The following is a 57,671-nucleotide window of genomic DNA, read 5'->3' on the forward strand; positions in this document are numbered from 1 at the left end:
TCACCCAGAATATATAACCTTAACAGACGGGATGCTGATTCAGGGATTTTCTTAGTTCCTTTTTTCCATTGCTTAATTGTTTTTTGATTTTCTCCGGTTATTCTTTCGATTTCTTGGCAGTCGATGCTTTTTATTAGATCTTCCATTTTTTCTGCCCAAAGATTACATCATTGCAAACTTCTGGAAGCTTTATTATTTAAACAAAGCAATGTTTCATATTGATTAAAAAGGTTTATATCACTTAACGGGTTTAGGGATATTCAGCAAAACGTGAATAAATAGAAAGAGGGTTTGGAAGGGATTTGAATCTAGATAAAAACTTATAAAATTTTCTCTTACAATAATTAATGATATGTACAATTTTACATAATACAAATTATTGGCAATAAACTGGTATTAGTTGCAAAACCCTGAATAGCATTTAATAAAGGATTATTAGCTTATAACGTGTTATAGTTCATGTGTGACAAATAAGCAGTAAAAATATTTTTATAAATTTTAAGGATAAAGCTACAAATGAAACATTCAGTATTTTTTGTTGTAATATTTTTCGCACTAACATTAGTGGCTTGTGGTAAACCTACAGCGCCGGAAAGTGCAAGTTCTGACAATTATGGCACGACACATGAAGGTAAGCCTGCTGAAGGTCGTAATGAGCTTCCAGGAAAATAAAAATAGCTTATAAAAAGCTATTGTACGATTTATCGTTCAATGTCGTTTAATCGACTGAGAGATACCCTGTAGGATCTATTCTGTTGTTCCTACAGGCGCTTTACAAAATGAAAAATCTTAGTAATAGAATCGCTCTTGCAGTTTAAAGAAAGCCGCTCAGTAATTGATTTTAGCCATTTCGCGTCCTCTGCGCTCATTCACAGTGGCAAGCAATGCGAGACCCAGTATAAAAAACACCAGCGTACTGAGTAACGCGATGCGGTGATCCCCCTCGAATAAATAGACTATGCCGCCATAAGTCAGTGGCCCGATAATCGCTGATAATTTTGTCGCCAATCCCCATAAGCCAAAGAATTCGCCTTGCCGCCCAAGCGGTGTGAATTGCCCTACCAATGCCCTACCCGCTGATTGCGCGCCACCAAGTGCAATGCCAATTAAATTGGCGGCAATCCAGAATAACGCCTCATCAGTAGCAAAATAAGCACAAATAATCGCTGCAGACCAGATCAGCAAGGTCATGGCAATACATCGACTGGAGCCGATTCGATCCTGCAGATGACCACACACAAAAGCACCGATTGCCGCGGTCACATTCACCACCATGATCAGAATAATCGTATCCTGAGTTTTGAATCCCATGACTTCTTGCGCATACACCGCTGCTAACACGATGACGATATGAATACCGGAATAATAGGTGGTTAATGAGATTAAAAAGCGAAATAAATCGGTGTGCTGACTTGCGTGTCGCAGCGTACTGCTTAATCGCTCAAATCCTATTCGTATTAAATGACTATTTTTAATTGATTTTGAAACCCCATTACGTTCGCGTAGCCAGAGCAATGTCGGTAAAGCGGCGATTCCAAATAAGGCGGCGACAATCAATGTGGAAACGGGTACATAGTGTGCAGCATCCAGCCCTTGATTTTCTGCATAAGTGACATACGCCAGACATAAAGCCAATGACAGCAAACCACCCAAATAACCCAGTGACCAGCCATAACCGGAAAGCCGTCCTATCGTTTCTGGAGTGCTGATTTCAGGTAAGAATGCCGCGATTAAGTTTTCGCCGCTGGCAAACATAAAGGTCGCCAGTATGACCAAAATAATCGCCAAAATGACATCGCCGGGGCCGACGCAGCTCAATAATGCGGTAAACAGCACGCAACCCAATGTCGTCACGACCAGAAAACGTTTTTTTGCGCCGGAATAATCAGCGATCGCACCCACCACGGGTGCACTGAGTAAAACCAGAATGTTGGCGGCGGCGATTGTCAGCGTCCACAGCAGCGTGGCGTGGCCATTACCACGCTCAGCGGCAACCACGCCGACAAAATACGCATTGAAAATGGCCGTCAGTATGACGGTGGTGTAGCCTGAATTGGCGAAATCGTACATGCACCACGCAAAACGTTCACGGCGCGTCGCTGAATCGGTATTTTTGCTGGTTGATAACATGGTAATGCGGTAAGGGAGGCAAATTAAATCGCCCTACTTCCCTACCATTTTTTCCGGAATAACCCAGGATTCAAACTGCTCAGCAGTGACATAACCGGTTGCAATCGCGGCGGCTTTTAACGTGATGCCTTCACGATGCGCTTTTTTGGCGATTTCGGCCGCTTTGTCATAGCCGATGTGTGGATTCAGCGCGGTGACCAGCATCAGGGAATGATGCATCAGCATGTCGATGCGCTCAATATCGGCTTCTATGCCGATTGCACAGTTGTTGTTAAAGCTGATCATGGCATCTGTAAGCAAGCGCACGCTCTGAAGAAAATTATGAATGATCATCGGTTTCATGACATTCAATTCAAAATTACCCATCGCACCACCCATATTGATCGCCACATCATTACCCATCACCTGACAACATACCATCGTCATGGCTTCGGATTGTGTCGGATTGACTTTGCCCGGCATAATGGAACTGCCCGGTTCATTTTCAGGGATTCTAAGCTCACCGATACCGCAACGCGGCCCGGATGCAAGCCAACGAATATCATTGGCGATTTTCATCAGCGATGCCGCCAATGTTTTCAATGCGCCGTGCGCATGCACCAATGCATCATTACTGGCCAGCGCTTCAAATTTGTTCGGTGCACTGACAAATGACAACGCGGTTAAACGGGAAAGCTCGGCAGCCACTCGCCCGGCAAACTCAGGATGCGCATTGAGTCCGGTGCCCACCGCCGTGCCGCCCAGAGCCAGTTCATGCAAGTGCGCCATGGATGCCTGTACGTGCTTCAATCCATGATCCAGTTGCGCAACATAACCGGAAAATTCCTGCCCCAACGTCAGTGGCGTAGCATCCTGCAAATGGGTGCGACCAATTTTAACAATACCGGAGAACGCGACTACTTTAGCGGCCAGAGTTTTTCTTAATAAGCGGATGGCCGGATTCAGGCGATGGTGCAACTCCTGTATGGCGGCCACGTGCATTGCGGTGGGAAAAACATCATTGGACGATTGGCCTTTGTTGACATCGTCATTGGGATGAATTTTCCGGTCTGCGCCGCGCCCGCCACCCAAAATTTCCGAAGCCCGATTCGCCAGCACCTCGTTCATATTCATGTTAGTTTGCGTGCCTGAGCCGGTTTGCCACACAACCAGTGGAAACTGATCGTTATGATCGCCGGCAACCACTTCATCGGCAGCACGAATAATGGCGGCCGTACTGGCAGCATCCAGCAATCCCAGATCATGATTGACCGTAGCTGCTGCACGTTTGACCTTTGCCAGTGCTTGAATCAAGGCAATGGGCATATGCTCATTAGAAATTTTGAAGTTCTGCAACGAGCGCTGCGTTTGTGCACCCCATAATGCGGCGGCGGGTACCTCGACCACGCCCATGGTGTCATGTTCTTCACGGGTTTGCATGGGTATTTACCTCACTGAATCGGATAAATTTGGGTACTGGCTTACTAAGATTCCGGTTTGACATTTCATTCATTGCATATATATAACACTCAATCAGGGTCGCACCGCTTGCGGTGCATTCCCTTGCAACGAAAGGTTGGGACATTCACGAATAACTCGACTTTCCAGCATAAGCCGCTCGCCTCGATCGGTAAGTGACCAGAACAACGCCATGCTCCCCTGGGTAGTTTTGGTGTATTGGGTCTGAATTAGTCCATAAGCATTGAGCTGAATGGCAACGGTCTTGAATTCTTGATCATTGATTCTTGGGGTGCCCCCTTTCTTTCCAGCTCGCTCAAAGAGAGATTCAGACAGTTTAACCTTCACAGATGTATCGTTAGGATGCTCAATAAGATATGGGGCAATGAGCGCAAATAAATCTCTCCAAGAGATTGAACACTTGAATGTATCTTTACCATAGGAAGCGTAGTATGTTCCGCGAAAGGTATACAAGGAGTCTATATTGGCAATGTCGTCGATAACTGGCCGGTCAGCTGAGGCCAATCTCTGAATGGATTGTTCGAGCTCTGTGTTCTGCTTTCTAAGTTCGTTGAGCTCAAGTAGCAAAGTTTCATTCGGAACACTGCTTGCCCGTACCCAACCGACCGCAGGAAAAGTCTTAATAGTTTTAGACAAGCTAAGCGCTACCAGACCAGGAAGCTCCTCTGTCGTTTTCCAGAATTTAACCAAACGCCCCGTCATGGCTTTTTGTTTGAAGCTCTCGAGTCGAGCTCGTAAGTCGGGTTCTTTCTCCGATTTTCCAAAGGGGATGTTATCCGATTCCCCATGGACTAGAGCAATCACCTTGAGCCCAATACTTACGGCGTAATCGAACTCCTTTTCCGTGTAGCTAATGCCGTCAGGTGTGGTCGATCCATACCGACCACCAATTACAAGTAAGTAGTAGTCACAGTCGTCAATGACTTTCTTAATGAATAACCACTGTTCTTCATCTGTAGCTGGGAACAGTTCCATGCCAGCGGGAATGCAATCCATCTCCATCAGCGCCTGTATTACGCGCTGTCGTTCTTCTTTTAAGTCAGCATATGTAGAACTGACAAAGACTTGATATCGCTTATTCATAACAAATCTGACTCACTAAGCCCATAATATATGCGATGGTTAGCTATTCATCGGATCAATCCCAACTCAACGCACCACCGGTTTGATATTCCGTCACCCGCGTCTCAAAGAAATTCTTTTCTTTCTTGAGATCAATCATTTCCGACATCCACGGGAATGGATTGCTGGCATTCGGATAAAGGATATCCAGACCAATTTGCTGGCAGCGGCGATTCGCGATATAGCGCAAATATTCCTTGAACATCGGTGCATTCATGCCCAACACGCCGCGTGGCATGGTGTCTTCGGCATAGCGGTATTCCAGCGCAACCGCTTTCTGCATCAGCTCATTGGCCTCATCGCGGAATGCCTTGGTCCATAAATGCGGATTTTCCATCTTGATCTGGTTGATCACATCAATACCGAAATTACAGTGCATCGATTCATCGCGCAGAATATATTGATATTGCTCGGCCGCGCCGGTCATCTTGTTTTGTCTGCCGAGTGCGAGAATCTGCGTAAAGCCGACATAAAAGAACAGCCCTTCCATAATGCAGGCAAAAACGATCAGGCTCTTGAGTAATTGCTGGTCGGTTTCTTGCGTACCGGTTTTGAAGTGCGGGTTCGTCAAGGTATCAATAAATGGAATCAGAAATTCATCCTTGTCGCGGATGGAAGACACTTCATGATACGCGTTGAATATTTCACCTTCATCCAGCCCCAGTGATTCCACAATATATTGATAAGCATGGGTATGAATGGCTTCCTCAAATGCCTGACGCAGCAAATACTGACGGCACTCGGGATTGGTAATATGGCGATACGTACCCAGTACGATATTATTGGCAGCCAATGAATCCGCCGTCACAAAGAAACCCAGATTGCGTTTGACCAGGCGACGCTCATCCTCGGTCAAGCCATTGGGATCCTTCCATAAGGAAATATCGCGGCTCATACTAATCTCCTGCGGCATCCAGTGATTGGCGCAGGCGCCCAGATATTTATCCCAGGCCCATTTGTATTTGAACGGCACCAGTTGATTGACATCCGCGTTGCAATTGATGATTTGCTTGTCTTCAACCGATATGCGACGGTTGGCGCTTCCGGCTATCGCCTGGTCGGTAACTGTTTCACTGGTATCTGCAGCAGTATCACCATGCCGATGCAATGGCGATGGTGTCAACAAGTCAGAATCCTGCGCGCCTAGTCGATGCAATGGATTGATTTGTGGCGGTATTTCAGCTTTTACGGGTTCATCTTCAAATGTCAGCATGGCTTACTCCTTTTTTCATATCCATTCGGTCGGTTATTGGCACGATTCGCAACTTTCATCATCGATCGCGCAATATTTGATTTCGATGGAAGATACTTCCATCATGGCTTTAGCGATACCGCCATCGGACGGCACGGCATTCAATGAACCTGCACGCACGGTCGATTTTTCAGCCGCTGTCGCACCCATCGAACGCAAATAATAAGTGGTTTTTAGACCACGAATCCAGGCCAGTTTGTAGGTATCATCCAATTTCTTGCCGGAAACCCCCGCCATATAAATATTCAGCGATTGCGATTGATCGATCCACTTTTGCCGCCGTGCACCGGCTTCGATCAGCCACAACGGATCCATTTCAAATGCAGTGGCGTACAGGGTGCGGACATTTTCCGGTATGCGGTCTATCTTACTGATGGCGCCGTCGAAATATTTCAGGTCCGCGATCATGACTTCATCCCACAGATTGAGCTTCTTCAGATCGTTGACCAGGGATTTATTGGCAATCGTAAATTCACCCGATAAATTGGATTTAACATACAGATTCTGATAAGTCGGCTCAATACTGGCCGATACGCCGACGATGTTGGATATCGTTGCGGTCGGCGCAATCGCCAAGCAGTTTGAGTTGCGCATGCCATGTTCGTTAATGCGTTGACGCAATGCATCCCAATCCAGTGTCGTGGATAAATCCGCTTCGACAAAGCCACCCCGTTCTTTGCGCAATATTTCCAAGGTGTCATGCGGCAGGATGCCGCGATCCCACAAACTGCCTTTATAAGAACTATAGCGACCGCGTTCTTCGGCCAATTCGGTCGACGCCCAATACGCCTGATAAGCCACTGCTTCCATCGAACGATCGGCAAACTCGACTGCCTCGTTGGAACTATATGGAATACCCAATTGATGCAGGCAATCCTGGAATCCCATAATGCCCAACCCGACCGGCCGGTGTTTGAGATTGGCGTTTCTGGCTTTTGCCACCGCATAGAAATTGATGTCGACGACATTATCCAGCATGCGCATGGCAATCCGAATCGTGCGTTTCAGTTTGTCCATATCCAGCGCGCCATTTTTCAGATGCGCCACCAGATTCACTGAGCCCAGATTACATACCGCAATTTCCTTGTCATTGGTATTCAAGGTGATTTCCGTACATAAATTGGAACTATGAACCACGCCGACATGATTCTGCGGTGAGCGCACATTGCATGGATCTTTAAAAGTGATCCAGGGATGACCTGTCTCAAACAGCATGCTCAGCATCTTGCGCCACAATTGCACCGCCGGAATTTTTTTGTACAACGCCAGTTCACCACGCTCGATTTTGGCTTCATACGCCAAATAGGCTTGTTCGAATTGCTGACCGAATTTTTCATGCAAATCCGGTACATCCGAAGGCGAGAACAATGTCCAGTCGCCGCCCTCCATGACCCGCTTCATAAACAAATCGGGAATCCACGTGGCGGTATTCATGTCGTGCGTACGGCGACGATCATCGCCGGTATTTTTGCGCAACTCCAGAAATTCCTCGATATCCAGATGCCAGCATTCCAGATATGCACATACCGCGCCTTTGCGTTTGCCGCCTTGATTCACGGCCACCGCGGTATCCGATACCACTTTGAGAAAAGGCACCACGCCTTGCGATTTGCCGTTGGTACCCTTGATACGTGCACCCAGGGCGCGCACTGCGGTCCAGTCATTGCCCAATCCGCCGGCATATTTGGCCAGTAACGCATTTTCCTTAATGGCTTCGTAAATGCCATCCAAATCATCCGGTACTGTCGTCAGGTAGCACGATGACAATTGCGAACGGCAAGTGCCGGAGTTGAATAAAGTCGGTGTTGAACTCATGAAATCAAAGCTGGATAGCACGTGATAAAACTCGATGGCACGTGCTTCCCGGTCAATTTCATTCAATGCCAAGCCCATGGCCACGCGCATAAAAAAAGCTTGCGGCAATTCAATGCGCTGTTCTTTGATATGCAGAAAGTAACGGTCATAGAGCGTTTGCAAACCCAGATAATCAAATTGCAGATCCCGTTCGGCATCCAGTGCTTCCGCCAAACGCGCCAAATCGAACTGCGCCAAGCGCTCGTCCAGAAGCTCGGCTTCGATGCCACGTTTAATGAAAACCGGAAAATAATTGGTATAGTGCGCTTGCATCGTCTGCTGGGAAACTTCCTCGCCGAGCACTTCATAGCGCATGTTATTCAGCAATAATCGTGCAGTGACATAGCTATACGCAGGGTCTTTTTCGATCAAAACGCGCGCGGACAGAATCACGGATTTCCTGACTTCATCGAGCGATACACCGTCATACAAATCCTTTAATGTGGCTTTCAGAATCAAGGAAGCATCGACCGCATTTTCCAATCCACTGCATGAAGACTCAATCAGCGCAGATAATTTGACCAAATCCAACGGGATTCTTTGCCCGTTATCCACAACATATAACGTCTCCGCCGCTATCTCCGTGGCAGTTTTTTGCTTGAGCTTGGCTCTTTCACGCGCACGGTCTTCACGATACAGCACGTAAGCACGCGCCACATCGTGTTCACCGGAGCGCATCAAGGCGAGCTCGACTTGGTCCTGAATATCTTCAATATGGAAAGTGCCGCTATCCGGCTGGCGACGCAGCAATGCATTCGCCACATCATTCGTCAAACTTGCAACCACCTCACGCACCCTGACAGATGCCGCGCCTTGGCCACCATCCACTGCGATAAAAGCCTTGGTCATGGCGACAGATATCTTGCTTGGTTCGAATGCGACGACTGCACCGTTACGACGAATGACTTTATATTGAGAAAAACGCGAATTTTGTGACCCAGTATCTAAAAAACTTTGATTTCCAGGAGTAGGTTTGAGGTTAGTATGTTCCGTAGCAAGTTGCATCGATGTTCTCCCCTAACTGATTATTCAAGATAGAGAATATAAATTTCTGTTGATTCAATGAAATATTATTTCTCTGTATAACCACAACATATAGTGCAATAACAAAATTTTTGCGGCATTGATGGTAGTGCAAGTATTGCACACTTCAATAAAAGTTGAAAACTTTTTGTTTACTTCGGTGTGATTAATTTGCTCAATCAAGTCGTACTGCCTTGATTGATCTACTGTTCAGGTATCATTGTAAAAATTGAATGAATCGCCCTATATTGGACAATTGATTCTTGATGGGAGATATACGCAAGGATCACTGACTCCGGTATTTATCAGCACACTGATTCTGAGTGGCTGTAGCTACAATCCGCTCTACTCAGCGGATGAGCAGATTAAAGCAGACTGGGCGGCAAAGAATTAACTAGATAATAAAAGTGTTTTGTCTCTCGATGCCCTGCCTTAACATTTTTCATTAAGCTACGGAGCCATGATATTCACCAGAATGATTCAATATGCCAATCTGTAAATAACGACATAATTTCTTACAACCCATCATTTAGACTCAGGAAAGTCAAGTGCACACATACATTGGTATTGAATTTGCGCGGGGTATAGCCGCATTCATGGTACTTACATCACATTATGCTCATTTCCTCACTGAAGAAAGAACAGCATTAAATTTCTTATGGACAGGGGTTGATCTTTTTTTCGTAATCAGTGGTTTTGTTTTTGCAAAACTGATTTTCTCTTCACAGGTTAATGTCAGCGCATTCTTTATAAAAAGATTCTTTAGGATTTATCCCCTCTATTTCGTTTCTTTAGTCATTTATTTTCTCTTGAGTAGCGATAATGCAGAGAAAGTAAATTATTTCATTCACCATGTATTCTTTTTGCACACAACGAACTCAAAAGAAGAAGCCTTCTTTTTTAACGCTGCATTCTGGAGTCTACCTGTTGAAATGGAATTTTATATATTTATTCCTATACTGATATTCTTCCTTAAAAAGTGCAAAAAACTTCTTTTTGGCATATTGATGTTCTCAATGTTTCTGAAATTATTTTTGTACAGTAATTCAGCCCACCCTGCCATCAATACCTATGACATACTGAGCGTTCATTTAGTAGGTCTCTTGCCCGAATTTTTAATAGGCGTATATCTCTACCAGTTTGTTATTTTTAGTAAAAGCTATCGCAAAGGCACGCTCATGCAATGGAATTTAATCAGTGCCTGTCTTGGAATTGTATTAATCTCGATTCTGGCAATATATTTTATAAAGAATGGTGATGATGGGCTAAGAGCCAATACTTTAATTGGAGGATGGTTTAACTTTGCATGCGCTCTTGGTTATGCACTCATATTATTTCCACTTACCTCTATCGATCAATGGAAATCATCAGAAAATTTTCATAATATCTTCATATATATTGGTTCAGTCAGCTATCCTGTTTATCTTGTGCACAATGCAACTCCAAAATTATTTCAGGAGATTGGCGTCGATATGAGTGGTGTTGGTCTTTTTATAGCTTGCACTACACTCACCATCATCGCTTCAATTTTCTTGCACCGCTACATTGAAGAACCATTCAGAGTATATGGCAGAAACTTGTCCAATAAATGGAGAAGCTAGTCTTATTTTGCTTAATCAAGCGTGCTACCTTGATTGATTTACTCTTCAGGTATCATTGTAAAAATTGAATGAGTCGCCATATATTGAATAATTGATTTTTTATGGGAGGCATACGTATGCACAAAGGATTACTTACTCTGATATTTATCAGCACACTGATTCTGAGTGGTTGCGGCTACAATACACTCCAATCAACGGATGAGCAGATTAAAGCAAGCTGGGCGGAAGTGTTGAATCAATATAAACGCCGTGCTGATCTGGTTCCCAATTTGGTTAATGCGGTCAAAGGATTTGCTGCGCAGGAAAAGGAGGTGCTATTAGGTGTCACCAATGCGCGTTCCAAAGTTGGCGGCATTCAAGCCACACCGGAACTCATGAATGATCCAGAAGCATTTGCCAAGTTTCAGAATGCACAAGGAGAATTATCGAGCGCGCTTTCGCGTTTGCTGGTTGTGTCGGAAAATTATCCTGAGCTGAAATCGGATGCCAATTTCCGCGACTTGCAGGCCCAACTGGAAGGTACCGAAAACCGCATTACGGTAGCCCGCAACCGGTATATCAAAGCAGTACAGGAATACAATATCGTGGTGCGTTCTTTTCCCAGCAATCTCACAGCCATGGCATTCGGTTTTCAAACCAAACCCAGCTTCACTGTTGACAATGAACAGGAAATTTCCGCGGCACCCAAGGTTGACTTTAACCTTCAAGCACCCGCCAGGTAAGCACAATGCTTTACACGCCACCTGGTAACACGATGATATCCGCCGGAATGCTACAGGTTTGGATAAGAATTCTGGTGCTAGCCACCCTACTGTTCACTGCAGTATGTTCCCAAGCGGATGTGGCGATTCCGCCGCTTAAATCTCATGTCACTGACCTGACTGCAACACTTTCCACCCATGAGGTCACGCTTCTGGAGCAAAAATTAGCGGCACTTGAACAGACAAAAGGCAGTCAGATTGCGGTGTTGATCGTACCCACGACACAGCCTGAAGCGATTGAGCAATATGCCATACGCGTTGTTGAGGCTTGGAAAATAGGGCGTAAAAAAATTGATGACGGTGCATTGCTGCTCATTGCCAAAAATGACCGGGCATTGCGCATAGAAGTCGGCTACGGCTTGGAAGGCGTATTGCCTGACGCCATGGCAAAACGCATTATCGAGGAAATCATCGTACCGCAATTTAAAGCGGGAAGCTTTGCGGACGGTATTACTGCGGGCATTGATGCCATGCTCAGTTTGATTGCGGGAGAACCACTGCCACCACCAACCCGGCACAGCGCTGCTTCCCCCAATTTCAGCAGCGCACTTGATCACTTTATTCCCATTTTAATAGGACTCATCGTATTGGGAAGGTTGTTGCAGACATTGCTCGGGCGCCTTGCCGGAGCCACTGTAACAAGTATTGGCACAGGGTTGATCGGCTGGCTCATGCTTTCTTCTATCGCTGCTGCGCTACTGGCAGCTGTTTTTGTATTCCTTTTCAGTCTTTTTCAACAGACGGGCAACGGTTTTTATAGGAATGGGCGTGGCAATTGGCCCAACGATCATTATCGCGGTGGCAATAGTGGATACGACGGTTTCGGCGGAGGATTCGGTGGTGGAGGCGGCGGATTTGGCGGCGGTGGCGCGTCGGGGAGGTGGTAAATGAATTTGACCCGCATCCTACGCCATCTGTTAACCGGACAACTGGCAGTACGCCGCAAATTCCCCGCCGCTTCTCTGACGGCTATCGAACACGCGATTCAGCAATCGGAAATGCAGCATGACGGTGAAATTTGTTTTGCCGTCGAGGCCGCACTCAATACCACCGCATTGCTCAGAAATCAAACCGCTCGTGAGCGTGCGCTGGAAGTATTTTCCCAGCTGTGCATCTGGGATACCGAGCACAACAATGGCGTATTGATTTATTTGTTACTTGCCGATCGTGATGTGGAAATCATCGTGGATCGCGGCATTCATGCCAAAGTGGCTAGCCATGAATGGGAGACGATTTGCCGTGCGATGGAAACAGCATTCCGGCAACAGCAATTTGAAACAGGCGTCATTGAAGGCATTCATACCATCAGCCATCATTTACAAAAACACTTTCCGCCTCGTCAGGGCAATGAGAAAAATGAGCTTGCTGATAAGCCGGTGATTATTCGGTGATCCGGGGATAATCATCGTTGCAAGACCGTGACTATTTCCCAGGCTTCTCTAGCGCCATCCACTTGATTAAATATGGGATGCAGTTTGATCTCAGTGATTGTACATAGCCGTGTGTATCTTTCCGGGTCACGCCTCCTGAGTTTTTCCAATAAGTGATTGAGTTCATAAGCTACCTGACCCGTGGTCACAGTAATTAATCCACGCAATTCCTCATTGATGATTTTATTTCTGTCGAAATGATAACCTCGCTGATCCGCCTCATCCGCAACACTGCGCAAGTAATCGGCAATCGCCCCTGCAGGATTTTCAGCAGCCTTAAATCGTATTAGTTGCGGATGGTTTTTATATCCCTTGGTTTTGCCAAGTAGCACATGCTGCGCTAACAGCCCTTCCCGCCACAGTGCAACCAACCCTTTTGCATCCAGATAGCCTGGGTGTATTGACCAAAGTCTCATAGTTATTCCGTATACAGTGTCGTCAATAATATTTATAAAATATCAGCTTATGAGCGGCAATTCTCTCTGCGGAGAGATTGCGGCATCATGCATCGAATGGATCGGAGACAGTGCGCTGGCTTTTACCCCAAGCAGCCGAAGCTTTTTTCTTAGCGATACCCGCCGCAGGCATTCTCCCGCTGCACGGCGTATTACTGCAGGATCGGCAGTATGTGTGGTTAATGTAAAATCGCGCGTGATTGTGCGGAAATCCTCGAATCGTAATTTGATGCTGATGGTACGGCCAACATACCCTTTATGCGTTAAATCCTCCGCCACTTGTGTACATAGCGTTGTGAATGCCTCTGATAGCATCAGGCGATCCTGGCGAGGATGCAGGTCGCGTTCAAATGTAGTTTCCCGGCTGATGGATTTGGGCTTGGCATCAGTGATTACCGGGCGTTGATCAATGCCGCGGGAAACTTCATATAGCCAAGCCGAATAACTGCGGCCAAAATGGATTTGCAGGAAACTCAAATCAGCTTGTGCCAATTCGGCGATGGTTGTGATACCGAGCAGCGCGAGTTTTTGGGCGGCTTTGGGGCCGATACCGTTGATTTTACGCACCGATAATGGCCAGATTCGAGCGGGAATATCAGACATCTCCAGCACAGTGAGTCCATCGGGTTTTTCTAAATCCGAACAGATTTTAGAGAGCAATTTATTCGGTGCGATACCGATTGAACACGATAACCCGGTAGCATCCCTTACTGCTTGCTTGATACGTTGTGCAAGCACTAAAGTATCATCGGGAAGATGACTCAAATCAATGTAGATTTCATCAATGCCGGAATCCTCGATGTGTGAGGCAATGCCGGCAACCGCCGCTTTAAACAGACGCGAATAATGGCGATAACTATCAAAATCGACCGGCAAAAGAATTGCATCCGGTGCGAGCTGCGCTGCTTTCATGACACTCATCGCAGAGAAAACACCTGCTGCGCGCGCTTCATAAGTGGCGGTTGTAATCACACCGCGACCACTATATTCACGCAGCCTGAAAAAATGTTTGCTGCCATCTGCCTGCAGCGTGGGCATGTGCTCGGGGCGTCCGCCGATTACCACGGGTAAGCCGCGTAACTCCGGATAACGTAGCAGCTCAACCGATGCATAAAAGGCATCCATATCCAGATGAGCAATGCGGCGCTGTGAAGTATTCATTGATATATCAACTAAGGGGACAAGCCCATATCCGTACGGATAAATGCCAATTACACCATAAATTTACATAACTGCCCTACTTCTTCAAACAGCGCATTGTGCAGCTGCGCAATGTTGTTCTGCAACACCACTTCATAGTGCTGATGACTATTTGTTGATGGGATTCTCAATAATATTAGTTAATGAAAGATAAACAAGCTATGATTATCTGTCTTGATTAAACTAACCCGCAGCTGATAATTTCATGAAAAACAAATGCCTGTCCTATGTCGGATTAATGAGCTTTGCCGCCCTGATGTCCGTTGCATCGTTAGCACGTGCGTTACCTGATGAGTGTTTGGATTTGACCGCACCGGTCACTTTTCTTGAAGCAAGCGGTTTGGTCTGCTTGCAAAAAATAGTCATCGCCGATGAAACCGATACTCAGCGCTATAAGGCATCATTGCAATGGCTAGGGGTAGACAATCCCAGCCGTTTTCAGTTGTTAAACGTAGAATTCGATGATGCCTCGGAGCGTGATAGTCCAATTTATTCAACGACTAGCGGATTACTCACTTTGCCCAAAGTGGATGTTCCTAAACTGTTTGGTACCGAGCGCTACGCCGTCAACCTGATCACGGTACCGAATATCGATGACCCGGCGACCATGTTATTTGAATTAGCCAAAGTCGACATATACAACAATCCGGATTATGTTCCCAACGAGACCTGGAAACCTTACGGCATGCTGTTTCCGGAAGAAAGACGTGCTGTCGACTTGTTGGGGCGGTCTATTCCCTATGCGCAGCTTGCCGATGCGATATATGATTTTGACAATGTCGCGGTTGGTTCGTGGGATTTAATCGTATCCAATGGAAAAAACTCCGGAATGGATGCAGGTGTTTATAAAAACCGCGATACTGATGAATTAGTTCTGGCATTTCGTGGTACTGAAACTTGTGATTTTCCTTGCTCGCTCAAAGAAACCGAAGATGTTGCCCGTGATGTCCTGGCTGATACGGCCATAGGCATCGGCACCGTCAGCGATCAATTTAAAGATGCATTTAATTTTGCGCAGGATATTGTCAATCGCTATCCTGGCAGCAAAATTACTGTCACAGGTCACTCATTAGGCGGCGGTCTTGCTCAAGCAGTGGGTGCAACGCTGGGGCTTGAAACTTTTGCATTTAATTCTTCACCGGTTCCCGATCATTTCTTCGATACTTATACCATTACACTCCCAAGCGAAGAGATCCAAGAATTAATTTATGTCATTGCCGACATACACGATCCGGTTTCCAACACCGATAAAACCGGAAAGCTGTATCTGGATTCCCATCATGTCACGCCGCTGATTCAATTTAATTTTGACTTGAAAGAAATCACACCCAATGAATCGGTAAAACTCAAAAACCTGAGGTTCGATCGGCATGGTATTATTGAACTCCATGATAATGCGCTGAATCTGATTAATATTTACCAAGCAGGCTGGTAGCGTGATATTCAAATCAACCGATAGGGTTTATGCGCTTCGTCATTCACAAGAGATCCGCCCATCTCGCCATGCACATTAACCCATACATGGGGTAAACCCAGCGCATCCAACCAATCAGCCCCTTGCTCTTCCTTGAGCATACCGATCGTCGATGCGCTGCCGGCAACCACACAAAAATCGCCGATGACACTCACTGCCGCCATATAATTGACGGGCCAGCCGGTTTTTGGGTTCAGCACATGCCCGTAACGCACACCATTCAATGTGATACAACGCTCATAATCGCCACTACTGGCAACAGCACCGGAATGCAGCAACAGCGTTGTCAGCAAACCCTCCGGTTGGCGTGGATGCCGTATCGCTATGCGCCATGGACTGCCGTCATCATGCGGTCCGATGATCTTGACATCCCCGCCCAGATTGACGATGCCATGACGGATTCCGGCGTTCCAGCATAGCGCTGCAGCGCGATCAACCGCATATTCTTTGACGACCCCGCCCAGATCGATCTGCATATCCGGCACGGTAAAAGTCAGCACAGGCCGTTGCCAGATCAGTTTATGCCAGCCGATTTTTTTGAGCAGCGCATGTATGGTTTCTTGTTCCGGTATGACACCCGATTTAAAATCCCATGCCTGGCGCAGAATCCCGGAAGTAATATCAAATAAGCCATCGCTTTGTTGGTAACACGTCGCTGCATAATCCAGCAATCCGGCAGTTTCATCATCAACAATGATCCGCCCTCCTCCTGCTGCAGTACGGTTTATTTCAGACAAGAAACTGTCGTCGCGATAGCGCGAATAACGTGTTTCCAGGCGATACACATCATCCATGGCAAGCTGGGCCGCACGTTTTCCCAGCGCTGAGTTTCCGGCATACAACTGGATCGAGCAAGGCGAACCCATCGCTTTAAAATCATAGTGATAATAATTGAGCTGTGGCACGATATTTTGCTAGCGCGGTACTTAAAACCGATAGCTCCAGGTTGCTGCGAGGGATCCCTTGCGATCCAATTGGAATCCGTTGAAATCGTTCCTGACGGGTTGTATCCATTCAAAACCGAAGCGATTACCGGCAAATCGGCCGCTTGGGATGATGGCATTCACGCCGAATCCAACGTCCCAGAATTGCCCGCCGTAATTTTGAGGAAAATCCATCGGACCGATACGTGCATTGAATGCATCAAAGTCGCGGTGTACCGCGCCTTGCAAGGTATACACACCACGCACCGAAGCGGTCAGCCACTGCGTCAAATCATAACCACCCCAGGTTGTCGCCTGAAACATATCGCCCAAGCGATAACCGGATTTGTTTTTTTCTTCCAGGCGTTTGGTACCACTGAGTTGCGCACCCCAGGACCAACGACTTTTTTCACCGGCATACGTCAGACTGGGCATGAAATCCCAGGTACCGCTACCCAATTGCATACCAAAATGGATCAATCCGCCGTCGGCCTGAGCCATACGACGCAATTCGATATCCACCTTGCCGGTCGGTGCGCTGAGTCCCAGATTCATGTGCACGCGATGCCCCGGAATGTTAATCAGTTTAATCAAGGATGAAAAATAGGTATCTCCAATAGCCCCGGTTTCATGACCAGCCACGCCGGTATGTTCATGCACACCCGGTGCAGCGGGCGGTGCTCCGGCCAATCTGCGCAGATTCATGTCCATGTCCATAAAAGTCGGCATCAGCATGACATTGAGCCACTTGGTCGGTGCATACATAATATCGAGCATATGCATGCGCATGTTCATGTAAGCAGGCGTAAACCGGCACGGCGTATCACTGCAACCTTGATCGACAACAACCTGGTCGCTGACTTGATGTGCGCCATGCATCATGGATCCAGTGGATTTGCCCAGCATAAACCGGTAGCCCATCATGAAATCGCCGGGTTTATCGAGCATATGGCCGAACATGATGCCCGCAGGGGGGATTTTATGATGGTGGTGCTCAGCAGCATGCGCATGTGATCCGGAAGATCCGCTGGAACCAACGATCGGCAGCGCAGTGGTCGGCTCAATATCAAACTTTATCGCCGCATTCGCCACATAGTAATCAAAATCAGCAAAACTGTTATTGCCGCTGCCGATCTGCATCGAGCTGGCACGGGTGTAGTATTCAAAACCGGCTTCCAACGCGACGCCTTTTCCGAGCATTTTACCCAATACCACGCCACCACTTAATGCACCAAAACCTGCCAGACGATGATCACTGGAAAAACTATCCGGTAATTTCCCTGCATCAAAGGATATCATTTTAGCGGTAACATTGACTGAGAACCCATCAACCGGGCTGCCATTTTGATCAACCAGATTAAATCGATCATCGCCAAAATACTGCTTATTAAGATTATTCTGATCAACCCAGACCTTCCGTCCGGAACCATCAACTTCTTGTTTACTGAAGGCTTGTTGAGAAAACAAATAAGGCCGGTAAAAGCTGGCGGCATCTTGCGAATAATAGCGAACGCGCGGCGTTAACGTCCATCCGCTGCCAATCTGTTGCACCCAGCTGGCATCAAAGGTGTGGGTATTGACGCCCCAATCATCCACCGACAATCGATAACCAAGGTGCATGGCCGCATTAAACGGGCTGATATATTGAATATATTTTGTGTTTAATGCAACCTGATTACGTATATCCGGCCGCTGCTCGATCAGTGCACGTACCTTCCCGGTAATTAAACTGGATTGCCCATTGTTCAATTCAGCCGGATCAATAAAGATGGCTGACATTGCTTTATAGGGATTTTCCATAAACCCATTACTATGCGTGTAACCAATATTGACATCTACCAATGCGTTCTTGGTCAACACCTGCGATACACCGACATTCGCTACCCAATCCTGCCGATTGCCTTGCAGGATTTCAGAACCACCGCGGCTGACAATTTGTGGCAAGTAAGCAGTCTTTGTAATATAAGGGGACGAATCATGATCCAAAATGGCGCCAACATCACTGTGCGTATAGCCGCCATTGAATTTAACACTGGTCAATTTCTGGTTAAAATCAAGACGCCCGCCAATGTTGCCAAAGCTGGATTTATAATCACGTTCCCGTGAAAAACCACCCGCCACATGAATGGCGGCTTCATTCCATTCATGACTCAAACCAAAAGTGGCTTGGCGGCGCGTTTCCGGCGAGGCTGATGACATCACCATCACTGATCGGGTATCAACGACTCCCAATGATTGTTTCGTGATGGGATCTCGTCCAATGGGATTTAAATCACGGTCTAACAGGACATTGCTTTGCAGCAGTGGAGAGGCGCCGACCACTACTCCATTATTGAAGTACGGACGATTACCGCCATCGGTGGCCAACGGCGTTATGGTAACGGGTGTCGCACCCGACCAGGTGTCCTGCGTATAACCAAAAGTGAACTTGGTGCGATCAGTCAGAGAAAAAATACCGCTGCCATGCAAAACGTCGGCGCTGATTGGTTTTAGGCTCGGAACGCCGTACAGATTACGTTCGCCTTCCTGGTAACGGCTATATTGGAAATTGATCCGATCTGTTCCCGCCGCGTGTCCTGGTGTTATCAATAGTCCAGGCAATACCAATGCAGCAGATGTCAATGCATGGAGTGTATTTCTTGATTTTACAGACGAGACTTCCAGATCATTCAATCGATGGCTGCCACCCTGGCGCTGCGGCATTCTATTCCGTTGCAAATTTCATTCACCTAGAAACAACGTTTAGCGGGGATTCGCTTAATAACAGCCACAACCACCGCCACCTGAAGAGGATTTATGGCTTGGTGCCGCTTCGCGGCTGCTGTAGTTATGCGATTGTAATTCACTTTGCAGCGGATGTGGATCCAATTCCATCTGAGGTTTTGCGAGATTACCCCGTTCCCATGGCGCGATGTTGACACACCCGGTTCCGCCAATACCCATTGCGAGTATTGATCCGAAGATTGTCAGATAGTATCGAATCTCTCGCATGCAGGGGGCAAGTACTCAAGAATCCCTATTGCTAGGGTTCCATCACCAATTGCGTAATCAATGCACGCAATTTTTCCGACTCATCCGGACGGAATCCTTGATGAATATGACGAATGTTGCCTTTCCGATCAATTAAATAAGAAGTCGGCATTGCCATCACTTCCAAGCCTTTGGCGCATTGTTTGCTCAGATCTGCAACAATCGAAAAATCAACTGGATTTTTAGCAAGAAATTCCTGAGCATCCGCAACTTTCTCATCCAGATTGATACCGATCACGTGCAAACCTTTATCCTTCAACTCATGATCCAGTTGATTTAAAAAAGAAAAAGACTTTACGCAAGGAGGGCACCAGGATGCCCAAAAATCCATATAGACAACTTTTCCTTTCAATTCTTGTAAATCATACGCAGGCTTACCATCTAATGTAGTCAATGCACACGAAGACGATGCCTGCTGCAGATGTTCTGCAAATAAATTTGTCGTAAACAAGAGCGACAAACTAATAATCAACAAGGATAGTTTTATTTTTTTCATCGCATATTACCTCAATGATCTTAAAACGTTATTGCACGAATAGATCATCATTCAAATTGATAAACAAGGATATCTGTATCAGTATGTGTAACCCCATCCGCCGCTTTGCAATGATAGGATACGGTAAACGATCTCGCGCCCGCAGCGGTTTTGTTCACCAGCAAAAGATAGTTACCATTTCCGCCTGCCACCCTGACAGAAGGACTAGGCTCCGCATCTCCTGAGATAGGATCAGTTGTGCTGATTGCATGATTAAAATTATTACCGATGTGTATGATTTGCAAATTAACCAATAAATTGTCCTGCGGTAGTGAAGTATCTGTGATGCTCGCTTCCAGGAAACTCGTCGGAATGCTGCCACTATTAGTACAAGTAACCAATGCAAAACCGGTAAAACCGGCAACAGTACCGTTGGGATCCATGGTAGCGCCCGCATCGTGCGCACTACTCGCACATGTATAACCAATTGCGGCTACAAAAAGAACGACGTTCGATAGTTTACCAAATGATATAGATAGCATGATCGTATTCCTTATATCGAGATCAGTTTAATAAGTGGCATTATATTATATGAATGTAGCACTTTCATAATTGAAGCCGTATTCATCGATCTGCCATGTACATGTATTCATATCTATCACCCCCCTTAGGTTCTTAAAAAAAACCTCGCTCCGAGAAGGAGGGAGAGCGAGGTTTCATAACAGCAACCTATATTAAATATTCAATCATTACTGTGGCCAGACTTGATTGCCATCCAGTTTAATCGGCATATCCCGATTGATTTGCGCGGCTGAAGGTTTAACTTCAACTGCCACTCCAGTAGCACCGCAAGATGCCGGCAGAGCGCTGGTACGAGTAATGGTCAGTGATGCTGCACCATCTTCGCCGACACGATCATAAGGCGTGCCCAGTCCTGCGAGAGTCCACCGATTGATTGTTTCATCGCTAAATCCGGAAACGGGCGTGATTTCACAAATATCGACAATCGATACATGGAATTTCACACTGGCGGCACAGGATTCCGGTTCAATAATTGCTGCACTGGTTCTGAATGGAATAAAGCCACTCATGTCATGCGGCAGGGAATCACCACCACCGGCCCAGAACCCCACAACATTGTCACTAGCATCCAGTTTCTCGCCTTGAAAGGTAAAAACAGCCTTGCTATAGACTTTCTGATTCAGATTTCCCCAATTTTGTACAAAGTCCGTCAATGCACCCGCATGCGGTTGACCATCCACTGTAATAGTTGAATCCACACCATCCGGAAACACCACACTGGTACCTATGGCGTTACGTTCCCCGCAACCGTGACCAATCACAACGTTATTAGACACTCGGATACCTTCAGAGATTGAGGGTGTTTCTAGCACTGTATGGGCAAAAACATTATGTCCAATCATTGTTATTGTCGCAGCAATCATTGAAACCGTGATTAATTTTACTTTATGATTTGTATGCATCTTTATACTCTTTATCTTCCAATAATTTATTAATATTTCCTGCATGGAATATCTTGTAATTTTTAATTGCACTCAAGCATTTAAGTACTTTTCCATCAATTCACATACATGATGCATGTTCGTAAATCGTAAACTGAGATTTTCCATGAGAGTCCTTCACTACAAATTGAATTCTTTCTGATCAATCTATTAGTGGCTTGATTATCTGACCGCAGCATAAAATTATCAATGTGACAAAATGTCGCACCTATTGTTGACGCCATTTTCAAGCCAAGAAAAGTAAAAAAATGATTTTAAGCAGATGAAATGAATTCCCCAATGCCTTTTTCACAAGGCAAAGGGAATTATTCGCAGTAAGGATTATTGCTGCTGTCTGGAGGTAATACTTGTGCCAGTATGTACATTACCCGCAGTCTTGCAGTGATAGATCACATCGTAACTGTCGGTTCCCGCAGCAGCATGTTTAACGAATAGATAATAAGTACCGGCTCCTTGGGTGACTTTAATCAAAGGGCTATAACCGGTATCACTGTCTGTAGTATCCAGACTTGATTGCGCACACTTATTAGTCGTGCAAGCCGTCCCTTTATAGATCAAAATATTCACTTTGGATGTGTTGGCCGTCATATCCTTGACCTGCGCTTCAAGATAGGAAGGCGCACCGTTACCGTCGTCAAAGCAAGTGACTTGATAAAAATCAACACCGGCAGCTAATCCCGTGGTGAAACTACCACTTTGATTATCTGCCAATACTGTACCTGTCTGACTCATGATCAGCCCGCCAAAAACTGCCATCGCAACCTGCTTCAAAATTGAGAATTTCATCATATATTCCTTCAAATTAGTAAACTCGACAATGAATGATTTGCCATTGTCTGTTCAAACAATACTAAAACACGATACGATCAGTGACTCTTGTAAGATTCAAGCTTCATCGCAGCCAGTTCTCTGACGGCTTGCTCGTCGTCATTGAGTGCTTGTTCAAGCAAATTGACGCTTTTTTCATCAATTCCCAAGCTATCTATCGCCATCAGGCGCACCGACAGTTCGCTGTCATTGAGTGCTTGCTCCAGTAAAATAGGAAAATCCGCACACATCTGTTGTGCAATGGCATACACAGCCTGTCCTCTGACATTGGAATCTTTATCCAAAATGGCTTTTTGCAGGATTTTTTGCACAACTCCGGCATCAATCGGACCTTTCTCAGCCAATTGCGACAAGGCGCTGATCCGTTGTTCGGGATTACTCGATGCAGCCAAACTCACTATCTTTTCGGTGAATGCCAAATCAGGTTGGCGTTGATCATCACTGTCATCAGCAAAACAACTCACCTGAAAAGACTCCAGGCTGTTAAATACCAACTTGGTATCCGAATTACCAATGCTGTCTGCCCGAGCAGTATGGATCCTCATGACAGCCCAGGAAAAAATCATGAGCAGTATGAGCACACCGATCTTTGCGTTTTGGAATTGCAACATAATTACGCACTCCTCATAAATGAAGAAGATGAACAAGAGCTCCCGTTCTTGCCCACCCTCTAGTAAAAAACTTGCTATATGCTTGACTTGTTACGCTTAAGGTTTCGGCCAGATTTGCTTGCCTTTTGTACTCACAATCGGCATATCACGATTCAATTGCGCAGCCGATGGAATCACTTCAATGTCCAAGCCATCGCCACACGCCGCATCCATTGGGTTATTTACCAGATCACGCGTTACTGTCAAGGTGGCAGGAGAATTGAAGCCGTGCAGTCCGGGGCCGTCATAATCCGAGCCCACTGCCGGTGTCCAGAGATTGACGATGCCTTCAGCAAAACCTGTCTTATTCGTAATCTTGCAAATATCCGCAATACCTAAAGACACTTTCACGCTCCTGGCACAAGAGGTGGGTTCAATCGACATTGCACCCGCTCTGAATGGAACATAGGTGGTGTAATAGTCAGGACTTTTTCCATCCCTTGCATAAAATCCAACTGTATTACCGTTGGCGTCATGCTTTTCATCTTCATCCTTGAAGACGCTGTGATTGAGTATTTTTTGATACAGATTGCCATAGTTGGTTACATAGACATCGATGGTGTCGGCAGTCTGGGTACCGTTTACTTTCACAATGGAATCCACGCCATCCGGAAATACTACCGAGTGAGCAATGACATTCGTTCCGTCTCCGCACGCATGTCCAATGACAACATTGTTGGAAATCCTCAGGTTTTCAGCGACCGTTGGTATTTCCAGGCGGGTATGCGAAAATGCGCTGTGTGAGATGCCCATTAGCAAGGCAATTGCCAATGCACCATGGGTGGAAAACTTTAATTTTTTAATTAACATGTTAGAAGAACCCCTTTTTAACTTTTTAATTGAATTATTTTTGTAATGCTCACTAAAGGCTACTTTTTGAGGTGACGCTCAAAAAGTAGTCTGAAATCCACTCCATTCTTTTTCCATATCCCCGGCAAAGCCTGATTGCCAACATATTTCTCAAGAAACAGGAATTTCTTTCAGCGCGAATCATATTTTTCGATTCACTAAAAAACAATGCGGCAAAATGCCGCATCCCTTCACTGGCATATCGCAAATCACAATACGCGCCGCATAACCCATTATTTAATTAACAATTAATCGTTCTTCGTTCAAATTATGGAATGCTATTTTTGCTGCTGCTGCGACAATTTGCCGCATTATCAACACTAGATTTCTTGCATACAATCCAAAACCATCAAGTAAAGCAGTAGAGCCATCGATATTTTTCGCAGATCAGATACCACCTCCTCCAGCTTGCTTCTTTCTGTAAAACATCTAATAAAAAACGAACATCTATTTTCAGGAACAAAAATGACACATATGCGCTTTATATTTCAGAAAAAAATGCAGCTAATGCTATTAGTTATGGCACTCGCACAAGGATTTAGCCTGAACAGTTTTGCTCAGAACGATGCTGGTTCCGGATCCAAGAGCAATCATTGCCATGTATTAATTGCCGAACGGATTTTTGATGGCTTCAATTTGCTTGAAAATGCTGCGGTTTTGTTTAAAGGCAACAGAATTGCTCAGGTAGGCGATCACCATCAATTCGATGGGATATGCAACAACATCATCGACTTGGGTGATGCGACTATCCTTCCCGGTTTTATTGAATCACACGCGCATTTAGCCATTCAAAACATTCCACATGAAAAAGTATTAAGACACGGCATCACGACAGCCAGAGACACCGGCGGTCCACTGCTAAAACCAATGGGCGGTAACGGTACCTTGCGCGTATTGAGTGCCGGGCCTATCATCCAAGCAATTGACGGTTATCCACTGAATGTCTTTGGCCATGACGAAAACAATCATCAGGGTAAATATGATGCGGTAGGCATTGCAGTTGCAACCGTTGAAGACGCTGAAACAGTCGTCAAAGACTTGGTCGCAGGGGGCTCAACGATTATCAAAATTGCGCTGGAGCCAGGCGGAGAAACCGGCGCACCATGGATGTCCACTCATGGTCACGGTGCCCCCCCCAAAACCCCCTGGCCACTACTTTCGCTGGATATCGTCAAGGCGATCGTTGCCACAGCACATTCATTGAACAAGAAGGTGGCGGCGCATGTAGGGGAAAATACTGGTGTTGAGCTGGCGCTGGATGGTGGCGTAGATGAATGGGCGCATATTCCTTGCGCGGAAATCCGTGAAGATCTGTTGCATCGCGCGGTCGCTCAAAACGTAGCTTTTGTGACCACCATTGATACGCTCTCCACTTGTACAGGCATTCATGCGAATACGCATAAGCTCGCGCATATCATAGCCCATGCTCCGGAAACAAAATCCAAGTTTATTTATGGATCTGAAATTGGCCATGACAATGTGCCCTGGGGGATCAATGGAGAGGAGATGAGTCTGATGTTGCATTTAACCAGCGGTGAATCCACTGATTCTACAGACGTGCTGAATGTATTGAAGGCAGCTACATCCGAAGCAGGTAAAAACTTGGGCAAACCGCTATTGGGAACATTGTTGCACGATGCACCGGCCGACATTATCGCCGTGCGCGGCAATCCGTTTATGCGATTTAAATTACTGGAATATCCCGACTTGGTCATCTCGGGCGGTCAAATTGTTGTCAATGAATTCAAGAAAAATAAAGAAAATCATTCGAGGTAACGCATGAATCAACCATCTTCAAATATTCTGGGAAAAACCTGGCTTTACTGCACCGTATTTCTGACCGGTGCAGCGGTCATGGTGATCGAACTGCTGGGTACACGCCTGATTGCACCCTTTTATGGCGCCAGCCTTTATGTCTGGACCTCACTCATCGCCGTCACATTAATCGCTTTGGCATTAGGTTACTATGTGGGCGGCATCTGGGCGGACCGGTCGCGGTCAGGACTTGCATTCATCATTGCAGCCGCCGGATTATTAACACTGATTATTCCTTGGTTAACCGAACCTGTGTTACTGGCAACCGATCCCTTCGGCTTGCGCCTGGGAAGTTTTATCAGTACCTTGATCCTATTTTCCCCCAGCTTGATGATGCTGGGCATGGTCGGGCCTTTCGCGGTGAAGTTATCCACGTCGGCTTTGGCCAATGTGGGCGCCAGTACCGGCTCCATCTACGCGGTCAGTACGGTAGGCAGCGTGATCGGAACCCTATTCCTCGGTTTTTATCTCTTTCCACTGGTCGGGTCGCGTGAAATTTTCATCGGCTTGGGAATTGCGCTGCTGGTATTGGCCGTGATCGTCGCCATTATTGAGCGTAATTATTTAAAATCCGTGATGGTCATGGCACCAACCGCTTTATTGGTGATCGTCAGTGCGGGTTTATATCCGCAAATCGCTAATTCAGGCAAAGCCGAATCGAGCGATGCCTTGCAAACCCGCTTTGAACGCGAAAGCCTGTACGGTTGGGTTCGGGTGATTGACAAGCCCAAAGAAAATATTCGCCTGCTTACCGCAGATGCTTCCACAATTGGTGCAGCCAGCATCAGCCACGGTGAGAATCTGTTGACGTATCAAAAAATTGTGACCCGGATCCCTGCACTGGTACCCAATCTGAATAATGCCTTACTGATCGGCCAGGGCGCCGGGCATATGGCGATGGCGCTGAAAGATTATGGCATCGTGACGGATACGCTGGAAATAGATCCGGCGGTTGCGGAAGCGGCCAGCAATCACTTTGGATTTACGCCCACAGGTCGAACCATTATCGGCGATGCGCGTTATGAAATCCGTCAGCTTAAAGGCCCTTATGATTTGATCATCTTGGATGTATTTACCGGCGGCTCGGAACCCACGCACCTGTTGACGGTTGAGTTTCTGGCTCAATTGCGGCAATTACTTGCCGACCAAGGCATACTCGCACTGAATTTTGTGTCCTTTCTGGAAAATGGCCAGAATGCAGCACTGGCCTCTGTTGCCAAAACACTGGCGCAAGTTTTCCCGCACCAGCAAGTATTCATTTCCGATCCGGGTACGGATTTTAATGATTTTATTTTTCTTGCCACCAATCACACGATCAATCTGGACGATGCGGCGCTGCCCAGTACACATCGCGCCTGGTTAAAGCAGCGACACTTGAATATTGATCAATCCCGGGGCGTGGTGCTAACGGATAATCTGAGTCAGCTGGAACGCCTGCAAATGCGTAAATCCGAGCATTATCGGCGCATGATCGTTGATTCTCTGGGAACCCGTCACTTTGTCCGTTAATGGATGCAAGTTTGAACCGCCCCGGGATTTCCGGAACATATGAATTAATTGCGCTGGATTTTCCGAAATGCAGCAGCGATTTCACGGCTTAATTTCTCTACAGCCTGACTTTGAGCTGACACCAGGGACTCATAATCGCGCGAGTCCACGGCTTCTCGTATCACTGATTTTTTGACTACCACGCGTTCTTTATGCGCTTGGGTGATGATCATCCAATCGACATCAAGGACGACTTGCCCGCCCAGATCGCCATCGAATCGTTTAACGTCGATCGCAACACGGTAATCGATAGTAAACGGCACATTTTGTCGTGGCAGAAAAATACGCTGAGTATCCAGGAGGATGGACAGGTTTTCGCCAAGCACCCTTACAAAATCAGCTTCCAGCGATCCACCCCAGCGTCGGAATTCATGAATTGCTAACGTATACGCCGTAGGCCGGGTAACGATTTGCGGGCGATCCAGATAGGATGGAAACGAAACGAGGTTCAGCGAAATAGTGGTATCACCGCCGTGATAAGCGGCTTGAGGCGTCGGATCTACTGCCTGCATGGCACTTAACGTATAAAATGTGTAAGTAGGCGTAGTTGCGCATCCGGCTATCAATATCGCCACCAAGACGGTTAGACAATGAAATACACGGGATATCGGTATCATTGATTTTCTCGCTTACCGTGAATGAGTGCCTCGGGATGTCGCTCCAGATAATCGGCCATCATGCGAATAGAGCGGGCAGCTTTTGACAACTCATCGAGCACATCTTGCAGATCATGTTGCGTGGACGATTCGCTTTGAATTGTTTGCTCCATGGTAGCAAGCGTCTTCCGGGTCTGATCCAATGTTGCGGTGATCGCCGGTGTAACGAAAGTATTCAGCGTTTGAACCAATCGTTCCGTTTCCTGCATGGTCGACGTCAGCGTAATGACTGATTCCTGAAACTGGCTGCCAATTTTCTCCAATGGGAGCTTCTTCAGTTTTTTGACCAGGCTGGCAAGCGTGGTGCTGATTTCCTCAAAAGGTGTTGGCGTGGTGGGAAACACAGGCGGTGCTTTTTCCCAATTAATGCTTGCGGTAGGCGCATCAGTAATAAAATCCAGATCGACAAACAACTGACCTGTCATATAATTTCCGGTTTTCAACTGGGCACGCATCCCTCGGTTGACGAAGTCATTCATAACTCTTTTGTGGTGGTCGCGTATAAATTCGATCTGGTTGGGTACGCCTTTGAATATCATACGCTCAGGTATAAATTCTATCGTTACTGGAATCATGATGTCGTTTGATTGCGCATTGAATTCCATATTGATACCAATCACTTCCCCGACCTTAATTCCTCTGAATTCTACCGGTGCACCCAAACTTAGGCCGCGCACCGAACCGGAAAAATGCAATACATATTCAATCTGAAATGCATGACTTTCCCGCATGGTAGCTTCACGGTTTTTGAACAGAACAAATTCATAGTCCTTGGCAACAGGTTCTGCCTCACCCAGTTTTTTTGGCGTTTCAAAAGCGATGCCACCCATCATGACAGTGACCAATGATTCAGTACTGATATGGACACCATTGGCATCTAAAGACATTTCCAGGCCGCTCGCATTCCAAAAACGGGTACTGGAATTGACCTGTTTGTCATGAGGTGAATGGATGAATACATCAATCTCCACCGATTGACCATCCACAGCGAATCGATAGCCGATTACCTGACCTACTTTGATCATACGGTAATATATCGGCGATCCGACATCCAGAGAACTCAGGTTATCGGCACGAAGAAAAAAATGACTGCCAGGCGCATAATCCGTCAACGCCGGTGGAGTTTCCAGTCCGACGAAATGCTTCGCATCATCACCTTCTTTGCCGGGATCTATACCGATATAAGCGCCGGATAATAGCGTACTCAGTCCGGAAACCTCGCCCGCCGCAATGCGTGCGCGAACTACCCAAAACCGCGTACTTTCTGTCAAATAATGTTTGGCGTCCCTAACCAATTCAGCAGTGACAATAACGTGCGACAGATCATCGCTCAGTTCAATTGACTGGATCTGGCCAATTTCGACGTTTTTGTATTTGATCTTGGTTTTACCCGCTTCCAGTCCTTCTGCGGTTTTGAAGCTTATCGTGATAGTGGGGCCAGTTTCAGACCACGTTTTATAAGCCAGCCATGCACCGACAAGTAGTGCCACCAGTGGAATCAGCCAAACGATGGATATTCCGTTGCGGGTTTCCAAGCTCGCTGCCGGCAGGTCGTTGATCTGTTTTTCATTTAAGCTTTGCTCATTCATTATTTTTCTCTGCATTATCCCAGATCAGCCTGGGATCGAATGACATGGCCGCCAGCATCGTCAGTACTACAACCGCCCCAAAAGCTACAGCGCCGCTGCCCGCATCGATATCAGCCAATCCTTGAATTTTGACCAAAGCCACCATCAATGTCACCACATAGATATCAACCATGGACCAGCGCCCCATGATTTCCGCCAAACGGTATAGCCATGCCCGTTCCCGGGGGCGCCACGAAGAACGCACTTGAACGGAAATCGCCAGATAAGTGAGAATAACCAACTTCAGTGCAGGTACAAAAACGCTGGCTATAAATATTATCAGGGCCAGTAGCCACGAACCTGTAACCAGAAGATAGTTAACACCGCTTAAAATCGTATTCGACTGGATCGATCCCAGGTTGGTCGTTGTCATAATTGGCAATACATTGGCCGGGATATACAAAACGTAGGCGGCAAGCAAATAGGCCCACGTCCGTGGCAGACTATCGGGTTTGCGTAAATGCAAGGATGTACCGCAACGGTGGCAACAAACATGTGCCTCGGCCACTTTATGCAACAGGCCGCAGCTGTGGCAGTTTATCAGACCGGCAGCGGCTGCAGTAATCCAGGCGTTAGTTTGATCGTTCATTGGCTAGCTCCCAGCTTTTCCCATACCAGATCCGGGTCGAGGCTGGATGTGGTCGCTGCCAATACAAAAATAAGAATGCCAAAGGACCACAGGGCAACGCCAGGAATAATCGTCGCCATGGCAGCCAACTTGACCACGGAAACCAGAATACCGAGCATGAAGACTTCCATCATGCTCCAAGGCCTAAGCGCTGATGTAAAGCGAAATACTTCAGCCGTATAGGGCGCAATGCGATTGAACTTTAATGGTAAAAATACATAGAGCAACGTGACAAGCAAGGTAAAAGGCGCGAGGATGGTGGTAGTGAATACGAGACCTGCAAGCAGGTGCATGTCCTGATCAAGCAGTTCCCGGACTCCAGAAAGCAAAATAGTTTCTGTGCTTTGCCTTTCAAATTGAAAGCCGATAATCGGAAAGGCATTGGAGATCACAAATAAAATCAATCCGGTAATCGTATATGCCAGAGTCAAATCCAGGCTGTGTCGTTTATGTTTAAGTAGTACAGCAGCGCAGCGAGGACATTTCACCACGCCCTCCTCGAACGAATGATCCACGCGCAACAGTAAATCGCACTCATGACAGGCCATTAACGAAACGCAACCAGTCATCCGTATTTCTCCTCCTAAATTCGCTAATTTACCACGTAAAACAAGTACGCAAATCTGAGTACTCTCAATGGATGGTTGTTGATTCAATGGGTACCAACCATTTTATCCGGTAACAGGTTGCTGAAAAATTATCTGCGTTGTCTCGAATGCGTTTTTCAACCACCGGTAGTTGAATCGCTAATCGCCAGCACCACCTTGCAACATCTCCGCAGCATGCTGACGTGTTGTTTCGGTGATGTTGATCCCGCCCAACATACGCGCGATTTCTTCGATACGCTCCTGCTGGTTCAGAATGGTGATTTTGCTCAGAACCTGCTGATTTTCTGCGTTGCCAGCTAACTTAACAACTTGCCATTGTTGATCTCCGGTCGCTGCCACTTGCGGCAGGTGCGTAATACACAATACCTGCCGTTCTTTCCCCAACTGTTTCAACAAATGGCCAACAATCTCCGCAACCTGCCCACCAATCCCGACATCGACCTCATCAAATATTAATGTGGGTACCGCGCCGACTTTACTGGTAATCACTTGGATAGCCAGACTGATACGCGACAATTCACCGCCCGAGGCCACTTTCGCCAGAGGCCGCAATGGCAATCCCTGGTGAGCTGCAACCTGGAATTCAATCTGCTCCAGACCATTGGCGTTTCCCTGTTCCATGGGTATCAATGCCACTGAAAATTCACTGCCGGCCATGGCAATGGTTTGCATCGCAGCACTCACTTGGCGGGATAATGCTTTGCTGCCTTTTTGGCGTATCGCGCTCAGTGCTTGCGCTTGTTTGAGGTATTCAGCTTGTGCGGCCGCTTCGAGCGCTTGTAAGTGACTGATATTTGAGTCCGAACCGAGTGCTTCCAATTGCTGCGTAATGGCATCGAGCAATGGCGGTAATGCTTCAGGTGCCGTACGAAATTTTCTCGCCAGCGTATGGATTGCTGACAAGCGTTGTTCGATATCCTGTAATGCCTGCGGATCCAGATCCAGACTCTGGCGATAATGCTTCAGTTCATAAACGCTTTCCTGCAGCTGGATGTGCGCTGAATCCAGCAAATCGGTAATGGGCTTAAGCTGATTGTCGTACTCGAGAAGATTGCGCAATTGGCTATTGATTGCATTGAGTTGCGTCAGTACTGACGATTCGCTTTCAGATAACGCCTCAATCCCTGTTTCAGCCGCCGCCAATAGCGTGGCGACATGCGATAACCGGCTATGATCAATCTGTAGTGCGTGCCATTCTTCCGGCGTAATATTGAATGCTGATAATTCATGCAATTGCCATTCAAGCTGGTCACGCTTGTCACGCGATTCCACCGCACGCTGTTCCATGGCAATTCTTTGCTGATAACAGTCCTGCCAATTCTGATAAGCCGCCCTGACCGCATGCGCCAAATCATCGCAACCGGAAAAAGCATCCAATAATTCACGCTGCGCGTCTTTCTGCAACAGGGATTGATGGGCATGTTGACTGTGAATGGCTACCAGGTATTCACCTGCGGCACGTAACTGTTGTAACGTCACCGTATGCCCATTGATATAACCGCGCGAACGCCCATTGGTTTCAATAATGCGGCGCAGTAAACAGGTATCCGCATCGCCGTGCAAATCGTTTTCGTTCAACCACTGCGACAACTCCGGCGAGCGACTGATGTCAAATGTCACATTGATTTCAGCACGCTCACAACCGAGCCGTATCTGGCTGGCATCACCGCGTTCCCCCAGGGCGAGCGTCAGCGCATCAATCAGAATGGATTTACCTGCTCCGGTTTCTCCGGTCAATACCGTGAAACCGGGCATCACATCCAGTTCGATCCGATCAACAATAACGAAATCTTTGATGCTCAGGTGCGTTAGCATAATTGCGCATTGTGCGGACACATCAGGGAAATTCGCTCCAACCCAATTTTTCCCGCAACATGCGGTAATAACTGTGATTGACTGAATGTAACAACCGCACGGTTTTTGGGAAACGCCGCACAACGATGCTATCCGTCTGTTCCAGATCAAAACAGGAATGACTGTCACAGTTGATGCGCACATTGACAGCACTTTGCATCTGGATTTGTACACTGGCATCCGGTCCGATGACAATCGGGCGATTGCTCAGCGTGTGGGGACAAACCGGTACCAATGCAATCAGATCCAAGCTGGGATGCAGAATGGGACCACCGGATGATAATGCGTAAGCCGTTGATCCGGTGGGTGTCGCCACGATCAAACCATCGGAGCGCAGGGTATTCACATACTCGTTGTCAACTTTCACTTCAAATTCGATCATGCCACTGCTCATGCCCCGATACAGCACCACATCGTTAAATGCCAAGCTGCCAAACGCACTACTGCCGTTACGAATCACTTCGGCATACAGCAACATGCGACGCTCGGTGGTATATTGCCCCGCCAGCATTTCATCAAGCGTTTCAAACATGGTATCCGCGGACAGATCCGTGAGAAAACCCAGCCTTCCCTGATTAATGCCAATTAAGGGCACATCATAGGAAACCAGCATGCGCGCAATATTCAACATCGTGCCATCGCCCCCCATGACAACCGCGAGATCAGCTTGCTCACCAATTTCTTCCAGTGACAGCACGGGATATTTATCGCTACACACATGAGATGCCGTGAGATGATCCAGCAGAACTTTATAATTCTTTTTGATCAAATACTCAGCAAGATTGAGCAGCGGTATCGCAATTTCCGGATTTTTATGTTTACCAATCAGTGCAATTGTTGTAAATGGAGAACTCATTACTTAAAAGTATTGTCAATGAAATGATTGTGTTAGATGAAAATCAAATATAAACGCTAAAATTGCCACTAAAAAATGCACTCAGTTAACGATCAATCTGTGTAGGATGTAAAATAGCTTCATCGCGTATGCCCAGCCACAAATTAAACCAAGAAAAATAACCAAACATACAATGCAGCTTAAGCGATTAAAGATAGGCACTAATAGCCTGCTAATACTTGGAAAGTTTAGCATATATAAGGCACAATCACTGCTTACTACGCAATATGAAAACTATCGGTTGGTGTAGAATTACCCTATGTTAAATGAACGCGCCCAAATATTATTAAAAACTCTGGTAGAGCGATATATCCACGAAGGTCAGCCCGTTGGTTCCCGCACCCTGTCAAAATTTTCCGGATTAGATCTCAGCCCTGCAACTATCCGCAATGTCATGGCCGATCTTGAAGAAATGGGACTGGTCATCAGTCCGCATACTTCTGCAGGGAGAATCCCGACACCCAAAGGCTACCGCTTGTTTGTCGATACCTTACTGGTGGTCAAAACCCTGGATAAGGTCGAACTCAATCATCTGGAAAACCAATTACATCCTGACAATCCCTCCCGCCTAATCAATGCCGCATCCCAGCTGCTTTCAGAGCTGACTCACTTTGCCGGTGTCGTGATCACGCCTAAACGTAAAGGTGCGGTGTTTCGGTATGTCGAGTTTATGGCATTGTCAGAAAAACGCATTTTGCTGATTATCGTCACACCTGAAGGCGATGTGCAAAATCGCATTATCTTTACGGATAAACCTTATAGCCAATCCGATTTGATCGAAGCCGGAAATTTTATCAATCAACACTATGCAGGCTGCACCCTGGATGAAATTCGCAGCCGCCTGGATGGCGAGTTAAAGCAACTGCGTAGCGAAATGATCAGCCTGATGAGTGCGGCGATCGAGGTGGGTGGTAACGCAGTCAATGAAAGCAGTGAAGCCGTGGTTTTGGCCGGCGAGCGAAATCTCCTGCAAGTTCATGATCTGGCGGAAAACTTGATCAGTCTAAAAGAGTTATTTGAATTGTTTGAGCGTAAAACCAAATTATTGCAATTACTCGAATTAAGCCGGCAAGCCCATGGCGTCAAGATTTTTATTGGCGGCGAAGCGGATGTGGCATCGCTGGAAGAATTCAGTGTAGTGACGGCACCTTACGAAATCGAAGGGGAAATCGTCGGCACCGTCGGCGTCATCGGCCCCAGACGTATGGCTTATGAACGTATTATCCCGATTGTCGACATTACCGCCAAGCTTCTATCCAGCGGCCTATCACAGCATTAATGCAGCTAAATAATCTATGACCTCCAAATCAATCTATCAACACGGCTCACCCAATCGCACCGGTGTACTACTCATTAATCTGGGGACGCCTGATGCACCCACTGCACAGGCATTACGTCCATATCTCAAGGAATTTCTCAGTAATCCCCGAGTGATTGAGATACCCAAGTTGATTTGGTGGCCCATCCTGCACGGTTTTATACTGCCCTTCAGGCCCAAAGCATCGGCCGAGAAATACGCAAAAATCTGGATGCCGGAAGGTTCTCCGCTCAAAGTCCATACTGAGCGGCAAACCAAGCTGTTGCGCGATGAATTACACCGGCGGTTACAAAATCCGCCCATTGTGGAATACGCCATGAACATCGGCAAACCTTCTGTCGCCACTGTGCTGTCGAAAATGCAGGAGCAGGGTTGCGAACGCATTCTGATCATTCCCCTTTTCCCTCAATATGCAGCCAGCAGCACCGCCGCTGCGATGGATAATGTGTTTACAGTATTAAGCCACATGCGCAATTTGCCCGCTATTCGCACCGTCAAACAGTATCACGACCATCCCGGCTATATTGCGGCATTGGCACAGAATGTTCGCGATTATTGGGAGGTGAATGGCCGACCTGACAAGCTGATCATCAGTTTTCACGGCACCCCGCGCGCAAGTCTGGATAAAGGTGATCCGTATCATTGTGCATGCCAGAAAACCGGGCGGTTACTGGCTGAAGCCTTGGCGCTAGATACAAACCAATATTCAGTCTGCTTTCAATCGCGCTTTGGCAAAGCCAAATGGTTGACTCCATACACCGCAACCACCGTCATGCAGTTGGGAAAAGAACAGACACAACGTGTGGATGTGGTATGCCCGGGATTTGTATCCGACTGCCTGGAAACACTGGAAGAAATTGCCATGGAAGTAAAAGATACATTTACCCAAGCCGGCGGCAAGGAATTTCATTACATTCCTTGCCTGAATGAACGTGGCGATTGGATTCAAGCGCTGGCAGATATTGCTTGCACTCATTTGCAGGGATGGCTTGAAACACCAGTCACAGAAGAAGCGGCCAAGCTATCCCGAAAACTGGCGTTAGAATTGGGCGCCAGCAACTGAAATTCGAGTCTTTAAGAATTGCAAGTTATTGATCTTAAATGACCCAAATATCACTTGCACTTAATGCAGGATGAGTTACAGTGCCCAATACTTCTAACAATACCGTACCGCCAACGGCGCTGCCATTAGCGTCATAAATCAGTGCTCCGGTAGTAGTGTTATAGATCAACCGATCATCTACATCATGTGCAACACCGGAATCGGATGCCCAGAAACGCACATCCATAGCCGCAAATTGACCTGTAGCGCCCAGCGAACCAAGCACAGATTTGCTCAATTGCAATTTGTCGATACCGGTAACAAAATCAGTGACTGTATCCTTATTTGAGGTTGCATTGGCTGTGGTATTAAACCAGAAAATATCTGCCCCATCACCGCCGGTCAATTCGTCATTCCCTGCGCCCCCTACCAACACATCATCTCCGTCACCGCCATTCAATCTGTCATTGCCTGCCAATCCAAACAAATTGTCGCCACCCGCATTACCTACCAAAATATTAGGACTGCTATTACCTGTGATCGCATTAGCGCTATCATTACCGGTACCATTGATAACTGCAGTTCCGGTTAAGGTTAGATTTTCCAAATGAGTACCCAGAGAGTAGCTTACGCTCGCCTGAACCGTATCACTACCATTGATTAGAATATCCGCATCTTCAGCGATTTGATCAAGTGCATTGTCAACAATGTAAACATCATTCCCGGCACCACCATTCAGCGTATCAATACCAACGCCACCATTCAGCGTATCATTGCCAAGCCCGCCCACTAAGGTATCGTTGCCGGTACCACCTGAGATGCTATCAGTAAATATCGTGCCCATTAAATGATTACCGCCTGCGTTACCGATGATGATAAGACCATTGGGTGCAAGTGAAGCATCTACATTCAATGTTGTCGTTGCAGTGGAAACAGCAGTCGTCGCATTACCCGTTCCGATGACTACTCGTTCTATGCCGGTATCAGCCGCATAAACTACCAGAGTGTCGTTAGCAATTGTCGAGGCAAAGCGCAATTCATCCGCTACACCGCTGCTATCTGAAATCTCAGAAACCATGTGATCAGTCGCAGTATTCAAGATATAAATATCATTACCAGCACCACCACGCAACGTATCCATACCATTTCCACCTGTGAGTTTATCGTCTCCAATTCCTCCATCGATAAAATCATCATACGATGTGCCTAGCAAAATATTTGCACCCGAATTACCCATCATGATCAGGGCATTCATCAGTGCTGATGCATTCACACTGAGCGCGGTTGTGGCAGTCGTTATCGCGTTGGTGCCGGTACCGGTACCAATAACTACGCGTTCAATGCCCACATCTCCGGCATACAAGTTTAACGTACTGGCAACTGTCGCTGTATAGCGAATCTCATCGGTTCCTGTACTGCCTTTATCCGAAATTTCAGCGGCCTGATGATCCGTAGTCAGATCAATTTGATAAATATCTGGCCCTTCTCCCCCCTCCAAGCTATCAATTCCGGCTTTACCATTCAGTATATTGTTACCGCTATTACCGATGATCGTATTGGCTAGGTTATTACCAACTCCTTTAATATTAGCTGCGTCTGTCAGCGTCAGCTTCTCAACATTGCTTGCTAAAGTGAAATCGACGGAAGACTGCACTAGATCGATGCCACCTGTTGTTAAACCTTCAATGGCCTTATCTAAAACGTTATCGATTACAAAAGTATCATCACCATTGCCGCCGGTCATGACATCAGCACCGTTTCCACCGTCCAACAGATCACCGCCGGAATCACCATTCAGCGTGTCATTGCCATCCAACCCATACAACGTATCATCGCCAATCGTGCCATTGAGAATATTGGCATTGCTATCGCCGCTGAGTGTTTGTCCCTTAAAGGTTGTGACGCCAATTGAGTAAACACCGGTTGCAGAAAAATAATCCCAGGCTGCAAGGTAATATGTTCCTGTTGTTGCAGCTGTATAGATAATTTGTGAATCTGTTACTGTAGAACTCGCATTATCATTGAATGCCACTCGCATCAAACTAGGGCTATAAAGCTCAAGGTATGGATTCAGAGCCCCATCAATTTTGTCGAGATCGAATACATATGTCGTACCAGCCGTTAAACTGACTTTGAAAAGATCACCGTCATACATCGTTTCGATAGCACCTGACACCGTCGCACCATTTACAGACACAATGCCATTCGTGCTTGTGGCCAGTGGATAATCATCAGCGCTCGACACAACATCATCGTTTACGATAGTACCTGTCGCGGTGGATGTGCCAAGCGTCAAACCGGATGAAGGATTTGACAGCGTCACTGTAAAATCTTCATTCGGCTCTACCGCCAAATCTCCTGCAAGTGAAATTTGTAATGATTTTGCAGTTTCTCCCGGCTGGAATATTACGGTTCCTGAAGTAGCAACAAAATCACTGGCATCTGCCGGAGAGGAACCGGATCCTGTCACAATCCAATCAACAGCTTGAGTAGTCGCACTGGGTGTATTTAATTGAACGGTAAACGAATAAGTAGTTGATCCACTATTGCCTTCCGCTATTGAAACCGAACTAGCAGCGATCGATACAATAGATAAGGAAGTGATAGGTGTTGAAATACTTCCAATTAACTCATTGATCGATTTTGTGACATCAGAAAAGATGAAATTTTCACAATTCCTGACAGTATCCGAGCCTGTTTCACTGCTGCTAAAAATAAAGGTTTGATCAACACTGGAGGAAAATGCATAGCTCGACCAAGTTCCTAAAAACACTATAGAATCGGAACCATTGCCACCATCAAAGCTGTCATTACCGGTACCCGCCATCAGCGTGTCATCGCCATCTCCACCAGCTACCGAATCATTTCCTGCGCCGCCATCCAGCCGATTATTTAACGCATTACCGCTTATCGTATCCGAACCGGCACCGCTCGTAGCATTCTCGATATCGCAGGTATACGCAATGGCAATGTTATACGTCATATTGTTACCTGAAGAATAACCTCCGGGCATCAAATCAATGATGTTTGATGTAGACCACCCCGATAGATTAAGTGTATCAATACCGCTCGCGTCATAAATGGTAATGATCGGATTGAGATTAACTGAGAAATTATAAATCGCCGATAATTTGTCGGTAATATTGCTTCCAAATCCGTAAATTGAATCACTCGCCCGAGTCGTCGTTTCAGTCCCATAGATGGTTTGCATTGCCATCACATCATTGAGCATCGGTGTTTGCGGAGAATATATTTTTCCATCCGCGCCAACCCAATCGGCCCAAGCAACCGAACCCTCACCGCTCGCTTGACCAGAGCCCCAGTTGGGACCGAAATAGGACATTGCGGAATAAACACCGCTATCTTGGTAACTTGAAGGAATCCAGGATCCTGATCCATTATAATTGCCCATGTGATCAAGCCCAAAAGCATGGCCAATTTCATGCACATAAGTTAAAAAAGAATGTTTGCCAACTTGCGGCGATAATAAATCTGCGTAGGCACGACTGAACCATACACTACTGATGGTCGGCATATAAGAATGCGCAAAATTTACACCTGTCGTCGAAGTTCCAAATTCAATATTTGATGTTGTTGCCGTTGTGCGTTGCAAATCCGGAGCAATCAAATCATCCCACGTCTGAAGCGCGAGTTCGGCGTAAGATTGTTGAACCGTATTTAATACTTGAAACCCAGAAGCTTCCTGAGCGCCATAAATACCTGCTGATGATGTCGGAAAAGCATAAGTGATCGTATTTCCACTCCAGTGATAACCGGAATCGAGTTGATCAAGAATTTGTTGGTTAGACCATGATGAAAGTATCATTTCGCCTCCTTCTATTTGTGTAAAGCAAAGTCGAAGGAATGCGAACAAACCGATTCAGAGAAAATCGGTACGATGCAACCCGGCCACCCTTCCTGATTATGGTTAGGGCCCTCGGCTTTGCGTCCGGAAGTCTCCTTCCGTTTGCCTTTAAATCGCTTTTACGTATACTATAAAATTCAGATTCTTGTCAAGAAACTTATAATCATCTCTCCCGGTTTAATTCCGCCTCCTGGAACGTAACTGGTCGAAAACCAGCAGTTGGAAGATGCATTCAATACCTCACGGCTTGCAGCAGAGCGCTCTATTTTGCTGTTAAGGCCGACTGAAAAAGATCGGCTGTTACCTGTCCACTCGTTTTGCTCACATAATTTGTTACAACGGGGATAAATTGACCCACCATATCAGGGGAGAGATTCAGTTGCTGGAATGATGCTGCGAGAGCAGCCACACTGCTCACTGCATTACCGGAACTTCCCATCAGGGAAGATAAACCGCCGGCTCCTGACATAGCAGGCGCTGCATTGAGCATGCTATCCATTCCTGGGATAGATTTAGATAATGTGGCAAATGCCTGCGGATTCATATTGCCTTGAGCCGTTTGAAAGATCGCCCCAGCACCACCCAATGCTTGTTGTGGTGATACCCCTAGCCGATGAACCAAAATATCAACCAGCCCGATTTGATTGATTCCTGCTGGATTACTAGCAGCCGCTGTACCGGCATTAAGTATTTGCCTGCCACTTTGCGTTGCACCTTCTACTGCTGACAAACCTTGGCCTGCCGTGCTTATAGGATTGTTAGGATTGCTATTCGTCGCGCAACCTACGATAGATATCAGCACTATTAAAGCACCCAGTTGAATATAATTGACTCTGTTCATAATAATTCCTTGTAAAAATGGAGAGCGATTAAACACTCACTATAAATAATGTTTCAACGAGTAGCAATGCCATTAAAATGTTTAGTACCATATAATACATGCGTTGTCATTAACTCTTCATATCTCTGTCATCATATTTTCATATAGATCAATTAAACTTTCTCACGTTATTATTTATTTGTATTAAAGGAGAAAGTTATGTATTGCCTGATTAAAGAATGGCCGAATAAAATGGCAACCCTAATGACGGAAGACGGCGTAGTGCTCTGGACATTCAGTAATGTGGAAGAAGCTCATCAAGTATGGCAGGACTGGTGTTCATTGCAAAAAAACAGAATTTCAAACCAAGTCGAATATCTCAGCAAATCGGAATAACTTAAAGCGACATATTTCCTCTCTTCCTTCCAGAGGATCTGGCAATATTTGCCACCCTCCTGATCATTAATGATCAGTCTCTTCTTGTTTCCCTAACTGCAAGTAAAACCCTTAGAATAAGCAACTTGGTCACTAATACCAGGTTAGCATATATGAATTCCACTTTACCGCCAGAACGTCACGCACCGCAACAATCCGATAAAACAGTTTTAAGCAGTGCGGCCGATAAATCCGGACTTCCACCGGGCACATTGATACATATTGGGGAAAAGCATGAAGCGGCATGTAAAATTTCGATTACACAATATAATGCTGACACGCTGATACGACACGACGCCGTTTCGATCGCGGAAATGAAACAATTGCAAAGCACAGGGGTAATCACCTGGATAAATGTGGACGGATTAAGCGATATTCATATCGTAGAAAGTATCGGCCAGGAATTAAATATTCATCCGTTGGTGCTGGAAGATATCTTAAGTACGCATCAACGCCCCAAACTGGAGGAATACGAAGATTTCCTTTATATGGTTATCAAAGGTATCAATCTTGACCAGGAAAAAATTTTTAGCCTGCAATATGAACAAATCAGCATCTTGTTGCTGGCCAATTATGTGGTTACCTTCAAAGAAAAAGCCGATGACACATTTGATCCTATTTACAATCACTTGCAAAATCGCAATGGCAGATTGCGGCAGTTTGGCAGCGATTACCTGGCGTATGTCATTCTCGACACGATTGTTGATGAATATTTTGTTGTAGAAGACAATCTGGACGAAATCATCGATCCTCTGGAAGACAATATATTATTCAATTCCAACAAAGCAATGCTGCAAACCGTCCAGCAAATTCGACGTGGTTTAATTTCTATGAAACGCAATATTTCTCCATTACGCGAACTGCTGGTAACCATCCAGCGCGCAGATACTCCATTACTCCAAGAAAAAACGTTGCGATACTACGGCGATGTGTATGATCACGTACTGCGCGTTACCGATTCCCTTGAATCCTACCGGGAAAGAATTTCCGCCATGCATGATATTTATTTGTCCAGCATTAGCAACAAATTGAATGAAACGATGAAAATTCTGACCATTTTTGCATCAATCTTCATACCATTGACTTTTATCGCCGGTATTTATGGCATGAATTTTGAGTATATGCCGGAATTGAAGTGGCGTTGGGCCTATCCTACGATCTGGGTGATTTTTATTATGATCGGCGTGGGCTTACTCATTTTCTTTAAAAGGAAGAAATGGATGTAAGCTATTTATTCACATTGAGATTGCTACATCTGCACACCAATAGATTTTGTTCCATGCAGCACGTAATCTCTGGAGTTGTCCGACTGTTGTGCTTATAATCTAAGCGGTACAAACTCAGAACCTAGCTAAGGAGAATGGTTTGCTTTTAACACGTGACGATCGCAAGATTAGTATTATTGGTGGCCTGCTCTTGTTAGGATTGACCCTAACGACGGGTATCGCAGTTTATAGTGCGATGCGACAACAGATTGAATCCGTACTGGGCCGAGGACTGGATGTCGCGTTGCAAGGCAAGGCGCTGCACATTGAAAGTCAAATTGAAAAAGGAATAGAGGATACTCGCGCGTTGGCACTTCGTCCCTTTATCATTCAATCGATGCAGGAACTTAATGCACAACCAGACAACAATAACGCGCTGCACGATCTCGCACGCAACGTTAACTCATTAACGCAAGCAGGTTTCTCGGCAGCAGTTGTTTATGACATACGTGGTAATGCGCTGTCGCAAGTCGGTCAGTTTTCTGAAAAACAATCACAATCACTGCCGCTCAATAAATATCACAATACATCTTTAGTGTGGGATGGGCAGTTTATTCTGCGCACAAATAAAGAAGTACTCGATGCGGATATGCGTCGTATCGGCAGTATCATGACGGAAATCACACTGCCCCAGCTAACGCGCAGATTCAGTGAAATAAGATCAATCGGTGAAACCGGAGAATTTATATTGTGTGCACCGCCGGTGCAAGGTCAGCAGGAAATGGCCTGTCTGATAAGTCAGATTGACGGTGTAAAATTCAAGCATTTGAAACGCATAACAGAAGGCGGTGTGCTGCCAATCAGCTATGCGCTGGATGGAAAAAGCGGCGTTATCGCCGTAAAAGATTATCGTCAAATACCGGTAATCGAAGCTTACGCACCACTGCGCGCTATCGGTCTTGGCATGACCCTGAAATTGGATGAGGAAGAACTATTCAAGCCGGTCAACGAAGAACTGAAAATTATCATTCTGTATCTGGCCGGATTGATCATTGCTGAGATATTGCTATTGAATTGGTTTGTCCGCAAACTGATCAAATCAGAAAGAGAAGCACGCGATGCCAAGGAAACAGCCGAGCAATTCTCCATTGAACTGAGCCATAAAGAAACTGAGTTACGCGAACGTTTGAAGGAAATTACCTGCCTTTACGAAATTCGCCATTGCATCGGATCAGGGATATCAGTAGACGATGTCTGCCAGCAAATTATTGAACATCTAATACCCGCCATGCAATACCCGGAACATGCTTCCGCGATGATCGAACTTGATGGAAAACGTATCACCTCCTTCAATCAGGATCAGAGCTTGGCACATGAATTGCAATCGGAGATTAATGTCAATGGCAAGGTATGTGGCCGATTAAGCGTTTTCTATCCTGAAGACAAATCATTCCTGGTTCTGGAGGAACAAAGAATGATTAATGCCATCACAAACGATCTGGCGAGGTGGCTTGAGCGTAAGCAAGTCGATGGATTATTGCACGTGCGACTGAAGGAAATTACTTGCCTTTATGAAATTCGTCGCGGTATGGGACTGGAATTATCCATGGATGATGTTTCTCAACATATTTTTGAGCATCTGATACCTGCCATGCAATTTCCGGAAATTGCCACTGCCATCATCGAATTCAACGGCAAGCGTTTTACTTCCAAAAATCAGGATCAGAACCCTATCAACAAAACACCATCCAGCATTACTACTGAAAACAACAAAGTGTGTTTTGAGTGCTATAAAAAAAGCGATGCCATCGGATTCGTGTTGCAATCAAAAATCAAAGTTAATGACAAGGTCTGCGGTCATTTGAGTGTATTCTATCCTGAAGACAAGCCATTCTTAGTATTGGAAGAACAAAGACTGATCGATGCCATTGCTGATGACCTGGCAAAATGGCTGGAGCGCAAACAGGTCGACGAATTATTGCGTGAACGCTTGAAAGAAATTACTTGCCTGTATGAAATCCGTCGTGGAATCGGAGTAGAGTCATCCATCGATAATGTGTGCCAGAATATTTTTGAGCACTTGATCCCTGCCGTGCAATTCCCTGAGATTGCCACCGCCGTTATCGAATTGGATGGCTGGCGATTCATGTCTGGAAGGCATGGTCAAGGTCTTGCACACCAGCTGCCATCAAAAACCAAAATTGTCCCCAGGACACGCGATCATCGACGTGCTGATCGAGATCCCGCATGTACCTGTTGGTCTGCAATTAATGTCAATGGCAAGATCTGTGGTCAGCTACGGGTATTTTATCCAAACGATAAACCATTTCTGGTGCTGGAAGAACAAAAACTCGTCAATGCCATCGCAAGCGATCTGGAGAGTTGGCTGGAACGTAAGCGCCTAGAACAAGCACTGGTATTTGTAGCAGAAGAGCAGGCACATACAATCGGACAGGAATTGCATGATAATCTTGGGCAACAAATAGCGGCAATCGGCTATCAGGCCAGAGCGCTGGAAAAGAAAATTTTTTCTGAGGGTAATGAAAGTATGGCAACTGTGGCTGCTTCCATTGCTACGCAAGCACAAATTGCCGTGATACAGATCAAACAGCTCGCGCAAGGATTATTGCCGTTTGAATTGGAAGCTAATGGCTTGATACCCGCATTGCAGACTTTGGCAACCAGAATAGCAACAACTTACAGTATTATTTGCAACTTCTCATGTAAAGACGGCATGGCTATTAATGATAATGATCTCGCGCTTAACCTGTATCGAATCGCCCAAGAAGCTGCCAATAATGCAATACGTCACGGTAAAGCGCAGCATCTGAACATATCGCTTACCATCGAAGAAGGTATATTGTGCCTATCAATCTGCGATGATGGCAGCGGTTTTGTCGGAATTGATACCAATCATAAAACAATCTCAGGAATGGGCGTTAAGATTATGCAATACCGTGCTAAGCAGTTGGGTGCAAAATTGGAATTTTTATCGCGCACCGAAGGTGGCACAGAAGTCCGTTTAGAAATGCGAATGATCTAATATGTCAAATGTAAAAGCAAAAGTAATGTTGGTGGATGATCATGCCATGTTGCGTCACGGTATGGCGATGCTCATCAATATGGAACCCGATATGGAAGTGCTTGCTGAAGCGGGCGACGGTAACGAGGCACTGGCAATACTCAAGAAAAATGATCCCGTCGACATCGTGTTACTGGATGTCACCCTTAAAACCGTATCTGGTTTCGAAGTGATCAAAAGCATACACGCGTTGATTCCCACGCTCCCCGTACTTTTTATTTCCATGCATGATGAATCCGTTTATGCGGAACGTGCGCTGCGAGCTGGTGCGCGCGGTTATGTGATGAAGCAAGAACCTGGCGAAATACTGCTAGCCGCTATTCGTGAAGTATTAAAGGGCAACGTCTTTTTAAGCAAACATATGCATGAGAAATTATTGAAACGAATTGCAACAGGGGGAGCAGAGCCTGAGCAATTGATCAATACACTCACCCCAAGTGAGTTTGAAGTATTGCATTTGATCGGGCAAGGATATAGCAGCCAGGAAATTGCCAAACTGCTTTGTCGCAGCATTAAAACAATCGAAACGCACCGTTTCAACATCCGAGTTAAATTGAACTTGAAGGATGGCGCCGACTTAATACGCTACGCCACGCGTTGGATTGCTGAAGAACATTAGAACATCAAGAAATCCATTAATAGATTATCGATTAATGGTTTCCCTTAGTAAAAAACCAGAGTTTCCCCAATATACCCGCAGCACCGTCTAAGATAGGATGCGCACATGTCATTCTACTTGGAGTTATTATTATCATGAACACAAAACTGGGAAAATATTTATTAGTATCACCGATACTTTTTCTAGTGGTTGCCTGTGCAGGATTGAGTCCATTGGAAACGCAAAATGCAGATAATAAAATCTCTGCACAAAATGCCAAGACGTATAGTGACCATGATAATTTAGCGAATTACTATGATAATTTAGCTAAAGAAATGATCGCCAAAGCTGAGGAAAAGAAAGAATCATTAGAAGAATATGATGATCATAGCTATTACTATGGCCGGCAAGGTCAGGATTTTAAGTCACACACTACAGCCAATATTCGTTATTACGAAGAAGCTGCAAAAGAAGCCTCACAGCAAGCTACTTTTCATCATAAAGTGGCTGCAGAATTGCTGAAACGTGAGTATGCCAACAAACCGGCAGAATCACTTGAGCAACTAAGCAATCAAAAAATCAAAGTAAAGCTAAAATCAGATTCTAATAACGCTTATTAGAATTGGTCTTAGTAATCATCGGCTAATAAAAAAAGACGAAAAAGCTCATCACTTGAACCGGATTTTGTTTGCTTGAATAGTTACTGCAGTTAGGCAGCTGTGACATCAAACGAAATCCGGTTTTCTCTTTTTTAACGCAAGCAAATCGTCATACTGCCTCTCCGATTACATCAATATGACATCATATTGTTCTTGAGTATATGATTCCTCAACCTGCAGGCTGATTGGTTTTGCTATAAAATCACCTAGTTGGGCCAAACTCTGGGATTCTTCATCAAGAAACAAATCGATGACCTGCTGTGATGCGAGAATACGAAATTCATTCGCTTCAAATTGTCTGGATTCTCTCAGTAATTCACGTAAGATCTCATAACAAATTGTTTGTGCGGTTCTAATCTCTCCTCGCCCTTGACAGGTTGGACAAGGCTCACACAATACATGTGCCAGACTTTCCCTGGTTCGCTTACGTGTCATCTCAACCAGCCCAAGTGTACTGAATCCATTGACAGTGATGCGTGTACGATCTTTCTGCAGGGCTTTATTAAATTCCATTAATACCGCATTTTTATGCTCTTCGGAATCCATATCGATGAAATCAATAATGATGATTCCACCCAAATTGCGTAAGCGTAGTTGTCTGGCAATGACCTGGGCTGCTTCCAGGTTTGTTTTAAAAATGGTGTCGTCAAAATTGCGTACACCAATGAATCCACCTGTGTTCACATCCATTGTGGTCAGTGCTTCCGTTTGATCAATAATCAGATATCCACCTGATTTTAAATTGACACGCTTAGCCAAAGATTTTTCAATTTCTTCTTCAACACCATATAAATCAAATAGCGGGCGATCTCCAGTATATAAAGTGATGCGCTCAGCAATATCCGTCATATAATTTTGTGCGAATCTAACGAGCTTCTGAAAATTCTCACGGGAATCCACCAGCACACGAACCGTATCTTCATCGACAAAATCCCGTAATACCCGGTGACCGAGATCCAGGTCCTGATAGAGCAATACAGGGGCTGCAATCGTTACAGATCCTTGTTGAATGTCATGCCATAGCTTATGCAGATACTCAAGATCAGCACGTAAATCACTTTCGTCTGCCGTCTCGGCCATGGTCCGGATAATGTAGCCGCCCTTCTCTTCCAAAGGCAGAATTTGCTGCAATCTTTCACGCAACAATTCGCGGTCAGTATCATCTTCAATGCGCTGAGAAATACCAATGCGGGATTCCTGTGGCAGATAAACCAACAAACGGCCCGCCAGACTTATTTGAGTTGATAGTCGCGCTCCTTTGGTACCTATCGCGTCTTTAATCACTTGAACCAGAATGCTATTGCCTTCATGTAACAATTTTTCGATAGGTTTGGCAGCATCACTATACTGATTTGGATTCCAGATATCCGCAACATGCAAGAATGCAGCCCGGTCCAGGCCAATATCTACAAATGCGGATTGCATACCCGGCAAAACTCGGCTGACACGCCCGTTGTAAATATTTCCAACAATACCATGGCCGCTCATCCGCTCAATATGCAGCTCTTGTGTTATGCCCTGCTCTAATATTGCAACTCTGGTTTCTTGCGGCGTAATATTGACAAGAATTTCGTTATTCATTGTGCTGGTACAAATTTTTATGTATTTTTGATTTAGACGTTTGTCAGGTTAACAATAAAATAGCCTAGAACTTGACTATTAACTGCAGCAATCGGCAATAAAATGAGTACATAAATTAAATTGCTATTGAATTTCATAACTATAGGTATTCGTTATCGTGGAAATAGTTCTACGCCGATTTCTTCTAACAATTGTGCTGTCTCGTACAGAGGCAATCCCATCACGCCACTGTAGCTACCTGATATCTTTACAATAAATGCCGCAGCCATACCTTGAATAGCATAGGCGCCGGCTTTATCTAAGCAGTTATTCTGCGCGAGGTACTTGCGGATTTCTCGCTCACTGATTTCACGAAATTGTACTGTCGACGTCGATAATCTGACTTGTACCTTATCTTTGACCCCAACACCAATCGCTGTTAGCACTTGATGCGAGCGTCCCGATAAAGTTTTTAACATGTCTTCTGCTTGTACGACATCTTTAGGTTTACCTAAAATACAGCCATCGAGCGTTACAATGGTGTCGGCGACCAGTACCGGTAATAATGGAAATTTACGCTGCAGTATTCGCTTCCAACTTTCATTTGCTTTGGATTGAACGATACGATAAATATAATCCGTCGGCGTTTCATCAATCAGTGGCTGCTCATCAATATCAATCGGGCGACCCAACGTTTCGCGCATCAGTAAAAGATTAAATCTCACACCGATTTGTCTGAGTAATTCACGCCTTCTAGGGCTTCTTGAAGCAAGATATATTTGGTTATCAGAAAACATCATGGCATAAAAAATTCCAAAAACGAATGGATATTACTCTCTTGTTGAGAGTGCCTTAAAACCGCATGAATAATGAAACTGATTCATGTTCGATGATAAGGGTGCCCTTTAATGATCGAGACAGCGCGATAAAGTTGTTCCGCCAGAAGTACTCGAACAAGGCCATGCGGTAAAGTCAGCTTGGATAATGCAATCATTTCACCGGCTGTGCGTTTGATTTCATCATGTAATCCATCTGCGCTACCAATAATAAATGCAACCGCATTGCCATCCATCGTCCATTGCTTTATGACATGAGCAAATTTCACCGTCGTCCATTGCTGGCCATTTTCATCAAGAGCCACAATCCGGCAATCCGCTGGTAATACTGCACGAATCCGTTGATATTCTGCAAATAACAATTGCTCTGTCTGTTTGCCACTTGTGCGCTTCTCGGGTTTAATTTCTATCAAATGTACGGTTATTTCGCGTGGCAATCGCTTGATATATTCTAAATAGCCCGTCCCGATCCAATCCGGCATCTTATTGCCAACTGCAAGTATAAAAAATTTCATAATAAGGGAGGGCAAAAAATATCTTATATCTCGCCTGTTGTTCTGAATAGGTTGCTATTGATTTTTACCTAGACCACAGCGCTTTCAGATTGTAGTACTCACGTGCAACCGGTAGCATAATATGCACAATCACATCGCCCAGATCCACGAGAAGCCATTCTCCTGTCTGCTCCCCTTCCACGCTGTACACCTTTCCTCCAGCAGCTTTGACTTTCTCTTGCACATTATTCGCCAGTGATTTTGTCTGACGCGTGGAATCTGCACTGGCAATAATAATGCTTCCGAACATTGAAGTTATTTTTGAAACATCAATGACATCAATATCGTAGGCTTTGATCTCCTCCAGTGCATCAATAATGACAGTTACTAATTCTTCAGAATTCATGTTTTTCCGGTGTATAAGCGATTGGATTTAATATATTCAGAGACATTGTCAGGAAGCAGATAACGTATACTTTTTCCGGTGTTTATCAATGATCGTATGTGTGATGCAGATATTTCCAGCAGCGATGTCCGTGCAGTATAGATAAAACCACTGGATTGTAACCGCAAATCACTGACATTCATGACACAACGGGAAATAAATTCTTTTCGTATCTCAGCGGGCAGGTTTTGATCTTCGTTGATGGCAATGTATCCAGGGCGGGCAACTATGATTAAATGGCATAAACTGAACAACTCCTGCCATTCAGACCATTGATGGATCTTAACGAATGCGTCTATTCCCAATATAAAACAAAGTGTCGAGTGATCGCCTAATTCACATTTGTATTCACGCAATGAATGCACTGTGGTACTAACACCGAGGCGATTGACTTCACGCTCATCCAGCGAAAACAACCTGTTATCTTGAGTTGCCAGGCGCACCATGGCGGCGCGGTGATTTCTTGATGCAGCAGGAGCGGCGCGCAAACGAGGCGCACCGGATGGAACAAAGACGATTCGTTGCAAACCGACGATATCAAGCAGCTCTTCAGCGATACGTAGATGGCCATAGTGAATCGGATCGAATGTCCCGCCATAAATACCGATCAGAGGAAACTTATCGACAGCTTCCATCTTGGTGAATATACCTAGCAGCGGTAATTATCATAATAAAGCCAGACGCATATCCGTTAGCACTTCTGATAAATGTGTCGTAAAACGCGCCGCTGTTGCGCCATCGATGACCCGATGATCATAGGAAAGCGACAAAGGAAGCATCAAGCGCGGAACGAATTGATTGGCGCGATAAACAGGCTTAATACTTGCTTTTGAAATCCCCAGAATGGCAACTTCAGGGGCATTGATAATCGGCGTAAATGCCGTGCCGCCAATCCCGCCTAGGCTGGAAATGGTGAAGCTCGCGCCTTGCATATCGGTTGGTTTTAACTTACCTTCGCGCGCCAGTGAAGACAACCGGGTTAATTCTTCGGCGATGGCAGTGATTCCTTTCTGGTCGACATCTTTAATCACCGGAACGACCAATCCACTGACCGTATCCACAGCAAATCCGATATGATAATAGCGTTTGATGATCAGGTTTGCTTCACCGTCAGCACTATTATCGATTGATGCATTGAATTCCGGAAATTTTTTCAAAGGCGCGATTAACGCTTTCATCAGAAACGCCAGCAATGTCAGTTTCACTTTGTTTTCTTTGTCACTGTCATTGGATTCTTTTCGTAGTGTCTCTAAATCAGTGATATCGGCTTCGTCAAACTGAGTCACATGCGGAATCATCACCCAATTTCGGTGCAAATTGGCACCTGAAATTTGTTTGATACGCGTCAAAGGTTTCAACTCAATCGCACCGAACTTGGCAAAATTAACTTGTGGCCAAGGCAGCAAATTAAGTGCTGAGCCGGTTCCATCGCTGCGAGACTTGGATAATTCGTTTTTTACATAGGCTTGCACATCTTCTTTGAGAATACGATGTTTAGGCCCATTACCCGTGACCAAATCGAGATTTACGCCCAGTTCCCGCGCAAAACGACGAATAGATGGACTGGCATGTGCTTTAGAAAGCACATTGTCTGTAGTGGAAACATTGTTCGTTAAATTCTGTGATCGCTGAGTAGCGACCTGCTTGACCTCAGTTTCTGCTTGAGGTGCAACATCTTTTTGAATAATTGCTTTCTCAGGGGCTTGAACAGGAGGTTCTGCTTGAGCGCTATCGGAAACTTCGATAGTCAATATTGCCGTGCCTTCTGATACTTTATCGCCCGCTTTGACAAATAATTCCTTGATCAAACCAGGATACGGGGATGGAATTTCTATGGTTGCCTTGTCGGATTCCAGCGTAACTAATGAATCCTCAGTTTTAACAACATCACCCGCTTTTACCAGTATTTCGATCACTGGAATATCTTTGAAGTCACCAACATCTGGAATGAATACTTTTTTTAATTCAGTCACATGCTTTCCTCATATTGCCTCGGCCCTAGCTGATTGCCGGATTAGGCTTCTCCGGATCGATGCCATATTTATGTATGGCTTGATCAACCTGTTGACTTGATATTTTCCCATCTTCAGACAGCGCCTTGAGTGCTGCAACGGTAATATAAAATCGATCCACTTCAAAGAAATGGCGCAATTTCTCGCGCGTATCAGAACGCCCAAAACCATCCGTTCCCAAGACACGATATTTCCCAGGGACAAATTCACGAATCTGATCGGCATAGATTTTCATATAATCGGTCGCGGCTACCACAGGTCCTTCGCGTCCTTTCAAACAATTTTCGACATGCGACACTTTTGTCGTCTGAGTCGGATGCAACATATTCCAGCGTGCCACACTCAGTGCTTCCCGTCTTAATTCATTAAAGCTGGTCACACCCCAGATATCCGCATTCACGTGATATTCTTTTTTGAGTATCGCTGCAGCAGCAATTACCTCGCGCAAAATGGTACCGGCTCCCAGCAATTGCACACATGGCTTATTGCGACTCTTGCTCCCTTCACTGAATAAATACATGCCTTTCAGAATATCTTTTTCGGCACCAGGGGGCATCTCAGGATGCGGGTAATTTTCATTCATTACCGTAATGTAATAATAGACATCCTCTTGTTCCTGATACATGCGCCGCAAGCCATCTTGAATAATAACAGCCAATTCATACGCAAATGCGGGATCATACGATACGCAATTGGGAATTGTTGAAGCCACAATATGACTATGTCCATCCTCGTGTTGCAGCCCCTCGCCATTCAATGTCGTGCGCCCTGCCGTTCCACCCAGCAAGAAACCTCGACAACGCATATCCCCAGCCGCCCAAGCTAAATCACCGATACGCTGAAAACCGAACATGGAATAAAATATAAAAAACGGAATCATCTGAATACCATGCGTACTATAAGATGTCGCAGCCGCGATCCAGGATGACATGGCACCTGCTTCATTGATACCTTCCTGCAGAATTTGTCCGTGTTTGTCTTCCTTGTAATACATTAGCTGATCGGCATCCTGCGGCGTATACAATTGCCCCACCGATGACCAGATACCCAATTGCCGGAACATGCCTTCCATGCCAAAAGTGCGCGATTCATCGGCAACAATCGGAACAACATGCTTACCGATCTGCTTATCTTTAACCAGAATATTCAGAATGCGCACAAACGCCATGGTTGTCGATGATTCACGCCCTTCTCCGCCGGCTTTCAGCAATGATTCAAAAGCGGACAACGGTGGTGTCTGTAATGCCTGCGCACTGGTCTTGCGACGATGAAAGGCACCGCCTAATGCATTACGCCGTTCTTGCATATACGTAAATTCCGGCGAATCCGCGGCGAGCGTGAGATAAGGTATTTCGTCGATCTTGTCATCCGGAATTTCCAGACCAAACCGATTGCGAAAAGCCTTTAATGAAGTCGTGCCCATTTTTTTCTGCTGGTGCGTAATATTTTGTGCTTCACCGGCCTCACCCATACCATAACCCTTGATGGTTTTAGCCAGTATCACTGTCGGCTGGCCGGTATGCTTAACCGCAGCGGCATAGGCCGCGTAGACTTTGTAAGGATCATGCCCGCCCCGATTTAACCGCCAGATATCGTCATCCGACATATTGGCGACCATCTCCAGCAACTCAGGATACTTACCAAAAAAGTACTTGCGTACATATGCACCGTCTCTGGCTTTAAAGTTCTGATACTCACCATCCACGCACTCCATCATGCGTTTTTGCAATAATCCTTTGATATCCTTGGCTAATAAAGGATCCCAATAAGACCCCCAAATCACCTTGATGACATTCCAGCCGGCGCCACGAAAAGCACCTTCCAATTCCTGAATAATTTTGCCATTTCCCCGCACCGGACCATCCAGACGCTGCAGGTTGCAATTGACGACAAAAATCAAATTATCGAGGCTCTCGCGTGATGCCAGTGGAATAGCGCCGAGTGATTCAGGCTCATCCATTTCACCGTCACCCATAAAAGCCCAGATTTTACGCCCATCGGTATTGACCAGCCCTCGGCTACCCAGATACTTCATGAATCGGGCCTGATAAATCGCCATCAGCGGTCCAAGTCCCATTGAAACGGTTGGAAACTGCCAGAAAGTGGGCATCAACCAGGGATGCGGGTAAGAAGATAAGCCGTTGCCGCCGGCTTCCTGGCGAAAATTATCCAGTTGTTCCTGAGTTAATTCTCCAGACAGAAATGCATACGCATAAGCCCCCGGAGAAGAATGTCCCTGCACATACACCAAATCCCCACCGTGCGTTTCACACGGGGCATGCCAAAAATGGTTGTAACCGATGTCATATAGCGTCGCAGCCGATGCAAAACTGGCAATATGACCGCCAACATTGGTATCTCTATTGGCACGCAACACCATCGCCATAGCATTCCAGCGAACATAAGAACGAATGCGATGTTCTATCGCGTTATTACCTGGCGAGCGTTCTTCTTTTCCCGTTGGAATGGTATTGATATAGGCTGTGGTGGCACTATAAGGCAGATAAGCACCGGAACGACGCGCTTTTTCAATCAATTTCTCCAATAAAAAATGAGCACGTTCCGTACCACCATTGATGATGACTGAATCCAATGCCTCCAGCCATTCTTGTGTTTCCTGTGGATCTGTATCAGGTTGCAATTCCATGTTCAGGCATACCCTCAAAAATTAACTTTGCTCACCCACTTCAACCGCCGGCCTGTGCGCGTTCAGCAGCCAGAATCGTATTACACAGCAACATGGTAATCGTCATCGGGCCGACGCCTCCCGGAACCGGCGTAATATAACCGGCGATATCTTTGACCGATTCATAATCAACATCACCGCAGAGTTTCCCATCGGCCAAACGATTAATACCCACATCAATCACCACGGCGCCAGGCTTTACCATGTCAGCCGTGATCATGCGCGGTTTTCCGGTTGCCACCACCAAAATATCCGCATTTTTTGTAAATTGCGCTAAATCACGTGTTTTTGAAGTACAGATGGTGACGGTGGCACCCTGCTCCAGCAACATGAATGCCATCGGTTTACCCACAATATTGCTACGCCCCACCACTACGGCATGTTGACCTGCTATGGGAATATGATTTCTTTCCAGCATGACCATCACACCATACGGTGTGCACGGTGAAAATACGGTATTCCCGGTAACCAGCGCCCCCACATTGTAAAGATGAAAACCATCGACATCTTTTCCAACTGCAATGGCAGTAATAACACGATTATTTTCAAAATGCGAAGGTAGCGGCAACTGAACCAGAATGCCGTGAATGTGCGAATTTTCATTGAGCGCTTGAATACAATCCAACACTTCACTTTGCTGCGCATTCATCGGAAAAGCATGCACCTCTGAATAAATGCCGATTTCATTGCACGCTTTAACCTTGTTCCTGACATAAATACCCGATGCCGCATTGTCTCCAACAATGATCACTGCCAGTCCAGGCTGCGTACCCAGCTGAGTCAGTCTATCAGCACGTACTTTCCATTCAGCACGCACCAATTCAGCTATTTTCTTACCGTCAATAATCTGGGCGCCCATTGTCACGCACAACCAATCTGGTCAATTAATCTGAATGTGATGCGACGGATAGTATCGATCATATGATATAAGCACCTATCAGCATTAGCTTATTTGTTTTGCTTTCTTGATTTTTGCGCGATACATAAAAATACCAATCAAGAATACCGGTATTACAAAAAGTGCCGCCGCAATAAGTCCGGCAGCCAAAGTGGCAACCGTACTGTTTCCCGGCATGAATAAGGTTACGAACCAGATCACTGCAAAGGCTATGAGCAAGCCACCGTATAGCATGATTTTTCTACCACGATCGTACAGCCGCCAAAAGGCACCGGAAACTTGCATGTCGTCGATGTAATGGTCAAATACTTCTGCCAAACTGCTATCATTGGGTGCAGATTCATAACCGATCGCTACAGCCAACGCATCATGATCATCTTCAAGTTTGGACATTTTCCTTAAAAATTCGATGCGCTTGGCTGCTTTTTGTTTTTGCATGCCATCTTGCAGCAACATCGTTTGCAACGCTGTGAATGCCAGCTCGCGTGCATCATCCGCATTTCCCAAACCTTCAGCAAATTTCCACATCACGCCCAATAAATAAAGCTGAATGGTCATGCTCTTAAACTCAGGCGCAAAATCATAATCTTTGCTTTTGATGAGCTCCAGCTGCACGGCTTGAACCTCTCTGGCACGTGCAATGCAGGCATCCATGATTGAAACATCCGCGGTAACTGTCTTCGAATCCGGTGCTTCTGCAATTGATTTATCTGAATCAGTTTTTTTCTCTTCCATTTCGAAACCTCGCGCTTTTTACTTTAATCAGAATTGACACGCATTATATACTGGCTGAGGGGATCAGGAAAAAGATCATGCCGGTTTCATGACTGATGTTCCGCAAACCCATACTGCATTAGCTTGCGATTATGTGGTTTTATTTGATCCGTATTGCAAAAAACATGGAAGTGGGGACTAATCTGCATTTCCTTTAAGATTCAATCGCTGCCATATCATTGATGTCAGATTGGCTGAATTCAATGTATAAAAATGTAATCCTGGCGCACCCGCTTGTAATAAGCGTTCGCAAAGATCGGTGACGACATCCAATCCAAAAGCTTGTATCGAAGCGCTATCATCGCCATACCCCTCGAATTTCTTACGAATCCAGCGTGGAATTTCGGCACCGCAAGTATCCGAAAACCTGACCAGTTGTGAGAATTTACTAATTGGCATGATTCCAGGAACAATCGGAATGTTCAAACCGGTCGATTCGCAGGATTCCACAAAATGATAGTAAGCATCGGCATTATAGAAATATTGGGTAATCGCCGAATTAGCGCCGGTTTCAATTTTACGCTTAAAATTTTCAAAATCTGCTTGTGCAGAGCGCGCTTGCGGATGATATTCCGGGTACGCTGCTACATCAATATGGAACGAAGACCCAAATTCCTGCCGGATAAAAGCGACGAGTTCACTGGCATAACGAAACTCGCCGGCTTGTGCCATGCCTGATGGCAAATCACCGCGTAACGCGACAATGTGCCGAATGCCTGCTTCATAATATTTTTCCAGAATGACGCGAATATTCTGCTGCGTTGATCCAATACAAGACAAATGCGGCGCAACAACATGCCCTTCTGCTTGAATCTCCAAGGCGGTTTCAAGTGTCCGCTCACGCGTGGAACCACCTGCGCCAAAGGTTACAGAAAAAAACTTCGGATTGTATTGAGCCAGTTGTTGTCGTGTTAATCGTAGCTTCTCAACACCTTGGGGTGTTTGGGGTGGAAAAAGCTCAAAACTGAATGTAGGAGAGAATTTTTTTTGTGATTCCATCGCTTTGCAAGTCTATCAATACAGAATTATCACAATAGGGGCCAATTAACCTATGACCTTGAGTCAAGCCTTCTTAATGGGAAAGCCATGTAAATTCAAATGGCACTTATCCCATTAAGATCGCAAGAGCGGATGATTAATACCGGTACATCTCTGGTTTATAGGGACCGTTCTTGCTAAGCCCCAGATATTTTGCCTGCTCATCTGTCAGCTCAGTGAGTTTTACTCCCAGCTTCCCAATATGCAGACGCGCCACCTTCTCATCCAGATGTT

At 45.8% G+C, this 57,671-nt stretch carries 51 protein-coding genes and 1 riboswitch (1 of these 52 running past the window's edge); of the genes, 16 read left to right on the plus strand and 35 right to left on the minus strand.

Annotation, left to right across the window (positions count from 1 at the left end; genetic code table 11):
• The first annotated feature begins 516 nt into the window (after positions 1-516).
• A complete protein-coding gene (locus Q0K92_RS05870) occupies positions 517-672 on the plus strand; it encodes a hypothetical protein (RefSeq protein WP_297324875.1) in 156 nt (51 codons plus the stop codon).
• 156 nt (positions 673-828) lie between these two features.
• Here the strand turns inward: Q0K92_RS05870 and Q0K92_RS05875 are convergent, their stop codons facing one another.
• From Q0K92_RS05875 to Q0K92_RS05895, 5 genes are all read right to left on the minus strand, one after another.
• A complete protein-coding gene (locus Q0K92_RS05875) occupies positions 829-2,130 on the minus strand; it encodes an MFS transporter (protein WP_297324876.1) in 1,302 nt (433 codons plus the stop codon).
• Positions 2,131-2,163: 33 nt separating this feature from the next.
• The gene (gene fumC / locus Q0K92_RS05880; RefSeq protein WP_297324877.1) at positions 2,164-3,549 is read right to left on the minus strand and encodes a class II fumarate hydratase; all 1,386 of its coding nucleotides are present in this window, start codon (positions 3,547-3,549) and stop codon (positions 2,164-2,166) included.
• A gap of 93 nt (positions 3,550-3,642) precedes the next feature.
• Positions 3,643-4,671, minus strand: a complete 1,029-nt coding sequence (locus Q0K92_RS05885; protein ID WP_297324878.1) for a DUF4062 domain-containing protein — start codon at positions 4,669-4,671, stop codon at positions 3,643-3,645.
• A 55-nt stretch (positions 4,672-4,726) separates the two neighbouring features.
• Positions 4,727-5,923 carry a ribonucleotide-diphosphate reductase subunit beta gene (locus Q0K92_RS05890; RefSeq protein WP_297324879.1) on the minus strand — a complete coding sequence of 399 codons (1,197 nt, stop codon included), beginning with the start codon at positions 5,921-5,923 and terminating at the stop codon, positions 4,727-4,729.
• A gap of 33 nt (positions 5,924-5,956) precedes the next feature.
• Positions 5,957-8,821, minus strand: coding sequence for a ribonucleoside-diphosphate reductase subunit alpha (locus tag Q0K92_RS05895; protein WP_297324880.1), 2,865 nt, complete (start codon positions 8,819-8,821; stop codon positions 5,957-5,959).
• A 247-nt stretch (positions 8,822-9,068) separates the two neighbouring features.
• Here Q0K92_RS05895 and Q0K92_RS05900 point away from each other — a divergent pair, with 247 nt between their 5' ends.
• From Q0K92_RS05900 to Q0K92_RS05920, 5 genes are all read left to right on the plus strand, one after another.
• Positions 9,069-9,233 (plus strand): hypothetical protein, encoded by a 165-nt coding sequence (locus Q0K92_RS05900; RefSeq protein WP_297324881.1) that lies wholly within the window; start codon positions 9,069-9,071, stop codon positions 9,231-9,233.
• Positions 9,234-9,387: 154 nt separating this feature from the next.
• Positions 9,388-10,440 (plus strand): acyltransferase, encoded by a 1,053-nt coding sequence (locus tag Q0K92_RS05905; RefSeq protein WP_297324882.1) that lies wholly within the window; start codon positions 9,388-9,390, stop codon positions 10,438-10,440.
• Positions 10,441-10,556: 116 nt separating this feature from the next.
• Entirely contained in the window at positions 10,557-11,162 is a 606-nt protein-coding gene (locus Q0K92_RS05910; RefSeq protein ID WP_297324883.1) for a LemA family protein, read from the plus strand.
• A 5-nt stretch (positions 11,163-11,167) separates the two neighbouring features.
• Entirely contained in the window at positions 11,168-12,088 is a 921-nt protein-coding gene (locus tag Q0K92_RS05915) for a YgcG family protein (protein ID WP_297324884.1), read from the plus strand.
• Positions 12,089-12,592 carry a TPM domain-containing protein gene (locus tag Q0K92_RS05920; RefSeq protein WP_297324885.1) on the plus strand — a complete coding sequence of 168 codons (504 nt, stop codon included), beginning with the start codon at positions 12,089-12,091 and terminating at the stop codon, positions 12,590-12,592.
• Between the two features lie 11 nt (positions 12,593-12,603).
• Here Q0K92_RS05920 and Q0K92_RS05925 read toward each other — a convergent pair whose 3' ends face one another.
• A complete protein-coding gene (locus Q0K92_RS05925; protein ID WP_297324886.1) occupies positions 12,604-13,047 on the minus strand; it encodes a pyrimidine dimer DNA glycosylase/endonuclease V in 444 nt (147 codons plus the stop codon).
• 42 nt (positions 13,048-13,089) lie between these two features.
• Positions 13,090-14,247, minus strand: coding sequence for a DNA polymerase IV (gene dinB / locus Q0K92_RS05930; protein WP_297324887.1), 1,158 nt, complete (start codon positions 14,245-14,247; stop codon positions 13,090-13,092).
• Between the two features lie 244 nt (positions 14,248-14,491).
• Here dinB and Q0K92_RS05935 point away from each other — a divergent pair, with 244 nt between their 5' ends.
• A complete protein-coding gene (locus Q0K92_RS05935; RefSeq protein WP_297324888.1) occupies positions 14,492-15,721 on the plus strand; it encodes a lipase in 1,230 nt (409 codons plus the stop codon).
• Positions 15,722-15,729: 8 nt separating this feature from the next.
• Here Q0K92_RS05935 and Q0K92_RS05940 read toward each other — a convergent pair whose 3' ends face one another.
• The 9 genes from Q0K92_RS05940 to Q0K92_RS05980 form a co-directional block, all read right to left on the minus strand.
• Positions 15,730-16,665, minus strand: coding sequence for an FAD:protein FMN transferase (locus tag Q0K92_RS05940; RefSeq protein WP_297324889.1), 936 nt, complete (start codon positions 16,663-16,665; stop codon positions 15,730-15,732).
• Between the two features lie 21 nt (positions 16,666-16,686).
• On the minus strand, positions 16,687-19,386 hold the full coding sequence (locus tag Q0K92_RS05945; protein ID WP_297324890.1) for a DUF3570 domain-containing protein: 2,700 nt from the start codon (positions 19,384-19,386) through the stop codon (positions 16,687-16,689).
• Positions 19,387-19,440: 54 nt separating this feature from the next.
• On the minus strand, positions 19,441-19,674 hold the full coding sequence (locus tag Q0K92_RS05950; RefSeq protein WP_297324891.1) for a DUF4266 domain-containing protein: 234 nt from the start codon (positions 19,672-19,674) through the stop codon (positions 19,441-19,443).
• Positions 19,675-19,705: 31 nt separating this feature from the next.
• A complete protein-coding gene (locus Q0K92_RS05955; RefSeq protein ID WP_297324892.1) occupies positions 19,706-20,209 on the minus strand; it encodes a TlpA disulfide reductase family protein in 504 nt (167 codons plus the stop codon).
• Positions 20,210-20,256: 47 nt separating this feature from the next.
• Entirely contained in the window at positions 20,257-20,730 is a 474-nt protein-coding gene (locus tag Q0K92_RS05960; RefSeq protein ID WP_297324893.1) for a hypothetical protein, read from the minus strand.
• 207 nt (positions 20,731-20,937) lie between these two features.
• Positions 20,938-21,546: a hypothetical protein gene (locus tag Q0K92_RS05965; protein WP_297324894.1), complete on the minus strand. Its 609-nt coding sequence runs from the start codon at positions 21,544-21,546 to the stop codon at positions 20,938-20,940.
• Positions 21,547-22,032: 486 nt separating this feature from the next.
• A complete protein-coding gene (locus Q0K92_RS05970; RefSeq protein ID WP_297324895.1) occupies positions 22,033-22,497 on the minus strand; it encodes a hypothetical protein in 465 nt (154 codons plus the stop codon).
• A gap of 80 nt (positions 22,498-22,577) precedes the next feature.
• On the minus strand, positions 22,578-23,150 hold the full coding sequence (locus Q0K92_RS05975) for a HEAT repeat domain-containing protein (protein WP_297324896.1): 573 nt from the start codon (positions 23,148-23,150) through the stop codon (positions 22,578-22,580).
• Between the two features lie 96 nt (positions 23,151-23,246).
• Positions 23,247-23,999 (minus strand): hypothetical protein, encoded by a 753-nt coding sequence (locus Q0K92_RS05980; RefSeq protein WP_297324897.1) that lies wholly within the window; start codon positions 23,997-23,999, stop codon positions 23,247-23,249.
• Between the two features lie 504 nt (positions 24,000-24,503).
• Here Q0K92_RS05980 and Q0K92_RS05985 point away from each other — a divergent pair.
• Both Q0K92_RS05985 and Q0K92_RS05990 read left to right on the plus strand, forming a co-directional pair.
• Complete coding sequence (locus Q0K92_RS05985; protein WP_297324898.1) at positions 24,504-25,814, plus strand: amidohydrolase family protein; 1,311 nt, start codon at positions 24,504-24,506, stop codon at positions 25,812-25,814.
• Positions 25,815-25,817: 3 nt separating this feature from the next.
• A complete protein-coding gene (locus Q0K92_RS05990; protein WP_297324899.1) occupies positions 25,818-27,362 on the plus strand; it encodes a fused MFS/spermidine synthase in 1,545 nt (514 codons plus the stop codon).
• A gap of 44 nt (positions 27,363-27,406) precedes the next feature.
• Here the strand turns inward: Q0K92_RS05990 and Q0K92_RS05995 are convergent, their stop codons facing one another.
• From Q0K92_RS05995 to Q0K92_RS06020, 6 genes are all read right to left on the minus strand, one after another.
• Positions 27,407-28,018 carry a PqiC family protein gene (locus tag Q0K92_RS05995; protein ID WP_297324900.1) on the minus strand — a complete coding sequence of 204 codons (612 nt, stop codon included), beginning with the start codon at positions 28,016-28,018 and terminating at the stop codon, positions 27,407-27,409.
• The gene (locus Q0K92_RS06000; RefSeq protein WP_297324901.1) at positions 28,015-29,646 is read right to left on the minus strand and encodes an MlaD family protein; all 1,632 of its coding nucleotides are present in this window, start codon (positions 29,644-29,646) and stop codon (positions 28,015-28,017) included. The genes Q0K92_RS05995 and Q0K92_RS06000 overlap by 4 nt, the downstream gene beginning before the upstream one ends.
• Positions 29,639-30,250 carry a paraquat-inducible protein A gene (locus Q0K92_RS06005; protein WP_366084126.1) on the minus strand — a complete coding sequence of 204 codons (612 nt, stop codon included), beginning with the start codon at positions 30,248-30,250 and terminating at the stop codon, positions 29,639-29,641. Before Q0K92_RS06005 ends, Q0K92_RS06000 begins: the two co-directional genes overlap by 8 nt.
• Positions 30,251-30,270: 20 nt before the next feature.
• On the minus strand, positions 30,271-30,882 hold the full coding sequence (locus Q0K92_RS06010; protein ID WP_297324903.1) for a paraquat-inducible protein A: 612 nt from the start codon (positions 30,880-30,882) through the stop codon (positions 30,271-30,273).
• Positions 30,883-31,059: 177 nt separating this feature from the next.
• Positions 31,060-32,736: a DNA repair protein RecN gene (gene recN, locus Q0K92_RS06015; RefSeq protein WP_297324904.1), complete on the minus strand. Its 1,677-nt coding sequence runs from the start codon at positions 32,734-32,736 to the stop codon at positions 31,060-31,062.
• Positions 32,737-32,758: 22 nt separating this feature from the next.
• On the minus strand, positions 32,759-33,631 hold the full coding sequence (locus tag Q0K92_RS06020; protein WP_297324905.1) for an NAD kinase: 873 nt from the start codon (positions 33,629-33,631) through the stop codon (positions 32,759-32,761).
• A 298-nt stretch (positions 33,632-33,929) separates the two neighbouring features.
• Between Q0K92_RS06020 and hrcA the strand changes: the two genes are divergently transcribed.
• Both hrcA and hemH read left to right on the plus strand, forming a co-directional pair.
• Positions 33,930-34,949: a heat-inducible transcriptional repressor HrcA gene (gene hrcA / locus Q0K92_RS06025; RefSeq protein WP_297324906.1), complete on the plus strand. Its 1,020-nt coding sequence runs from the start codon at positions 33,930-33,932 to the stop codon at positions 34,947-34,949.
• A 16-nt stretch (positions 34,950-34,965) separates the two neighbouring features.
• Entirely contained in the window at positions 34,966-36,051 is a 1,086-nt protein-coding gene (gene hemH, locus Q0K92_RS06030; RefSeq protein WP_297324907.1) for a ferrochelatase, read from the plus strand.
• A 34-nt stretch (positions 36,052-36,085) separates the two neighbouring features.
• Here the strand turns inward: hemH and Q0K92_RS06035 are convergent, their stop codons facing one another.
• Together Q0K92_RS06035 and Q0K92_RS06040 are read right to left on the minus strand one after the other, a co-directional pair.
• A complete protein-coding gene (locus Q0K92_RS06035) occupies positions 36,086-39,856 on the minus strand; it encodes a M10 family metallopeptidase C-terminal domain-containing protein (protein WP_297324908.1) in 3,771 nt (1,256 codons plus the stop codon).
• 70 nt (positions 39,857-39,926) lie between these two features.
• Positions 39,927-40,012: riboswitch (cyclic di-GMP riboswitch) on the minus strand.
• Positions 40,013-40,157: 145 nt separating this feature from the next.
• Positions 40,158-40,736 carry a DUF2780 domain-containing protein gene (locus Q0K92_RS06040; RefSeq protein ID WP_297324909.1) on the minus strand — a complete coding sequence of 193 codons (579 nt, stop codon included), beginning with the start codon at positions 40,734-40,736 and terminating at the stop codon, positions 40,158-40,160.
• A 198-nt stretch (positions 40,737-40,934) separates the two neighbouring features.
• On the opposite strand from Q0K92_RS06040, the gene Q0K92_RS06045 reads away from it, so the two are divergent.
• The 5 genes from Q0K92_RS06045 (at position 40,935) to Q0K92_RS06065 (ending at position 46,655) form a co-directional block, all read left to right on the plus strand.
• Entirely contained in the window at positions 40,935-41,111 is a 177-nt protein-coding gene (locus Q0K92_RS06045; protein WP_297324910.1) for a hypothetical protein, read from the plus strand.
• A 152-nt stretch (positions 41,112-41,263) separates the two neighbouring features.
• A complete protein-coding gene (corA, locus tag Q0K92_RS06050; RefSeq protein ID WP_297324911.1) occupies positions 41,264-42,376 on the plus strand; it encodes a magnesium/cobalt transporter CorA in 1,113 nt (370 codons plus the stop codon).
• Between the two features lie 139 nt (positions 42,377-42,515).
• Entirely contained in the window at positions 42,516-45,398 is a 2,883-nt protein-coding gene (locus Q0K92_RS06055) for an ATP-binding protein (protein ID WP_297324912.1), read from the plus strand.
• Position 45,399: 1 nt separating this feature from the next.
• Positions 45,400-46,056 (plus strand): response regulator transcription factor, encoded by a 657-nt coding sequence (locus Q0K92_RS06060; RefSeq protein WP_297324913.1) that lies wholly within the window; start codon positions 45,400-45,402, stop codon positions 46,054-46,056.
• A 134-nt stretch (positions 46,057-46,190) separates the two neighbouring features.
• Entirely contained in the window at positions 46,191-46,655 is a 465-nt protein-coding gene (locus Q0K92_RS06065; RefSeq protein ID WP_297324914.1) for a hypothetical protein, read from the plus strand.
• A gap of 165 nt (positions 46,656-46,820) precedes the next feature.
• Here Q0K92_RS06065 and rng read toward each other — a convergent pair whose 3' ends face one another.
• From rng to ahcY, 11 genes are all read right to left on the minus strand, one after another.
• A complete protein-coding gene (rng, locus tag Q0K92_RS06070; protein WP_297324915.1) occupies positions 46,821-48,275 on the minus strand; it encodes a ribonuclease G in 1,455 nt (484 codons plus the stop codon).
• Positions 48,276-48,427: 152 nt separating this feature from the next.
• Positions 48,428-49,051, minus strand: coding sequence for a Maf family protein (locus Q0K92_RS06075; RefSeq protein WP_297324925.1), 624 nt, complete (start codon positions 49,049-49,051; stop codon positions 48,428-48,430).
• A gap of 83 nt (positions 49,052-49,134) precedes the next feature.
• Positions 49,135-49,605, minus strand: a complete 471-nt coding sequence (gene rlmH / locus Q0K92_RS06080; protein ID WP_297324916.1) for a 23S rRNA (pseudouridine(1915)-N(3))-methyltransferase RlmH — start codon at positions 49,603-49,605, stop codon at positions 49,135-49,137.
• 64 nt (positions 49,606-49,669) lie between these two features.
• On the minus strand, positions 49,670-49,990 hold the full coding sequence (rsfS, locus tag Q0K92_RS06085) for a ribosome silencing factor (RefSeq protein WP_297324917.1): 321 nt from the start codon (positions 49,988-49,990) through the stop codon (positions 49,670-49,672).
• Positions 49,987-50,664 (minus strand): nicotinate-nucleotide adenylyltransferase, encoded by a 678-nt coding sequence (gene nadD / locus Q0K92_RS06090; protein ID WP_297324918.1) that lies wholly within the window; start codon positions 50,662-50,664, stop codon positions 49,987-49,989. Before nadD ends, rsfS begins: the two co-directional genes overlap by 4 nt.
• A gap of 30 nt (positions 50,665-50,694) precedes the next feature.
• Positions 50,695-52,002, minus strand: a complete 1,308-nt coding sequence (gene aceF, locus Q0K92_RS06095; protein ID WP_297324919.1) for a dihydrolipoyllysine-residue acetyltransferase — start codon at positions 52,000-52,002, stop codon at positions 50,695-50,697.
• Between the two features lie 25 nt (positions 52,003-52,027).
• Positions 52,028-54,688 carry a pyruvate dehydrogenase (acetyl-transferring), homodimeric type gene (gene aceE, locus Q0K92_RS06100; RefSeq protein ID WP_297324920.1) on the minus strand — a complete coding sequence of 887 codons (2,661 nt, stop codon included), beginning with the start codon at positions 54,686-54,688 and terminating at the stop codon, positions 52,028-52,030.
• A gap of 40 nt (positions 54,689-54,728) precedes the next feature.
• Positions 54,729-55,586, minus strand: coding sequence for a bifunctional methylenetetrahydrofolate dehydrogenase/methenyltetrahydrofolate cyclohydrolase FolD (folD, locus tag Q0K92_RS06105; protein WP_297324926.1), 858 nt, complete (start codon positions 55,584-55,586; stop codon positions 54,729-54,731).
• Between the two features lie 84 nt (positions 55,587-55,670).
• Entirely contained in the window at positions 55,671-56,360 is a 690-nt protein-coding gene (locus Q0K92_RS06110; protein WP_297324921.1) for a hypothetical protein, read from the minus strand.
• Positions 56,361-56,537: 177 nt separating this feature from the next.
• The gene (metF, locus tag Q0K92_RS06115; RefSeq protein ID WP_297324922.1) at positions 56,538-57,398 is read right to left on the minus strand and encodes a methylenetetrahydrofolate reductase [NAD(P)H]; all 861 of its coding nucleotides are present in this window, start codon (positions 57,396-57,398) and stop codon (positions 56,538-56,540) included.
• A 136-nt stretch (positions 57,399-57,534) separates the two neighbouring features.
• A protein-coding gene (gene ahcY / locus Q0K92_RS06120) for an adenosylhomocysteinase (protein ID WP_297324923.1) crosses the window boundary here: on the minus strand, positions 57,535-57,671 show its end. It continues 1,297 nt past the right edge of the window; only the last 137 of its 1,434 coding nucleotides appear in the window; its start codon lies beyond the right edge, outside the window; its stop codon occupies positions 57,535-57,537.

The organism is Nitrosomonas sp. (assembly GCF_024282095.1).
GTDB lineage: Bacteria > Pseudomonadota > Gammaproteobacteria > Burkholderiales > Nitrosomonadaceae > Nitrosomonas.

Bases quoted from the DNA above. Each gene is read 5' to 3' on its own strand.
- Q0K92_RS05870 (WP_297324875.1), top strand. From the start codon at position 517: ATGAAACATTCAGTATTTTTTGTTGTAATATTTTTCGCACTAACATTA.
- Q0K92_RS05875 (WP_297324876.1), bottom strand. From the start codon at position 2,130: ATGTTATCAACCAGCAAAAATACCGATTCAGCGACGCGCCGTGAACGT.
- fumC (WP_297324877.1), bottom strand. From the start codon at position 3,549: ATGCAAACCCGTGAAGAACATGACACCATGGGCGTGGTCGAGGTACCC.
- Q0K92_RS05885 (WP_297324878.1), bottom strand. From the start codon at position 4,671: ATGAATAAGCGATATCAAGTCTTTGTCAGTTCTACATATGCTGACTTA.
- Q0K92_RS05890 (WP_297324879.1), bottom strand. From the start codon at position 5,923: ATGCTGACATTTGAAGATGAACCCGTAAAAGCTGAAATACCGCCACAA.
- Q0K92_RS05895 (WP_297324880.1), bottom strand. From the start codon at position 8,821: ATGCAACTTGCTACGGAACATACTAACCTCAAACCTACTCCTGGAAAT.
- Q0K92_RS05910 (WP_297324883.1), top strand. From the start codon at position 10,557: ATGCACAAAGGATTACTTACTCTGATATTTATCAGCACACTGATTCTG.
- Q0K92_RS05915 (WP_297324884.1), top strand. From the start codon at position 11,168: ATGCTTTACACGCCACCTGGTAACACGATGATATCCGCCGGAATGCTA.
- Q0K92_RS05920 (WP_297324885.1), top strand. From the start codon at position 12,089: ATGAATTTGACCCGCATCCTACGCCATCTGTTAACCGGACAACTGGCA.
- Q0K92_RS05925 (WP_297324886.1), bottom strand. From the start codon at position 13,047: ATGAGACTTTGGTCAATACACCCAGGCTATCTGGATGCAAAAGGGTTG.
- dinB (WP_297324887.1), bottom strand. From the start codon at position 14,247: ATGAATACTTCACAGCGCCGCATTGCTCATCTGGATATGGATGCCTTT.
- Q0K92_RS05935 (WP_297324888.1), top strand. From the start codon at position 14,492: ATGAAAAACAAATGCCTGTCCTATGTCGGATTAATGAGCTTTGCCGCC.
- Q0K92_RS05945 (WP_297324890.1), bottom strand. From the start codon at position 19,386: ATGCCGCAGCGCCAGGGTGGCAGCCATCGATTGAATGATCTGGAAGTC.
- Q0K92_RS05950 (WP_297324891.1), bottom strand. From the start codon at position 19,674: ATGCGAGAGATTCGATACTATCTGACAATCTTCGGATCAATACTCGCA.
- Q0K92_RS05955 (WP_297324892.1), bottom strand. From the start codon at position 20,209: ATGAAAAAAATAAAACTATCCTTGTTGATTATTAGTTTGTCGCTCTTG.
- Q0K92_RS05960 (WP_297324893.1), bottom strand. From the start codon at position 20,730: ATGCTATCTATATCATTTGGTAAACTATCGAACGTCGTTCTTTTTGTA.
- Q0K92_RS05970 (WP_297324895.1), bottom strand. From the start codon at position 22,497: ATGAAATTCTCAATTTTGAAGCAGGTTGCGATGGCAGTTTTTGGCGGG.
- Q0K92_RS05975 (WP_297324896.1), bottom strand. From the start codon at position 23,150: ATGTTGCAATTCCAAAACGCAAAGATCGGTGTGCTCATACTGCTCATG.
- Q0K92_RS05980 (WP_297324897.1), bottom strand. From the start codon at position 23,999: ATGTTAATTAAAAAATTAAAGTTTTCCACCCATGGTGCATTGGCAATT.
- Q0K92_RS05985 (WP_297324898.1), top strand. From the start codon at position 24,504: ATGACACATATGCGCTTTATATTTCAGAAAAAAATGCAGCTAATGCTA.
- Q0K92_RS05990 (WP_297324899.1), top strand. From the start codon at position 25,818: ATGAATCAACCATCTTCAAATATTCTGGGAAAAACCTGGCTTTACTGC.
- Q0K92_RS05995 (WP_297324900.1), bottom strand. From the start codon at position 28,018: ATGATACCGATATCCCGTGTATTTCATTGTCTAACCGTCTTGGTGGCG.
- Q0K92_RS06000 (WP_297324901.1), bottom strand. From the start codon at position 29,646: ATGAATGAGCAAAGCTTAAATGAAAAACAGATCAACGACCTGCCGGCA.
- Q0K92_RS06010 (WP_297324903.1), bottom strand. From the start codon at position 30,882: ATGACTGGTTGCGTTTCGTTAATGGCCTGTCATGAGTGCGATTTACTG.
- recN (WP_297324904.1), bottom strand. From the start codon at position 32,736: ATGCTAACGCACCTGAGCATCAAAGATTTCGTTATTGTTGATCGGATC.
- Q0K92_RS06020 (WP_297324905.1), bottom strand. From the start codon at position 33,631: ATGAGTTCTCCATTTACAACAATTGCACTGATTGGTAAACATAAAAAT.
- hrcA (WP_297324906.1), top strand. From the start codon at position 33,930: ATGTTAAATGAACGCGCCCAAATATTATTAAAAACTCTGGTAGAGCGA.
- hemH (WP_297324907.1), top strand. From the start codon at position 34,966: ATGACCTCCAAATCAATCTATCAACACGGCTCACCCAATCGCACCGGT.
- Q0K92_RS06035 (WP_297324908.1), bottom strand. From the start codon at position 39,856: ATGATACTTTCATCATGGTCTAACCAACAAATTCTTGATCAACTCGAT.
- Q0K92_RS06040 (WP_297324909.1), bottom strand. From the start codon at position 40,736: ATGAACAGAGTCAATTATATTCAACTGGGTGCTTTAATAGTGCTGATA.
- Q0K92_RS06045 (WP_297324910.1), top strand. From the start codon at position 40,935: ATGTATTGCCTGATTAAAGAATGGCCGAATAAAATGGCAACCCTAATG.
- corA (WP_297324911.1), top strand. From the start codon at position 41,264: ATGAATTCCACTTTACCGCCAGAACGTCACGCACCGCAACAATCCGAT.
- Q0K92_RS06060 (WP_297324913.1), top strand. From the start codon at position 45,400: ATGTCAAATGTAAAAGCAAAAGTAATGTTGGTGGATGATCATGCCATG.
- Q0K92_RS06065 (WP_297324914.1), top strand. From the start codon at position 46,191: ATGAACACAAAACTGGGAAAATATTTATTAGTATCACCGATACTTTTT.
- rng (WP_297324915.1), bottom strand. From the start codon at position 48,275: ATGAATAACGAAATTCTTGTCAATATTACGCCGCAAGAAACCAGAGTT.
- Q0K92_RS06075 (WP_297324925.1), bottom strand. From the start codon at position 49,051: ATGTTTTCTGATAACCAAATATATCTTGCTTCAAGAAGCCCTAGAAGG.
- rlmH (WP_297324916.1), bottom strand. From the start codon at position 49,605: ATGAAATTTTTTATACTTGCAGTTGGCAATAAGATGCCGGATTGGATC.
- rsfS (WP_297324917.1), bottom strand. From the start codon at position 49,990: ATGAATTCTGAAGAATTAGTAACTGTCATTATTGATGCACTGGAGGAG.
- nadD (WP_297324918.1), bottom strand. From the start codon at position 50,664: ATGGAAGCTGTCGATAAGTTTCCTCTGATCGGTATTTATGGCGGGACA.
- aceE (WP_297324920.1), bottom strand. From the start codon at position 54,688: ATGGAATTGCAACCTGATACAGATCCACAGGAAACACAAGAATGGCTG.
- folD (WP_297324926.1), bottom strand. From the start codon at position 55,586: ATGGGCGCCCAGATTATTGACGGTAAGAAAATAGCTGAATTGGTGCGT.
- Q0K92_RS06110 (WP_297324921.1), bottom strand. From the start codon at position 56,360: ATGGAAGAGAAAAAAACTGATTCAGATAAATCAATTGCAGAAGCACCG.
- metF (WP_297324922.1), bottom strand. From the start codon at position 57,398: ATGGAATCACAAAAAAAATTCTCTCCTACATTCAGTTTTGAGCTTTTT.